The organism is Streptomyces sp. NPDC093261 (genome assembly GCF_044753645.1).
Taxonomy (GTDB): domain Bacteria; phylum Actinomycetota; class Actinomycetes; order Streptomycetales; family Streptomycetaceae; genus Streptomyces.
This window is the reverse complement of the sequence record NZ_JBIVNO010000032.1, coordinates 1-50,470: the sequence shown is the minus strand read 5'-3', so window position 1 is coordinate 50,470 and position 50,470 is coordinate 1. Positions and strand designations below refer to the sequence as shown.

Genomic DNA, 50,470 nt, shown 5'->3' with positions numbered 1-50,470 from the left:
TGGAGCTGGGGCCGGACGGGACGCTGTCGGCGATGATCCAGGAGACCGCGGCCGTCACCACGGTTCCCGCACTGCGCCGAGACCGGGACGAGGAGACGGCTGCGGTGACGGCGCTGGCGGTGCTGCACGCCCATGGTGTCAGGGTGGACTGGGAGGCGTTCTTCGCCGGCACGGGCGCCCGCCGGGTCGATCTGCCGACCTACGCCTTCCAGCACGAACGGTTCTGGCCGCAGCCGTCGGAAGCAGCGCCCTCGACGGCCGGCCACCCGCTTATCCACTCCGTTGTGCCACTGGCCGACGGTGACGGCGTGGTCCTCACCGGCCGGCTGTCGCTGCGGACACAGCCGTGGCTGGCGGATCACGTCGTACACGGCCGGGTCCTGTTCCCCGGCACCGGTTTCGTCGAGCTGGCGCTGCGCGCCGGGGACGAACTCGGCCTCCAGCAGATCGAGGAACTGACCATGGCGGCGCCGCTGGTGCTGCCGGAGAAGGGCAGCGTCGCCCTTCAGGTGTCGGTCGACGGGACCGGCCGGATCGGTGTCTTCTCCCGGCCCGACGGCACGGACGGCCCGTGGACGCAGCATGCCACCGGCACCCTGGGCCAGGCCGCCAGGCCCGCCGCCGACCTCGGCGCGTGGCCACCGGCGGGTGCGGAACCCGTGTCGCTCGACGGGTTCTACGAACGCGTGCTGGAGCTCGGTTTCGACTACGGACCGGCGTTCCAGGGTCTGCGGTCGGTCTGGCACGCCGCCGACGGCGCGTTGTTCGCCGAGGTCGAACTGCCCGAACGCATGTCGGGACAGTACGGCTTGCACCCGGCGCTGTTCGACGCCGCCCTGCACACCCTCGGCACGACCGCACACGGCGAGCCGAGCCGGGTGCCGTTCTCCTGGGAGGGCGTGTCCCTGCACGCGACCGGCGCCACAGCACTGCGGGTCCGGCTGGCCGCCGACGGCGACACCGCGTCGCTGACCGCGGTCGACCCGGCGGGCACTCTCGTGCTCTCCGCCGATGCGCTCACGCTTCGTACCGTCACGCCGGATCAGTTCGGCCAGGTCGATTCCTTGTATCGGGTGGAGTGGGTGACGTCGGTGCCGGCGGTTGAGGTGGGTGATGTGCGGTTCGTGGAGTTGGTGGGTGGCGTTGATGTGGTGGCGTCGGCGCGTGCGTTGGCGGTTCGGGCGCTGGAGCTGGTGCGGGAGCCGGATTCCCGGGTGGTGTTCGTGACCCGGGGTGTGGTCAGTGGTGCGGATCCGGCTGCTGCTGTGGTGTGGGGTCTGGTGCGTTCGGCGCAGAGGGAGTTGCCGGGTCGGTTCTGGCTGGTGGATGTGGAGGGTGGGGGTGAGCCGGTTGTCACGGATGAGCCTGAGGTGGTGGTGCGTGGGGGTGAGGCGTTCGCGGCTCGGCTGGTTCGGGCTGAGGGGGGTGAGGGTCGGTCCTGGGGCGGTGAGGGGACGGTGTTGATCACTGGTGGTACGGGTGGTCTGGGTGCGTTGGTGGCGCGGCATGTGGCTGAGCAGGGTGTGCGCAGGCTGCTTCTGCTGAGTCGGCGTGGTCCGGCTGCGGAGGGTGTGTCGGAGCTGGTGGCTGAGTTGGCGCGGCTGGGGGCGGACGCTGAGGTCGTGGCGTGTGATGTGGCGGACCGGGCGGCGTTGGCGAAGGTCCTCCGCGAGCGTGTGGTGACGGGTGTGGTGCACGCGGCTGGGGTGCTGGACGATGGTGTGCTGGAGGCGCTGACACCGCAGCGGCTGGATCGGGTGCTGGGGCCGAAGGCGGATGCGGCGTGGCATTTGCATGAACTGGTGGGGGATGTGGATCAGTTCGTGATGTTCTCGTCGGTGGCGGGTGTGTTCGGGGCTGCGGGTCAGGCGAACTATGCGGCTGCCAATGCGTTTCTGGATGCGCTGGCGGCTCATCGTCGTGCTCGCGGTTGGTCGGGTGTGTCGCTTGCGTGGGGTCCGTGGGAGCGGAGTGCGGGCATGACCAGCGAGCTGACAGGGGCGGACGTGGCGCGTATGCGGCGTTTGGGTGTGCTGCCGTTGGGTTCCACCGAGGGTCTGGCCCTGTTCGACGCCGCGACTGACCCGGCGACCGTGCCGGTGAAGCTGGACCTGGCGGGACTGCGAACCTCCGGTGAAGTACCGCCACTGCTGCGCCGCCTCGTCCGCACCCCGGCCCGCCGTACGGCGGCCACCGCGCACGCTGGCGACGGGATCGTCGCGGCACTTGGCGCGGCCGCGCCCGCCGACCGGCCGGAGCTGGTGCTCGAGCTGATCCGCAGGCACGCCGCCGCCGTCCTCGGGCACGGCGACGCGGCGGAGCTCTCACCGGACCGGCGGTTCCAGGACCTCGGGTTCGACTCGCTGATCGCTGTGGAGTTCCGCAACAGGATCGGTGCGGAGATCGAACAACGGCTGCCCGCAGCACTGCTGTTCGATTACCCGACCCCGGGTGACCTGGTCGACCACCTGCTGCCCAGGCTCGTCGCCGACGAACCCACCGGGCCGGCCGCGCTGCTGGCGGATCTGGATCGGCTGGAGCGCGCGCTGGACGAGACCACGGTGGACGACGAGCGCCTGCATCGGCAGATCGCCGGCCGGCTGGAAGTGCTCCGCAGCAGGTGGGCGGCAGATCGACAGGAAGAAGACGGCTTCGATGTCGAGTCGGCCACCGACGACGACATGTTCCGCATGCTCGATGACGAGCTGGGCCCGAACTGAGGACAAGGGAGCGCGTCGTGGCAGCGGGTGCCCGTCCGGGCATTCGTGAGCGGTGAGGGCCGGGCGTGATCGCCCGGCCCTCACCGCCGAACGCTCGGTAGCGACGGCCTCACAGCCGTACCCGGCCCCGGAACGACTACCTGATGGCGGCCCAGTCGGAGACGGCGGACAGCGCGGCCGCCAACTCGGCGTTCACCTCGGCCTGGTGCTCGGCCAGGTAGAAGTGGCCGCCGGGGAACGTGCGGAGGCGAAAGCCGGCGGTGGTGTGTTCGCGCCATTGGTCGGCCTCCGCGACGGTTGTCTTCGGGTCGTCATCCCCCACCAGTACGGTGATCGGGCAGTCGACCGTGCTGCCCGGCACGGCCTGGTAGGTCTCGATGACCCGGTAGTCGCCGCGCACCGCCGGCAAGGCCATCCTCACGATCTCCTCGTCGCCCAGTAGGTCCGCCTGGGTGCCGTTGAGCTTCCGCAACTCGTCGAGCAGGCCGTCGTCGTCCCGCAGGTGCACGCGCTCGTCGCGGTGTGTGGCCGGCGCGCGCCGACCGGATGCCACGATCGCTCGGGGCGCGGCGGGCGTGTCAGCGAGTGCGAGGGCTGTCTCGAACGCGAGCACCGCACCCATGCTGTGTCCGAAGTAGACAGTCGGCAGCGGCCTTTCCTGCTCGAGTACCGGCCCGATGCGAGCGACGTACTCCGCGACGCTGAGCACCAGTGGCTCATGTCTGCGGTCCTGGCGGCCGGGGTACTGGAGGACCACGACGTCGGCGGCGGCTGCGTGGGTCATCGCGACGGGGTGGTAGAAGCTCGCGGAGCCGCCCGCATGCGGGAAGCAGACGAGCCGTACGCGGGTACTGGCGTCGGGCCGGAAGCGGCGCAGCCAGCGCTCCGCGTCGGTGCCGGGGATGGGCATGAGGTCTCCTCGGGGCAGTCGTCACAGGCGAGTAGGTCCCATTCCCGACCGGAGAATCCCCAGTTCCGGGAAATGATCGTGCCAATTCCCAGTGATGCACTAGGGTGCCCCGACTTTCGTTGACACTGCGGACTTGCGGCTGTGAGTGTCACTACCAGGACTGCTCCCGCGAAAGCTCACAGCGCGTAGCGGTCATTTTTCCGTCGCGGCAGAAGGGAATGTCGTGTCCAAGCGTGCTCTCATCACTGGGGTCACCGGTCAGGACGGCTCGTACCTCGCAGAACACCTGCTGGCACAGGGCTACCAGGTATGGGGTCTGATACGGGGCCAGGCCAACCCGCGAAAGTCACGGGTCAGCCGCCTTGCATCCGATCTCTCCTTTGTGCACGGTGACCTCACGGACCAGGCCAGCCTGGTCTCGGCGCTGGACCACGTCCAGCCTGACGAGGTGTACAACCTCGGAGCCGTCTCGTTCGTGCCGATGTCCTGGCAACAGCCGGAACTGGTGACCGAAGTCAACGGCGCCGGTGTGCTCCGAATGCTGGAGGCCATTCGCATGGTCAGTGGGCTGAACACATCCAGATCGACCCGCTCCGGTCGGATCCGGTTCTACCAGGCGTCGTCCTCCGAGATGTTCGGGAAGGTCGCGGAGACTCCGCAGCGGGAGTCGACCCGGTTCCACCCCCGTAGCCCGTACGGGGTGGCCAAGGCCTATGGCCATTTCATCACGCGTAACTACCGTGAGTCGTTCGATATGTACGGCGTCTCCGGCATCCTGTTCAACCACGAGTCCCCGCGCCGTGGTGCCGAGTTCGTGACCAGGAAGATCTCGCTGGCCGTCGCTCGGATCAGGCTGGGACTGCAGGACAAGCTGGCGCTGGGCAACCTGGACGCGGTGCGTGACTGGGGCTTCGCCGGCGACTATGTCAAGGCGATGCACCTGATGCTCCAGCAGGAAGAGCCGGGGGACTACGTGATCGGGACCGGCGTCATGCACTCGGTCCGCGACGCGGTGCAGACCGCCTTCGGCGCCGTGGACCTCAACTGGGAGGACCACGTCGTGATCGACCCATCGCTGGTCCGCCCGGCTGAAGTGGAGACGCTGTGCGCCGACTCCAGCATGGCCCGAGCCGCGCTGGACTGGGCGCCCACGGTGAAGTTCGAGGAACTGATGCAGAAGATGGTCGAGTCGGACCTGGAGCAGGCATCGCGGACCCGCGATTATGGCGAGCTGTTGGCAGCCGCCGACAGCTGGTGACACCATGACCGACACGCCAACCGGCCCCACCCTTCCGACGACACCCCCCACGAACTCCCGGACAGCGCCGTCGACCCGCTCACCTGCCGACACCCCCGAATGGTCGACTGACTGGGAGCAATGCCAGTAGCCGTCAACTGCCCAGCCCGAGCGGCGGTTGCCCGCCCTACGGTCCCCGGATCGTCCACCCGTCTTGACCTAACTCCTGACTTGTTCAATCGACCCCAGACGCTCGGTCTGCAGCCGTAGCGTCCAGGGTGTCGGTCGGTCGGCACGGGCCCGCAGTGCTCCTCTGAGATGTGCAGGGCGGCGTGCGGCTGGCCAGGGTGATGCCGGCCTCCGCCGCGTGGGTGCCGCGCAGGGCCTTCAGCGCCGGTGGCAGGTCGCCTCGTCGGTCGTGTACTGGTCCCAGAGCCGTTGCATGCCGTCCCGGCGCAGGAAGTAGCCCTCGGTGAACTGGCGGCGGGAACCGGTGTCGAAATTCGCGTCGGTGAACGGGCAGACAGCACCTGCTGTGCCGGCGCGGGTCCGCCGCGTTCCTTGGCCATCAGGGTGAGCGCAGCGGTCATGCTGCCGCCCGGCCGAGTCCCCGGACACGGTCGGCCGGGAGCAGTCCAGACCGTGGGACGCGCCCTCGTCCACCTCCTACTGGGCGACGGCGTAGTTCTGCTCGATCAGGACCGGGTGGCGGGCCGCAAGGCCCGCAAGGACAGCAAGCCCGTCACCGTGACCGGCCTGGCCGCCGCAGCCGGCGTCTCCACCGACTTCATCTACCGGCACCCCGTACTCAGGGCTCAGGTGGAAACACTACGCCGAGCCCGCAGGGCCGCACCATCCGCACAGTCCAACGCCTCCGACATCGAGGCGGCCTCCAGCACCCTGATCCGCCGACTGAGCCCACAACTCACCGACGCCCGCCGCACACACCACCAATAGGTGGCCGAACTCCGCAAAGCACTGAGAGTCGCCCACGGCGAACTCCTCTGGCATCAACGCTCTGAAGTGGCCCCACTTTTCCGGTCCGAACTGGCCCCACCATCGGGGCGTACGGGAGCGTTCGGGGGTTGTTCCGGCTTGAGTTGGCCCGCCCGGCCGGTTCTACCGGCCGGGCACACCCCGATCCTCAGGGGCTGGTCATCGTGCGGTTGTGTTGGTGTTGGTGGCCCAGAGGGCGCCGCCCTTGCCGGGGCCTCCGGTGTTCCTGTAGACGACGAGGTTGCCGTCGTTCTGCATCATCAGGTAGGCGCCGGAGTGGTGGCTGGTGTTGGTGGCCCAGAGGGCGCCGCCCTTGCCGGGGCCTCCGGTGCTCTTGTAGACGACGAGGTTGCCGTCGTTCTGCATCAGGGCGTAGCCGCCTGGGTGGCCGGAGGTGTGGGTGGACCAGATGGCGGCGCCGTCGCGTCGGCGGTACATCACAAGGTTGCCGTCGGTCTGCATGACCAGGCGGGTGTAGGTGCCTTGGGTCCACCAGCCGGGCTGGAGGGTGGTGCCGGAATAGGCGGTCTGCGACCGGGCGTAGGTGCCGCTCGACCACAGGGGGCTGTGGCTGGCCTTCGCGTATACGACGACGTCGCCGTCGTCCTGCACGGTGGCGTACGCGCCTGGTTGTCCGTAGGTGTGGCTCGACCACAGAGCGCCGCCCCTGCCTGCACCGCCGGTGCTCGTATAGACGACCAGATTGCCGTCTGTCTGCAACACCGCGTACCCACCCGAGTTGCCGCTCGTCCCGCTCGACCAGACCACCTGACCGGCACCCTTGCCGGTGTTCAGGCGGGCGACGAGGTTGCCGTCCGTCTGCATGGTCAGGGTCATGGTGGAGCTGTTCAGGCTGTGTCCCGGGAGCAGGTGCTGGCCGGGGTAGATGAAGGCGCCTGCGGCGGGTGCGGGGGTGGAGGCGGGGATGTGTGGGTCGACGAGGTGGACGTTCTTCTCGCTGTCGAGGTAGGCGATGGTGCCCTGGTCCTTGTCGACGGCCCAGGTCACCCGGCGGTCGTCGGCGACCGGCCCGGCGGGCAGGTCGGCCAGGTCGGTGATGGTTGCGGTGTCGGTGTGCACGTCGGTGAGGGCCAGTTTGCCTGCCGTCGTGTCGTGCTCGACGATGAACCCGTCACCGAGCTGGGCGGGATGGGCGGGTACGGGTACGTCCTTGCCGGTGGCCAGGTCGTGTACCCCGGCCGGGCCCGACGGTCCGCAGGACCAGTACACCCAGTGCTGGGCGGCTGCTTGAAGCTCGCTGGGCGTGCAGGGGGCGTCGGTCGTCACGGTCTGGACGGTGCGCTGGGTGGTGAGGTCGATCTGGACCAGGGTCCCCGCGGTGGATCCGGGGACCCACACCGTGGAGCCGGACAGCGCGGCGGCGGAGGCGGGGCGGGTGAAGAGCACGTGGCTGTTGCCGCCCGCGTCGGCGTCGCCGATGTACTGCTTCTTCGTGGACCCGCCGTTGTAGACCACGTAGGGGCCCTCGGCGTCGACGAGGGTGCCGCTCGTGGCGCCGGGGGTGACGAGCACCGCGCTGTCGCCGGGACTCTGCATGGTGACGGCGTCGCCCTGGGCGGTGGCGTTCGGCCACAGCTGCGAGACGTTGCCGTCGCCGGTGGCGATGGGTGGGTTGCAGGTGGCCGTGGTATCGCAGTGGGTGGGGGCGAAGGGCCGGCCGAAGTTCTGCTCGGGGCCGTAGGAGGGTGGCGAGCCCGGCTGGACACTGCGGTCGTAGGCGAGGTCCCCACCGGCTGACGTACGCCGGACCATGAACAGCTTCCCGCCTGCGAGGGTCAGCCCGTCGATGGGGGCGGGCATGCCGGGGTCGGAGTCCACAGGGGTTCCCGTCGGGGTGCCGTCCGACCCGGCGGTGAACCGGCGGGCCGCCCAGTCGGTGACCGACGAGCCGCCCACGACGACGGCCCCGCCCGGCTCCTGCCTGAGAGAGCTGGAGATGACGTGGTCCAGAACCGGGCTCAAAGCGGTCGAGCCGGACAGCGGCAGCGCGTAGAGGGGGTAACCGATCGCGTCGTCCGGACTGGACGGGCCGGTGTGCGACGCCGAGTACGTGATCAGCAGGGAGTCGCCCGCGATGCCCACTTGGTAGAGGGTGCTGTCGTACGTGCTGCCCAGCGGTGCCGGCGGGACCTGGATGGTGTTCTCCGTTCCACCGGGGGCGGAACGGGACACGACGTGGACCTGCCCGCCTGAGGTGGTCCCGTCGGCACCGTACGACGAATACCAGGCGATGTACGCGCTGGACAGCACGACGCGGGCGCCGGAGACCGGCGGCCCCATGATAGGCGTGACGGCACCAGTCGCCAGGTCTACCAGCGCCAGTCGGTTCTCCGTGGTGCCGTTGCTGCTGTCGGTGTAGCGCAGTACCACCGAGGCGGCGTCCCCGGCCGGCACCGGGGTCTGGGGCGTGGCGCCCGCCGGCCAGCCGGTGACCGGTGTGTCGGTCTGCTGCCCGTCCGCGGTACCGAGCACGTGAAAGCCCGTCACGGTTCCGTCAGCGGCCTTGGTGACCGTCAACAGACGCGAGCCGAACGTTCCGACGTAACTCTGACCGGCGCCGGGCTTGATGGTCGTGGTGGTATCCGAGTCCATGTCGTGCAGCTGGTAGCCGTCGGCCGACGGTGTCGCCACCACGTCGGCACCCGCCCCCCAGTACCCGGGCGCCGTATTGGCCGTGACCTGCCGTACCGGGATGTCCGCTCCGCCTGCGTACTTCGTCCAGACGAAGGCGGACTGGTTATCGGACTGATGCAGGAAACCGCCCGGGCCCGCGAAGACCACTATGTCTTTGGGCGGGTTGTTCAGCAGCGCGGCCGGTATGACCGTCTCGCCGGGCGTGTCGGCCGCGGCCGTCGCCACGGTCAGGGGCAGGGCCCCCGAAGCGAGGGCGCATGCCGCGGCAACCGCGAAACATCCGCTCCCCAGGGTGTGCTGGGCCACCCATTCCTCCTTGGGACGGGGCTGCTCTGCCCGGCCGCAGCCGGGCAGAGCAGCCGTCAGGTTTCAGTTACGCGCGGTCAGCAACGTCATGGCACGTCCTTGTAGGTGCCGGTGGACCAGAGTGCGCCGCCGGTGGTCGCGCCACCGCCGCTCTTGTAGACGATGAGGTTGCCGTCGTTCTGCATGGCCGCGTAGGCGCCGGAGTGGCCCCAGGTGCCGGTGGACCATAGGGCGCCGCCACTGCTCGGACCGCCGCCGCTCTTGTAGACGACGAGGTTTCCGTCACTCTGCATGTACGCGTAGGCGCCGGTGTGGCCCGAGGTGTTGCTGGACCAGATGGCCTTGCCGTCACTGTTGCGGTACATCACCAGGTTGCCGTCGGGCTGCATGACCAGCCGGGTGTACTGGGCCTTCGTCCACCAGCCGGACCAGATCTTCTGGCCGGAGGCGATGGTCTGCCCGCGCTTGTAGGTGCCGGTGGACCACAGTGCGCTGCCGGTGCCGCTGTAGACGACGAGGTTGCCGTCGGCTTGCAGGGTGGCGTTCGCGCCGGAGTGGCCCGAGGTGTGGCTGGACCACAGGGCACCGCCGATGCCGGGTCCACCGCCGCTGTGGTAGACGACGAGGTTTCCGTCGCTCTGCATGAAGGCGTACGCGCCGGTGTGGCCACTCGTGCCGCTGGACCACACCGCCGGGCCGTTCCCGCTGCCTCCGGTCTTGAGGTAGGCGACGAGGTTGCCGTCGTTCTGCATGGTCAGCGTCATGCTGGTGGTGGACAGGCTGTGGCCGGGGGTGAGGAACTGCCCCGGCTGCATGCTGGTGCCGGTGGCCGTCGGTGCGACGGGCGTGACGGTCTTGACGTCGGCGGAGTCGACGAAGGCGAGGCGGCCGTTGTACTGGATCGGATAGTAGGTGGACGTCCCGGTGACGAGGGTGCGGTCGTCGGGGGCGCTGCCGTCGATGTTCACCGAGTTGTCGAAGTCGCCCTTCACCGCGGGCTGGGCGAGGTAGAGCTGGCCGGCCGCGATGGTGTACTTCGACAGGGGCGTGACGGGTTGTGCGGTGATGGCGGCGGGGTAGGCGCCGGCCTCGGGGTAGGCGCGGCCGTAGACGGGGATCGGGGAGGTGCTGTCCTTGGTGGTGATGAGGGTCTGGCTGCTGTCGCCGGACGGGATGGTCCACCTGCCGCCCGGGTTGTCGAACCAGGCCTTCTGCCCGCCGTACCAGATCGCCGTCCAGTCGCCCTGCTGGGCGGCGACGACGAACCGTTGCCCGGCCATGGCCTTGTCGCCCCAGTCGAATCCGGCGGTGGTGCCGGATCCGGAGGCGTGCAGGTAGGGGTCGGCGATCAGCGGGTCGCTGGTGGAGGGGCCGGTGCGCAGGTAGACGAAGTTGGCCGGCTGCGCGGAGGCGTTGTCGACCGGGGGTTCGTTGGCCGTGGTGAACGGCGGGGCGATGGTGACCAGTTCACCGGCCTGCAGCGGGTCTCCGACCTGGTTGGAGCCGATCGGTGCGCCCAGGAGTTGCAGGTAGTGGGTCCAGTCCCAGAAGGGGCCGGGATCCCAGTGCATTCCGGCGACGTAGGCGTCCAGCGGTCCGGGGACGTTGTCGTGTCCGAAGATGTGTTGGCGGTCGAGGGGGATGCCGTACTTGGTGGCCAGGTACTTCACCAGCGCCGCCGAGGACTCGTACTCCGACTCGGTGTACCAGGACGCGCCGGAGATGGCGTAGCCCTCGTGCTCGATCCCGATGGAGTGCATGTTGACGTACTTGTTGCCCGAGTGCCAGGCGATGTCCTCGTCGGGCACCATCTGGGTGACCAGCCCGTCGGAGGAGCGGATCACGTAGTGGGCGCTCGCATAGGCGGTCGGGTCCTGGAATTGGCTGACCGCCGTGGCGTAGTCCGATTCGGTGTCGTGGATGACGATATTGCGGATCGTGTCGCCGTCCGCCGGGCGGTTGGCGGTGTCGTAGTTGCCGTAGTTGCTCTTGTCGTTGGGGTCGTTCTGCGCGTATGCGGCCGCCACGAAGTTGCAGACCAGGCCGGACGGGCACTCGGGTGTCGGCGTCGTGGTTCCGTCCGCCGGTACGGCGTAGCCGGCCGCGGCATATCCGGTGTTGGTTCCGCCCTGGGTCCAGTAGTCGGCCGGCCGGTAGCCTGCACTCGTGATGCGCGGCCGCAACGTGGGCTGCGCGGATACGGTGACCTGTTGCCCGTTGGCCGTGGTGCGGCTCAGCCCGGTACGTATGTGGGCGTAGACCCGCTGTGCGAACTGCGCGGCGCCCGCGGAGTCCGGAGACTGGCTGAACCGCTCCACCGCCGGATACCACCGTGCCGGATCCACCGGAAGAGCGCCGGTGGCCTCCTTCTCATACCGTGCGAGCAACGCGGCCCCACCGCGCACGCTCTGCTCCATGTCTCCGCGCAGGGCACCGGCCGGCTTGCCGATCAGCTTCGCGGCCTGGTCGAGGGTGTGCAGCGCCGGAGCGGACGTCCGCACCGCGCCCACGTCCGCCAGAAGCCGCGCGTCCGGGTGGAACCTGCCCCGGTGGTCGTCACCGCGCATGTCGAGTTCGGCCGTCCGGTCCTTGGCCGAAGGCCGCTTCAGTGTGTCCGGGCCGACCTGGGTCAGGCCCATCACGTTGTAGTTGCCGGTGGTGCTGGGGCTGCCGTCGTGGCTGTCCCACCGGCTCTGCTGATACGCCACCGCCATCAGCACGCTCTGCGGCACGTGGAACTCCCGGGCGGCTGCGGCGAATTCGTGCTGCAACGCGTACGGCTGCGGTCCACGGGGCTGCTGCGCCTGCGCCAGTGCTGTGACGCCCGCCGCTGCGACCGCCAGCACGCCGGCGATCCCCAGTGACAACCGCACGTGCGATCTGCGGTGTCTATTCCGTCCTTGAGGCAACGTTTGCAATCCCTTTGCTTTTGTGCGCCGTAACCACCCACAGGGGAGGGGGTATTGGGGCGAGGTAGGCGTCAGTATCGAAAGAACTGGGTGAGAAGAAGGTGTGTGGCGCTTCTGCAGCCGCCGTGCCGGCGGGGGTCGCAACTCAGGCTCGGCGTGATGGCCGCGGGTTCGCGGCCTGCTGTACCGCGCTGATGACAGCCGGCCGGTCCACCGGTGAAAAATTGCGGACGTTGGGCAGCTTGACCGCTGGGCCCATGGTGATGAATCGCTGATGGGGGTTGTGCCGGGCGGCCGTGGCCACAGCATCGTGAAGTTCGGGACCCACGGAGATGATCAGTCCGCACCTGCGCTGCACAAGGCTGTTGACATAGGGCAGGGACGCTGCCGTGCTGCCTTTCGGGACCTGAATGTGCTGCGCGTTGACGGCGGCACCCGAAGCGGCCTTCTGCAGGGATGACCAGACAGGCTGGGCCATCGACGCGTCCTGCTGTCCATTGATGAGGCAGGCGCGAAAATTCCTTGAGATGTTGTTGGCTACGATCTTCGGTGTCCCGGGGCCCGTCAGCAAAGCGACGGCAAGCCATACCAGCAGACCGGCGGCCACCAGTGCGCCGACGGCAGCCATGAGCCGGGCCCTTCGAGGGCGACGCTGAAGGCTGAAGGGAAGGTTCACGTGACGTGCTCCGGAATTGGTCTCGAAGATGGCCTGCTGCCCGACCGGTGAGGGCGAGCCGAATACGTCAGGCTCGTCTTTTCTGGTTCTTCTTGCCTGAATTGGCGGCGGGACGCGAGGTGCCGCGTGACGGCGTCGGAGGCGTGTCTGCCTTCTTGGCGGAACGGCTCGTGCGGCGCCGGACGACGATCCACGACGACACGGAGATCAGTGCCACCGCCGCCCCGCCCAGTGCGATCACGGTGCCCCACCCGACACCGATGTTCGTGTGCTTGCCCAGCGGGTCGGCGGACAGAAGTGGGTTGGCGGCTGAGCCGTCGACGGCGGCGGGCGCGCGGAGGGCCGCCAGGGGGTCGATGAGACCGTAGCCGTACTGGTCGTCGTGGCCGCTGCCGCCGGGCCGTTGGGCGGTGATGATCAGACGGCGGATCGTCTGGCCCGCACTCAGGCGAGGGAAGGCGGAACGGACCAGCGCTGCCGCTGCGGAGACATAGCCGGCCGCGTAGCTCGTGCCGTCCGCCCGCACATACTGGCCGCGGTCGCCTGCGGAGTAGATGCCGGCGGCCGGCGCGGCGAGTGTCGATGTGGGGCCGGATTCGCTCACCGGCCAGAAATGACGGCTGGAGTCGGTTCCTGTGACGTCGATGACGCCGGGGAAATCAGCCGGGTACCTGGCCGGGTTGCCGTTCTCGCCGTCGTTTCCGGCGGAGGCGACGACGACTGCGTCCTTGCCGAGTGCGTAGTTGACGGCTTCGCGCAGCAGTGGGTCGGGTGTGGCCGTGCCGGAGGATACGTTGATGACCTGTGCGTGGTGATCGGCGGCGTATTTGATGCCCTGCGCGATAGCGGTGGGATCCGCAGTCACGTTGGTAGACACGCGGACGGGAAGCACTTTGGACTTCGGTGCGAGTCCGGTCATTCCGGTGCCGCCGTTCGCTTTCCCCGTGCCGGCGATGATGCCGGCGATGGCTGTTCCGTGCGAGTCGCTCGAGATATCGGTCTGACCGTTGTCCCGCGAGTCTCCGATGAATCCTGCCCCCTGGAGGACCTGGCCCTTGAGGTCCGGATGAGCGGCGTCGACTCCGCTGTCGATGACGGCGACGGTGACGCCCTGGCCCTGGGATATGCGCCAGATCCCGTCCGCTTGGAACTGCGTGAGCGGCCACTCGGACTGGCGAATGACGATCGCTTCTGCGGGAGCGTCGGCCGCGAATGCCAAGAGCCCCGCAAGTGCGGTGCCGGCAAGGAATCGGCAAAAGGTCGGCAGCGCGGCGGGCCCGCATTTCCTGCCGGACCGTCTTCGCGTGATCGGGAACAGCACGAACAGCTCCAATCTGTGTGGGGCCTCCCGTACGGCATGCACGGGGAGCGCACGGAGCCAGCCAGGTTCTACCACATTGCGTGGGGCGGTGACCGGGGGCCTGGAATGCTGGTCAAGGCCGAGCATCGACGGGCCAAGCTTTGCCCAAGATCGCAGGGGCAAATCCGGCGCAAGGGGTCCTGATCACGCCAAGTCGTGGCGGGAAAGTATCGTCGAGTTGTTGATCAACCCTCCAGGTGCCCGCTACAACTTCCGCTTGCGCCTCCATGGGTGAGGCCTTGATGTGTCCTGCCTGTGGGGGTTGTGCGATGAGTCACCGTCAGTTCCGCGTGTCGTCTGGTGCGGGCAGAAGGTTGGCGTCCGTCACCGCCCACCTGGCCGGCGGTGTGCAGCGGCGCTGGCTGCGGGGGATCGCGCTCGCGGTCAGTGGCGTACTGCTCGTGGCGCTGGGGACGCAGTCGGCCCAGGCGGTCATCGATGCGCACGCCCTGACATCGGGGTCCGCGGTGCTGCCCCATCAGCGGACGGGTTCGGCGGCCGGGCTGCCGCATCAGGTGAAGTCGGCGGCGCTACGGACGAAAGGCAGCGCCTCCAGCCCGAAGGCCAAGCCGGTGCACGGTGCGCTTCCGCCGTCCTCGACTCATGTACCGAGGGCGAAGGAGCGCGGTTCGTTCCGTCCGCAGGGGCAGCTTGCGCCGAAGCGCGTCTCGCCCCCGGCCCGGATACGGGCGGCCTTGCTGAAGGAGTCTCAGCGAAAGGCGGCCAAGGCAGCTGGTGCCGGCCCGTCGGCGCAGCAGGGCGACCCGCACATACCCGGGCCGAAGGCCGGCGGCGTGGAGGTGGTCAAGGACCGCACCGGGAACACGTCGGTGTTCCGGAACGCGGACGGCACCCTGACCGCGCGGGTCTACAGCCGCCCGGTGCACTACCGCACCGCGAAGGGCACTTGGGCCGACATCGACAGCACTCTGGTGCAGGGTTCGGACGGTCACTGGACAGAACGTGCCGACTCCGCGCCGGCCGACTTCGCTGCGAGCGGAAACGATTCGCTCCTGGTCTCATACGGGCCGTCGGCGAGTGAACAGGTCGGTTATTCACTGCAGGGCGCATCCGCGGTGACGGGGCAGGCATCGGGCAACGCGATCACCTATCCCCAGATCGCTACCTCCTCGGACCTGAAGTACTCGGTCACCTCGAGCGGGGTGAAGGAGACCCTCCTCCTGCATGACGCTTCGGCCCCGACGACCTGGGTGTTTCCCCTCCACCTGACCGGGCTGGCACCGTCCCTCACCTCGGACGGCAGCGTGGTGTTCAAGGATTCCAAGGGCGCTGTGCGGGTGACGATCCCGCACGGCTACATGGAGGACGCGAACATCGGCAAGGTGTCCGGCGAGGGCGCGACGTCCACCGGGGTGTCCTACAGCCTGACCACCGTGGACGGCGCTCCGGCGCTGCGGGTGGCGCTGGATAAGTCCTGGCTGCACGACAAGGCCCGCGTGTTCCCGGTCAAGGTCGACCCGACGAACCTGAACGCCTCCTCCAGCACCTATGTGGAGACGCCGTACGACATCAACTTCTCCACGGATTCGGTGCTGAAGGTCGGCTCGTACGACGGTGGCAGCCACAAGGCCAACAGCTATGTCCTGAACTGGTCGTTCGGTTCGACGTTCAAGAACGACTACATCGAGCAGGCGTCGCTGTACCTGGACGACGTGTGGTCCGGCGGCTGCACCGCCGAACCCGTCTACGTCCACGGCATCACCAGCTCCTGGAACGTCGGCACCATCGCCAACTATCCAGGTCTGTCGTACGGCTCGACGATCGGCTCCTCCAGCTTCGAGGCCGGGGCGAGCTGCGGCGGTTCCTCCTGGCACGGCATCGACATCGGCGACAACCCCAGCGCGGCCGGCGTGAAACTGCTGGAGGGCTGGGCCCACGGCACCGTCTACAACAACGGCCTGGCACTGACCGCGAACAACTCCGTCGTCGCGGCGTGGAAGCAGTTCGCCAGCGTCAACTCCTCCTACCCGCCCTACCTGTCGGTCACCTACAGCAGCTACGGCGCCGACTACTCGATCCCCAAGCAGACGTACACCGAGCCCACGGCGACCACCACCGGCTCGATGAAGGTGTCGCTCACCAACCGGGGCACCGCCTCCTGGTCGACGTCGAGCACTCAGCTGGCCACCGACATCTACAACACGTCGTGGACGAAGCTGAGCACCAACGCCACCAAGACGTACGTGACGAGTTCGGTGAGCCCCAACTCCTCGCTGACGATGACCGGGACGCTCCCGGCGGAGCCACCCGGCCAGTACTACGTGTGCTGGGACATGCTGACCAGCGGCACTTCGTTCTACTCCACCTACAACGTGCCGCAGACCTGCGCCGAGTTCACCTCCGCGGACACCCCGCCGCAGATCGACTCGACCTCGCCGCCCTCCAACGTCGTGGCGGGCTCCCTCACGCCGCAGCTGTTCGCGAGCGGCAGCGACCCGGACAACTACCCGGGCAGCGCCCTCACCTACGACTTCCAGGTCTACACCAACCCGACGTCCGGCAAGCCGTCCCTCGTGGCGGACTCCGGCTCGGTCAGCAAGACCCAGTGGACCGTCCCGGCCGCCAAACTGGGCTGGAACCAGTCGTACTACTGGATCGTGTCGGACAGCGACGGCGACGCCCAGAGCGCCTGGGCGGACCCCTCGTACTTCTCCACCACCGTCCCCCAGCCGCTGATCACCTCTCATCTCGGCGCGGCGGCACAGGGCCCGGCAGGCCGGACCTTCACCCCCAGGGTCGGGAACTACACCACCGCCACGACCGACGCGGACGTGTCCGTGGCGGGACCGGCGCTGTCGGTGAAGCGCTCCTACAACTCGCTCGACCCGCGCACCGGCACCACCCTGTTCGGCGCGGGCTGGTCGACGCTGTACGACATGTCGGCGCTGCCGGACGGTGACGGCTCCGGCGCGGTCGTGGTCACCATGGCCAACGGCCAGGCGGTGCGGTTCGGTCTGAACGCCGACGGAACGACGTTCACGTCGCCGCAGGGCACCTACGCCACGCTGCAGACGGTCAGTGGCGGTGGCTACACCCTCACCGACAAGTCGGGTACCGTCTACACGTTCGGTGAGCAGGTCGGCTCGGCCTGGAAGCTGCAGACCATCACGGACGCGTCCGGGCGGAGCGAGACACTCTCCTACAACGCCGACGGCACCCTGGCCACGGTCACCAACACGACCAGCAGCCGCTCGCTGCACTTCACCTTCAGCGGCGGCCATGTCACCCAGGTGGCCACCGACCCGGCCACCTCCGGCGGCGCGGCCGAGACCTGGACGTACTCCTACAGCGGCGACGATCTGACCCGGGTGTGCCCGCCCACCTCCACCACGGCGTGCACTGCCTACTCCTACACCTCGGGGTCGTCCTCCGGCTCGCACTACCGCACGGCCGTACTGGACGCCAACCCCTCCTCGTACTGGCGCCTCGCCGAGTCCTCCGGCACCTCCGCGGCCAGCGAGGTCGCGATCAACGAGGGCAATGACGACGGCACCTACACCGGCGGCGTGACCCACGGCACGGCCGGACCGCTGCCCGGCTCGCCGACCACCGCCGCCACCTTCGACGGTTCCAGCGGCTATGTCTCGCTGCCCAACAGCCTGTTGACCTCGGCGAGTTACGTCTCCGTCGGCATGTGGTTCAAGACCACGGCCTCCGGTGTGCTGTTCTCCTACCAGAAGGATGCGCTGACGGGCAGCTCCACGCCCGGCAACTACACGCCGGCGCTGTACGTCGGCACCTCCGGCAAGCTCTACGGGGAGTTCTGGGCGGGCAGCGTCTCGCCGATCTCCACCTCGTCCTCGGTCGCCGACGGCAGATGGCACTACGCCGCGCTGTCCGCCGCCGGGAACACGCAGTCGCTGTACCTGGACGGGAACCTTGTCGGCACCCTCTCCGGGCAGGTGTCGGTGACCGGCCAGCCGGTGGACGCCATCGGCACCGGATTCATCGGCGGACACTGGCCCGACGAGCCGCACTACAGCACTTCCAGCAACACCGGCTACCGCACCTTCTTCAACGGCTCGGTCGCCGAGGCCGCCTTCTACACGCACGCGCTCGGCCTCCCGGCCGTCCAGCAGGAGTACACCGCAGGCACCCACGCCGCGAGTGAGCTGACCGGCATCACCCTGCCCTCGGGCAAGACCGCGCTGGCCGCCGCCTACGACGCCTCCCGTGACCAGGCCACCCAGATCACCGACGCCGACGGCGGCACCTGGAAGCTCGGCCAGGCCACCACCACTGGCTCCGGCGCCTACTACCGCGACGCGGTCATCTCCCAGGCCGCCCCCAACTACTGGCGCCTGGAGGACACGTCCGGCAACCAGGCCGCCAACGAGGTCGCCGGAACCACCGCCTCCAACTGGTGGTCCTCGGGCCCCGCCACCTACAACAACGTCACCCTGGGCGCTCCCGGACTGTTCACCGGCAGCCCGGAGACCTCTGCGTCCTTCAACGGCACCAGCTCCTACGTGTCCCTGCCCTCCACCACGATCTACGGCGGCAAGGTCTCGGCGAACTTCTCCATCGAGCTGTGGTTCAAGACCAGCGCTTCCGGCGAAACCCTGTTCAGCTACCAGAGCGGCCCCATCGGCACCACCCTGTCGGCCAACTACACCCCCGCCCTGTACGTGGGCGCCGACGGCCACCTGTACGGACAGTGGTGGGACCACCTGCTCTCGCCCATGGAGTCCCCGGACCCCGTGAACGACGGACAGTGGCACCAGGCCGTGCTCACGGTGAACACCGACGGTGAGCAGACCCTCAACCTGGACGGCCAGCAGGCCGACACCCGCACCGGCCAGCAACTCGACTTCACCGGCGAGAATGTCGTCTCCATCGGTGCGGGCTACCTGTCCGGATCCTGGCCCTCCCTGCCCTCGAACAACCCCCAAGGCTACTTCAACGGCTCCATCGCCGAGGTCTCCACCTTCAACCAGGCGTTGAGCACCCAGACGGTGGCCGCCCAGTACGCCGCGCGTGGTACCTCCAACGGTGCCACCCCGGTCACCACAGCGACCGTGACCGACCCCACCGGCAAGACCCTCAGCTACCGCTACGACCCGGCCAACAGCTCCCGCCTGATCTCGGTCACCGACGCGCTCGGCCACACCACCTCCTACTCCTACGACTCCGGCGGCTTCCTGGCCACGGTCACCGACCCGGACGGCAACTTCACCACCACCACGTACAACACGCGTGGCGACGCACTGTCGCGCACCACCAGCGACATGCACGGCGACACCACCACGAGTTACGCCACCTACCCCGCTTCCGGCACGTACGGCGTCACCGACCCGCGCAACGACGAGCCCACCTCCTACGCCGACCCGCGCTCCGTCAGTGCCACCGACACCACCTACGCCACCGACTACGCCTACGACTCCTACGGGCACCTGCTCACCTCCACGGATCCCGACCAGCACGCCGTAACCAAGACGTACACGGCGGGCACCGAGGCCGCCATCGGCGGCGGCACCGAACCAGCCGGCCTCCTGGCGTCCAGCAAGGACCCGAAGGGCAACACCACCACCTACGCCTACGACCGTGCCGGCGACGTGGCCCAGGTGACCTCACCCTCAGGGCTGAAGACCACCTACACCTACGACAACCTCGGCCGGCGCCTCACCCGCACCGAGACCTCCGACACCTACCCGGCCGGCGTGACCACCAGCTACACCTACGACGGCCAGGACCGCGTCGTCACCGCCACCGGACCGGCCACCACGGACGCCGTCAAGGGCAGCACCCACACCCCGCAGACCACCTACACCTACGACGACGACGGCAACACCACCGCCGAAGCCGTCGCCGACACCACGGGCGGCGACACCACCCGTACCACCACCTGGTCCTACAACTCCTACGACCAGCTCGCCTCCGTAACCGACGCCGCGACTCGCAAGACCACCTACGGCTACGACGCCTACGGCAACCGCAACGCGGAGACCGACGCGGACGGCAACGCCTACGCGTACGCCTACTCACCCACCGGTGAACTGCTCAGCACCACTCTGACCAACTACACCGGAGACCCGGAGAACCCCTCCTCGCCCATCTCTCTGGTGCTGGACTCACGCGCCTACGACCCGGCCGGCTGGCTCGCGTCCGACACCGACGCGATGGGCCGGACGACCGACTACTACTACAACTGGAACCACCTGCTCATCCAGAGCTACCTGGCCAACTTCCACAACCCGGACGGCTCCACCACCACCAAGATCCTCCAGCAGGACGCCTATGACGCCGCCGGCCACCTGACCGAGCAGCAGAACACCGCAGCCCTGATCGAGACCGACTACACCGTCGACCCCGCTGGCCTGGTCACCGCATCCGTCTTCGACCCCTACGGCCAGAACAAGACCACCACGTCGGACAGCTACGACGCCGACGGCGACCTCACCTCCGAGTCCGTCACCCAGGGCGGCACCACCGAACAGACCGACTACGCCTACGACACCATCGGCGACGTCACCTCCCAGACCGTCCACGACGGCTCCACCAACCTGCTCACCACCCACACCTACGACCAGCGCGGCCTGCTCACCTCCACTACCGACCCGCGCGGCAACGTCTCCGGCGCCACCCCCGCCAACTACACCACCGCCTACACCAACGACCAGGCCGGCCAGGTCACCCAGGTCACCGCACCGACGGTGAACGCCGAAACCAACGGCGGCACGCCGCAGGCGGTCCACCCCATCACCCTGTACGGCTACGACACCTTCGGCGACCAGACTGCCGTCGACGACCCCGACGGCAACATCACCACCTACACCTACGACGCCGACGGCGAGCAGGTCGCGGTCTCCGACGCCGCCTACACCCCGCCGGGCTCCAGCACGTCCCTCACACCGACGACCACCGCCACCTACGATGCGGACGGCCACCTCACCGCTGCCACCGACGCCGACAACAACACCACCCACTACACCTACGACCAGCTCGGCGATGCGGCGCTGATCCAACAGCCGGCCGCCGGCGGCACCACGCCCACCAGCCACACCACGTACGACGCCGACAGCGAGCCGCTGTCTTCCACCGACCCCACCGGCGCGGTCGTCCAGGAGACCTACGACGACCTCGGCCGCCCGGTCACCTCCAGCGTCATCGTCCGCCAGCCGACCGTCACCACCGACACCACCAGCTTCGGCTACGACGCGGCAGGCAACCCGAACTCCGTCACCCTGCCCGGTGGCGAGCACACCACAGCCACCTACGACGACGCGGGCAACCAGCTCACCACCACGGACGCCCGCAACAACACCACCCGCTACACGTACGACCTCGACGGCCGGCTGACCAGGACCACCCTGCCTGATGGAACCGCCGCGACCCAGACCTACGACGCCGCGGGCCGCCTGACCGCGACAGCGAAACTGGACGCCTCCGGCACAACGCTGAGCGGTACGTCGTACGGCTACGACCCGGCCGGCAATCCCACCTCGGTCACCGACGCCGACAACAACACCACCACCTACACCTACGACGCCAGCGACGCACTGACCCAGCAGACCGAACCGGTCAGCTCCACCTCGACGATCACCACCAGCTTCGGCTACGACGCCGCCGGTAACCGCACCCGCTACACCAATGGCGACGACAACGCCACCATCACCACCTACAACACGCTCGGCCAACCCGAGTCAGCCATCGAACCCAGCACCAGCGCGTTCCCCGACACCGCAGACCGCACCACGACCGTCGCTTACGACGCCAACGGCAACCCGGTCACCACCACCCGCCCCGGTGGCGTCACCCTCACGAACACGTATGACGCCGACGGCCGCCTGACCGGAACCACCGGCACGGGCGCGGAAGCAGGCACCGCGGACCGCGTTTTCGGCTACGACGCCGACGGCCGCCTCACCTCCACCGGGACTCCCGGCGGTACCGACACCTACACCTACGACGACCGCGGCGCGATCCTCTCCGCCTCCGGCCCGTCCGGCAACGCCTCCTACAGCTACAACTCCGACGGCCTGCTGACCTCCCGCACCGACAAGACGGGCACGGCCACCTTCACCTACAACCCGGACGGTCAGGTCGACACGGCCACCGACCCGGCCACCGGCACGGTCCTCAGCTACACCTACAACTCCGGCGGCCAGGTCACCGGCATCGCCTACGGCGGCAGCGGCAACGCCTCCCGAAGCCTCGGCTACGACGCCCAGCACCGGCTCACCAGTGACCAGCTGACGGCCCCGGGCGGTGCGACCGAGGCATCCACCTCCTACGGCTACGACAACGCGGGACATCTCACGTCGCAGGCCACCACCGGCACCGCCGGCGCCGCCTCCAACACCTACGGCTACGACAAGGCGGGCCGCCTGACCTCGTGGAACAACGGCTCGACCAGCACGACTTACGGCTACGACGGCGCCGGCAACCGCACCAGCGTCACCAACGGATCCACCACGACGACCGCGAGCTACAACGCCCGCAACCAGCTCACTGGCACCACCGCCGGTTCGTCCTCCACGACGTACGCCTACACGGCCCGCGGCACCATGGCCTCCGTAAGCGGCGCCTCGGGCACCGAGGCCCTCACCTACGACGCCTTCGACCAGCTGACCAAGGACGGCAGCACCACCTACACCCACGACGACCTCGGCCGCCTGGCCGCCGCGGGCAGCAGCACCTTCGCCTACGACGGCACCGACGACCAGGTGGTCTCCGACGGAACCGAAACGTTCGGCCGCGGACCAGCCGGCGACCTCCTCGGCGTCAACGGCCCCGGCGGCGCGGCACTCGCCTATACCAACCAGCACGGCGACCTGACCGCCACGTTCACGGCGACCGGTACTACCCTCGCCGGCTCCACCGCCTACGACCCCTACGGCAAGACCACCGCCACCAGCGGCACCCAGCAGGACCTCGGCTACCAGGGCGGCTGGACCGATCCGGGCTCCCACCGGGTGGCCACCGCCAGCCGCTGGTACGACCCGTCGAACGGTGACTTCACCAGCCACGACGCGACCAGCCAGCCCCCGATTCCGTCCGTCAACGCCAACGCATACGCCTACGGCGACGACGACCCGCTGAGTAACGCCGACCCGTCGGGCGACAACGCCTGCAGCACGTCGGGCGGACACCCCGGCTACAGCAGCTATCACCCGACCTACTCCAGCAGCTACCACCCTGATTACTCGTACCCCCGGCCCCGCCGCAGCCCCAGCCGGGACTACAGCGACGAAATCGCCGCGGCACAGCGCGAGATAGCCGCCGAAGTGGGAAGGGAGGCGAATCTCTTCAGCTTCTCCGGTGGTGGCGGAGGCGGTGGTGGCGGTGGCCATCACGGCGGTTCGGGAAGCTTCTGGGGCTGGTTGGGCGGAGGCGCCAGCCTGTTGGGCTCCTTGGGATCGGGCTTGTCCTGGGGCGGTGCGGAGGAGGGCGCCGAACTCGGCATCTTCGTCCTCGCCGCCGGCTACAGCAACTGTGACGTCCGTGCGACGCCGCCGCCTCCGCCGCCCCCGCCGAACGCCAAGGACGGCCTGCGGGAGAGCCCGGGCAAGCGGCCGACCGGCCAGCCCAAGGGGCACGAGAGTCCGCGCCAGAACGGCACCGACGGGCCCGGCACGGGACCGTCGGACGCCAAGCCGGTCCACTCGAAGGGCGCGGCGCCCGGCAAGGTCACCGATCCGACCGCCTACCGGCCCACGGGCGACGGCAGCTCCCCGGACAACGGCAGCGCCCTGGACAACAGCAACGGCTGCACCGGAGGCCTCCTCGGCTTCCAGTGCACCGGCGGCGGCAACCTCCTCGACCCCGGCACCGGCGTCGCCTACTGCAACCCCGCCGCCGACTGGACCGCCGGCAATACCTGTATGTCGCTTCCCGCCGTGGGAGAGCCGCTTACGAGTGCCGCTGGGGACGATTCCGCCCAAGGTGCAGCCTGCGCCGACTGCGGGGCTCGTGTAGTCGACGTAGGCGGAAAGAAGATTGACAATCCAGATGTACTGGCCTCGCGTCTGCTCAAGTACACGAATCAGGCACTTTCTGAGTGGGATTCGGGAATCATTGGGTACTCCGCGAAAGATCTAGCAAGGATTGCTCGAAGGCCATCCCGGGCCAACACGATCAAGGGAAACATTCTCGATCGTCGGGTGAAGGAGTTGACTGATAATGATCCGGCGCTTGGTGAACTTTTCTCGACTCCCAGCGGCATGCCAGGGCCGGACTGGGTCAACACAGGTACAAGTGTGCCGGGCATTGGCTGGTACGATCTGACGACTGAGGTGATGTGGGGCCAGCATGTGTACGATTACAGCCCCCGGTATGGTCCGGGGGTGGGAATTCTCTGGCAGTGATGTCAGAGCTATTCGCCGATGAGTCATAATGTCGGCTTACTCGTCAACTGGGTCGCCCGCATCGAACTGTGGGCGACCCAGCAGCGTCTGGGCGTCTAGTTGCCAAGGAAATAGAAGGATAAAAGTCGTGAGTAACACGGTGAAGTTTTTCGTGGCGTCGAGAGAGGATGCGATTGGCGCACTGGAGGCAGGTCCCGGTGTGCAATTCCCTATGGCCTGGTTTGGGAATTTTGACGCCGAGGAAGCTCTTCTGGATTGGGAGGCTCGCCTTTGCGGCCGTTCCTTTGAGGAGCTTGTCGAGGATGACCTTCCCGAAGTGATCGCGGAGATCGAGGAAGGTCCTGCAATCTTCGCCGTTTCTGATGCGCTCGCAGACGCACTCGGTTCTGCCTCCAATCACCAGATCGAAGAATTGGTGCGGTGGTGGGTGGCCGAGAAAGCAAATGACGGCATGACAATCGATCAGCCTATCGCCTTCACCATTCTTCATGGGTTGGCAGAACTAATCATCCAGAAACGGGAAATTGGTGAGCAGGTACAGGTGTATTGCTGGACTGGCTAATCGCATCATTTCTCCGTGTCCTCTCCGCATCGTATGAGGCGGTCCTCAACAGCGAACGCATCGGCAGGGTCACGCCCGAAGCGGAGCGGCAGAACGAGAACTGTGTCCGAGTGAACCTCCTTCATCCTGAGTATTGGCAGGTCAAGAAGGTGTGAACGGCTGCCACGGTCCGGTCGATGCGGTTGGTCGAGCAGCATGCTTGTCGCAGCAGTCGCCAGGATTTGAGGCGAGCGAAGGCGCGTTCGCCGGGCCCGAAGACGTGCGTGATCGCGGTTGGCGCCGTGCGACGCTACCTGGTCTTCCTGCTGTGCTCGCGCCGACAACTGCCTTTCCGGATGGGGCGCTTCTTGGACTGGGCTTGCTCGGTCGGCTTCATGTGCTACTCGGGTCCCGCCTACCAATTCCGCCACGCAGAACTGCAGCACTCGCTCGCGGCCCACTCAGACCGGATTATCCGGGGCCTTTCGGGTTGCCGTTGCGGGAGGGAAAACGCCCGTACGGGCACAGCGCGTTGAAGACCGCAGCGGCCTGCCTGAAGGGCTTCTACCTAGGAACAAGCCACATCCCGCCCCACCCGTCACCCCGCCCAGCACACAGGCCCCGACCACACCCCCGGGCAGATGTACCGCTACTACCTGCGTCAGGTCGTCGTTGGCGACGGCCGGCGTCCGGCCCGCACACCACTCGCCAGGGCTCAGGAAGAGGTCGGTGTCCCGGCCGGGCGATGGATGGGACGGGGCCTTGCCGTCCTCGGCCTGGCGGCGGGCGACGTCGTCACCGAAGCGCAGCTGCGCAACCTCTTCGGCGAAGGCCGGCACCCGCACGCTGACCGGATTGAGGCCGACCAGCTCGCCGCTGGGAAGAAGCCCGCGGCCGCGCGCCGGACCGGGGCGCTCGGTCGGCGGGTGAAGGTCACTGGGTTCGATCTGGTCTTCCGACCACAGCCGACCCTCACCCTGCTGTGGGCGCTCGGGGATGAGGAGACGCGGGCTGTGAACGAGGCCGCGCACGAGTGTCCGATTGCTGCCGTGCTCGCCTGGATCGAGGACGAGGCCGCGATCCTTCGCTTCGGCGCCAAGGGGGTCTATCAGGTTCGCCCGGCGCATGGTCTGGTCGCCGCGAGGTTCCGTCACTACGAGGCGCGTTCCGGGATGCCGCTCCTGCATGACCATCTCCTTCTGTCCGTCAAAGCTCAGCGCCCGCAGAAGGACAAGAACGGGGAAGGCATCTGGGGCTCGGTGCACTCCGAGGCCCTCTACGAGCACGCGGTGGCCGCCTCGGCGCTCTACGACGAAGTCGTGATGGCTGAGGCGTGCGAGGCTCTGGGGCTGGCCTCCGAGCCGCGCACCGTCACCGCTGGCCGCCGACCGGTCATGACGTCGCTGGTGTGCCGCGGGAGCTGATCCGCTGGACGTCGAGCAGGTGCATCCTCATGCGTCTCTCGGCTCGTATCCCCAGTGTTCTCGCCGGCCTGGCAGCGGCCTGCCCCAGTCCGGCGTGCCGGGCGACGCCGCGGTGACGGTGTGCCGCCAGGCCTCCCGGTAGCCGGCGGGTTCGGACGACTGTGGCGGTTCACCGGCTCCGCTCGAAACACCGAGGCCCGGACACCGCGGCCTGGGGCACCGAGGCCCGGGACACGGAGACCCCGGACACGGAGAGCCGGGCGACGACTCGACGTGCGTGACGAAGCAACTGGCGACGAAGCGCTGTGCGACCAAGTATCTGTGCGACGAAGCGCTCGGGTGGCCGGACGCATGTCTGCCGGGCTCTGTGCGGCGGGAAGGGGCCGCACTAGAGTGCCGACGTGCACGCAGAGCTCGATCCCGCAGTCGTCGACTCCCTGTTCGCCGGGGCGGATCGGCTCACCGACACGATCGTCGACCGCATCCGGGCCGAAGTCGGCTTCTACCTGGCCGGGGGCTCGGTGTCGCGTGACGCGCTGCGGCAGTCGGTCCACGACAACGTCATGCGAGTCCTGCAGCAGTTCGCGGGCGGCGGCCTCGCCGCCGCCCTTCAGGCGCCACGGGCGACCGGCCGGGAACGGGCCCTGCAGGGCGCCCCGCTTCCCGAGGTACTCAGTGCCTACAGAATCGGCTTCGGCTGCTTCTGGGAGGAACTGGTCGCCCTCGCCCGCGCCGGCAGCCGGCTCGGCGACTCCCAACTGGTCGACCTCGCAGCCGACATTTGGCGGATGAGCGGTGAGTACGCGGACACGATGGTGAGCGGCTACCGCGAGGCCTCCGCCCAACTGATGCTGCAGCGCGAGCACGAGCGTTCCGTCCTCGTCGAGGCGCTGTTCGCCGGTTTCATCGACGGGCAACGGACCCTCTGGGAGACCGCCGAGATCCTGCGGCTGCCGCTGGAGGGCGACTTCGTCGTGGTGGCCGCGGAGACTCCCGCGATCGGGCGCCAGGCCCTTGCCGACATCGAATCGCGGCTCGAGGCGGAGGCGGTCAGGTCGGCCTGGCGGCTGCTGCCCCACGAGCAGATCGGCGTGGTGTCCTCGCGCAGTGTGCGGATGCGGGAACGGGCTCTGCAGGTACTGGGCCGACAAGCGGTCTCGCGCATCGGCGTCAGCCGGCCGTTCACCTCACTGCGGGAAACTCCGCAGGCCCTGCAGTTCGCCCGCCTCGCCCGGGGGACACTGCCCGCCGGTGAGGCCGGTCTCGCGCGGTTCGAGGACACCGCGCCGCTCGCGGTACTCGTCGCGGCGGCGCCCGCGGAAGCCGAGCGGGTCGTCTCGACGATCCTCGGCCCCCTGCGCGAACTGCCCACCGAGGACTGCTCGCTGCTCATCAGCACGCTCGACGCATGGTTCACCGCGGGGGGCTCGGTCGCGGACACCGCACAGGCCATGTACTGCCACCCCAACACCGTGCGCTACCGGCTCCGCCGACTCGAGACACTCACCGGACGCTCACTGCATAACCCCCGGGACGTCGCGGACCTGGCCACCGCGCTGCAGACCGCCCGGATCATCCCCGGCCTGCGATAGGCCCGCCCTCGGGGTGCTCGCGGGATCCCCCGGTGCTCGCGGGATCCCCGGGCGCCCGCGGTGCGTTGCGGGCGGCCCCCGCTGTCAATGCGGTGCGCCGGACCGTCGAGGCCCGCTGCCCGCGGTACCGCCGGCAGCCCCGAACCGGCTTTGTCACACGGAACAGTCATGTCGGCCCAGCGTTGTTCGCGGGTCCATGGGTGGGCCCGCGCCCGGCGGTCAGGATGTTCGCCCACGGCAACGGGTTGGCCGCGGCACACAGAAAACGGCTCCGCGCCCAACCTCGCGCAGACCCTCGCCTCGCCCCCTGATCAGCGCATCCGGAAAGGCAGCTCGTGACAGCATCGGACGATTTTCAAGAGCCCTGGATTCCGCGTAGCCACCGGGCCGGTCCCACCGTGACCGTCACGGGCGACCCCCTGGCATACGTACGGGCCGACGCGGCGGCGCTGCGCCGGGCGCACCGCTCGCTGCGGCGCAGCACCGTCGGACTCGTACTCGGCGGCCATCTGTCGTACGCGGCGCTGTCCTGCCTCGCCCCCTCCCTGATCGGAGCGCGGACAACGGGCCACTTGACCCTCGGGATGGCTCTCGGCCTCGGGGAGATGGGTCTCGTCGCCACCGTCCTCGTCCGGCACGCCCGGCATACGACAGAGCGCATCGATCCGCTCGCCGACCGGCTCCGGTCCTATCTCGCGCAACGGCGCAGCGCCGCGACGAAGGGAGCGACGGCATGAGCGGCCCGTCCTCCGCCTCGCCGGGCACCACCCTCGTGGTCTTCATGGTCTTCGTCGCTCTGTGCCTGCTGCTGTGCGTGCTGGCCGGCCCCGAGAAGGACGATCCGGCCGAGTTCTACACCGGCAACAGCGGCACCGGCGCACTGACGTCCTTTCAGAACGGGCTGGCCATTGCGGGCGACTACATTTCCGCGGCCACGGTGCTCAGCACCACCGGCGTCATCGCGCTGGCCGGCTACGACGGCATGCTGGTGGCATGCGCCACCGTGATGTCACTGCTGCTGACGGCGATCCTCCTCGCCGAACCCCTGCGCAACTCCGGTCGCTACACCATGGGCGACGCCATCGCCGGCCGGCTGACCGGCCGCAGGGTGCGGATCGCGGTCGGCGTCGTCACCCTCGCGGTCACCCTGCCCTATCTGACGGTGCAGCTCTCCGGTGCCGGCGCGATGGTGACGTTCCTGCTCGGGTTCACCGGCAACGAGGCGAAGCCCCTTTGCACCGTCATCATCGGCGTGCTCATGGTCTGCTACGCGGCGCTCGGCGGGATGAGGGGCACGGCCGCGGTGCAGATGGTGAAGACCGTGGTGCTGTTCGCCACCGTGACGGTGGTGACCTGCATCGTCCTGAACCGATTCGGGTGGAACCCCGGCAGGCTCCTCGACGCGGCGGTGGCCGGCAGCGGCAGGGGCGAGGGTTATCTCCGTCCCGGCCTCGAGTTCGGCGACTCGTCCACCGGTCGACTCGACTTCCTCGGCTTCCAGCTCACCATCGTCCTCGGCGCCGCGACCATGCCGCACGTCACCATGCGGCTGTACGGAGCCCGCAGCGCGAGGGCGGCCCGCGTGTCCATGCGCTGGGCCGTGAGCCTGACCGGCGTCTTCTGCGCAGCGGCCGTGGTGCTGGGACTCGGCGCCGCCGCCGTCGTCGGCTCGGCGACGATCGGCGCCTCGGACCTGAACGGGACGACCAGCGTGCTGCTGCTCTCCCGGGCGCTCGGCGACGGCTCGGGCGTGCTGGTCGCCGCCATGGGGTGCGCGGTCTTCGCCACCGCGCTGGCCGCCGTCACGGGTCTGCTCCTGGCCGCGGCGTCTTCGGTCGCTCACGACGTCCTCACCCAAGCGCTGCTGCGCGCACGCGTGTCACCGAAGCGCGAAGTGGTGCTCGCCCGCGGCGCGACAGCCGTGGTCGGAGCACTTGCGATCCTTCTCGCGGTGTGGTCGAGGGACTGGAACCTGTTGTCGCTCATCTACCTGGCACTGACCCTCGCGGCCTCCGTGGTGCTGCCGGTGCTCGTCCACACCCTGTTCTGGAACCGCTACACCGAGCGCGGGATGCTGTGGTGCCTGTACGGCGGTATCGCCGTCGTCACGGCCCTGACCCTGTTCTCCCCGCTGGTCTCGGGCACACCCGACTCGCTTTTCCCGCATCGGGACTTCGCCTGGTTTCCGCTGCGGATGCCCGGGCTCGTCACGATCCCCCTCGGCTTCGTGCTGGGCTGGTTCGGCAGTGTCCGGCACCGCACCGGGCCGGATGCCCGCCGCGACGAAGAGGCCGAGCTGCGCACACTGACCGGAGTGGGCGGGGAGTGAACGCCGGCCGGGTTGATCGCACCCGGTCGGCGGTGTGACCGAGAATTTCGGTTTGCGGACGAGGGGCCTTGACCCAAGGCCGGGAAGTTAGGGCCTGCAGATCAATAACACGTCGATTCCGGTTCCTCAGCTGCGGCGTGTGCTACGAGCGGCTGGCCTGCGGTGACATCTCACGAAGGGAATGTCGAGGGCGGCACTACTGGGGCGTAGACCCGCGTGCGGTTCGAGGACGCGCCCTAACTTCCCGGCGTCGGGCCTTGACCCCGGATCCTGGACACGGGTTATGCGGCTGGTGTCAGCGTAGTTGATGTTGTGCGGGACGCTGTTTCGTAGGCGATCGGGCTGCGGTGTCCGAGGGGGGAGTGACGGCGACGGGTGTTATAGCGGTGCAGCCAGCCGAACGCGTCGAGGGGGGGCGTCACGCTCGCTGGACCAGTGCTTGCGGCCCTGGAGCGTCTCGCGTTTGAACGTCGCGTTGAAGGACTCGGCGAGTGCGTTGTCCGCGCTCGAGCCGATCGCGCTCATCGACTGGCGGACGCCGGCCAGACGGCAGGCTTCGGCGAAGGCCCGGCTGGTGTACCGGGCTCCGTGGTCGGTGTGCATGACAGCTCCGGCGAGGCTGCCGTGGGTGCGTTCGGCGGCGGCCAAGGCGTCGGTGACGAGATCGGTGCGCGTGTGATCCTCGATCGCCCAGCCGGCCAGACGGCGCGAGGCGAGGTCAATGACGGTGGCCAGGCAGAGGAACTTCCCGCTCTCCAGCGGCAGGTAGGTGATGTCGCCGACGTACTTGGTGTTCGGTTCGCTGACGGTGAAGTCGCGGCCGATCACCGGGGCCTTGGCCGCGGCCGGGTCCGCTGTCGTTGTGCGGTGCCTGCGCCGCAGCCGCACTCCGGCCAGGCCGATGCTCCGCATCACCCGGGCGATCCGCTTGTGGTTGATGCGCTCGCCCGTCTCGCGGAGTTCGGCGGTGATCCTCGGGACGCCGTAGGTGCCGCCCGACTCGCGGTGCACGGCCCGTATCCGGGCGGCGAGGCAGGCATCGGCTGCCTGCTTGCCGGGCGGCCCGGTCCGCGACCGTCCGCCGCAGAGGCGCGACTGCGTGACGCCATTCAGATCTTCAACGTCATCCAGCAAGCCGAAAGCGTCACATCGCCAGAGCCTGGATGATCGGGATGAAAACTCAACTCGAAGACATGGCACCGGCCCAATGCATCGCTGACGGCCGTTCCCGCGACGTAATGGTCGCTGCGCGGCCTGCATCAACAACATGTGTTCCTGACCCGCGCATGTGAGTGAGCCACGCGACCTCTGTGCCCAAGCGGCCGACGATGGTCAAGTGCCCGGCTGATGGATTCACTGCGCACGGCGGACGGAATCGAGTTGGTCAGGGTTCTGGCCCAGCGGATCCTGCAGGACAGACCGGGCGTTTCAGGCGCCGTCAGTCTTCCGGGGGCCGTGAGCCATCCGAATTGACCTTGACCTCGGCTTTAGCCGCGAGGATTCCATAGCCGAATGCGGTGCGCATGGTGTCGCACCACTGGTCGAGATGGGGCCGGACGATCTGGGCCAATTGCTCATCAATTAACCGTAGACTCTTTATGGTTGGGCCCGGCGCAGTGCTCAGCGAGACGGCCCGCTGGAGGGTGACCTCGATGCCCGCCACCAGCGGTCCACCGCAGATCTCGTCCATGATTTCCATGTGATTGACCCGGTGACGGGGCCGGGGAATGTACTCCAGGCGGTGGAAGTGGGTCATGAAATAGCCGCGCTCCCAGGCGACCTTCAGCAGGAATGCGAGCGCCTCGCGGATGTCAAGTGGTCCGCTGGCTTCGGACAAGGGCTGAACATCCCTCAGCCCGGCGAGTTCGAGGAACTCGTCGGCCTTGTGGTAGGCGATGGTGTCGATGATCGGCCACATGCCCTGCGGGATGAGATCCAGCTGGGCCCGTATGTCTCCCACATGCTCCAGGTAGACCTCGAAGTTCGCGAGGAACACCATGATCGGCTGGTTCACACCCTCGACTAGTTCCTCAAGGGCACTGTCAGCGCCCGCGGTCTCCTGCGGGCGGGCGCGGTCGATGGCCATCAACCGCGACCAAGCGCGTGGCGCCAAGGGGAGTTCCCCGGCCCAGCCGGCCAACGTGTGCCCCACCTTGGCCAGCTGGTCCAAATCACGCGGGGCCGCTTTGCCCGTCGCCCAGCCGTTCACCGTCGTAAGTGGCACACCCGAGGCCTCGGCGAGCTCTTTCTGCGTCACCTGGCCGGGACGATGGACGGTGGCCTGATCCCATAGCCGTGCTAACTCCGCCAACACCAAGGAGGGTTCCCCCGGCGGCCTGAACGGCTGGTGCCTTCGCATGACTCGCCAACTCCCGCCGACGTGATCGCAGGCCGGATCCGGAACAGATCAGCCCCAGGCCCCTGCTGACCAGCAGCCTGGCGCCCCACGATACGGCTTGATCCGGAATGCCTGCCCCACACATCATCATTGCCGCTTGGCTAGCGGTCATGACAGGCATCAGCACCCTCAAGCCCCGCCGTCCCAAGCGGTCGCCACGAAACCACACCACCGCCAGCCGGCTCCGCCGCGCCATCGGCTTCGCCCTGGTACGCGGCGCCTCTCAAGCAACAGGCGGAGGCATCGTCAGCCTGCTGTTCTGGTGGATAGCGCACAGGTGAACCAGCAGCCACGAAGTCTTCTGCGCCCTCGTCGAATGAGTCCATGCATGGTTGGCGGCGGCACGTCGAGACCATATGGCCGGATCGATCAACCTCGGCCGCACAGACACTCAACAGGCCGACCTCGATCCAACCGGAACCCGCTCCCCGCAGCGGCCAGAACGGCAAAGTGGCAGGCGGGTTCCGGCCTCAGCACTCTGAAGAATCCGCGAACCCGCGCGCTTCGTACTGCTCCACCTTGGAACGCATGCATGGCGGACAGCTCGATGAGGAAGAACGGCGCGGCACCGCAGAGTCCGTCAATAAGATCGCCGCCCAGCTGGGACGTACCACCCTGGCGGCCGGCCAGTTGCTGTGCCGGGTCTTGCAGGAGGGCGGCGAACTCAGCATCGCCGAGGCTGCGGCGCGAGGAACCACCTCGAAGGCACAGGTCCGCGAACTCGTCCGCCAACTTGATGGGCTGTGGCTCGCCCACCTGCAGCCACTTGAGTACGACGACCCCGGGTACCGACCAGAGCGCATTGTTGTCCGGGATGCCATCCAAGACCACAACGACCTGCTCCACGGCTACGACTTCTTCGGTGCCCTGCGCCACCACATCGTCACTCGCGAAGACCCCTCCTTCCACGACGTCATCGTCGACATGGACTTCTCCCTGCTGGACTAATGATCGTGACCGCGCACCCAAACGACCATGTCCGTGAGACCTGATCCGCCATGGGCCCGATGGCTCCGTACGCGAGGAGGGGCTCTGGCTCAACTTCTGTTTGCGCCGTGAGGCGCTGTTGGTTCGAGTGGAGGTGGAAGACCTGCACCAACCCGCTGTCGCAGCAGTGGGGTTGAAGCTGAGGGCAGCCTGGTCCGGGTGATGCCGGGGAGGGCGAGAGCGGCCCTGACAAAGCCGGGACGTACCCAGAACTGCCAGATGGGGCGGGTCCGGCAAGCGTGATGGAGAGGAGTACGCGAGGAACCGGCGTTTTACGTCTCTCAAAGGGACACCGGCTCGAACCTGGCGGATCAGGGCCGGAAGCGGTGCGTATCCGAGTCATCCTTTCGGGTGATTTGGAGAACTCCGGGGTGGTCTATGGAAGCCGCCCTGGAGGCCATGAGGAAGGTCTGCGGCGTACTCGTGGCGATGCCGCAGGGACACAGTCGGGCTCCTCCTTCATCGAGCGAACCACAGTGAACACGGGAACCGTCCCGAACCTCGCCCTGCCACCTGTGTCCAGCAGGTTGCCCGGGGCTGAGCGCATCGACCGCTGATCGGTTGGGGACGGGGCGGAGCCGTCGTAGTACTCCGAGGCCGGGAGAGCCGGCCGCATGGGGAAGGGCGGCAGCGGTATCGAGAAGGGACGGATGCTGCAATGCCGGAAGATGCCCCGCCGAATGGCGGAGCTCTGGGCCCTCGGGCCCGGGTACTGGAGGTGCAGACCAAGCTTCACCGTTGGACGGTGGCCGATCCCGGCCGCCGGTTCGATGACCTGTTCAACTTCGTGCACGACCCGGCGACGCTGTTGGTGGCGTTCGACCGGGTCGCGGGCAACCGGGGAGCCCGGACTCCCGGCGTCGATGGCCTGACGGCCACGGATGTCGAGGAGTCGATCGGTGTTCCCGGGTTCCTGAACGACGTGCGAACCGCCCTCAAGGACGGCTCGTTGCGTCCTCTGCCGGTGCGGGAACGCAGTATCCCCAAGCCGGGAGGCTCGGGAAAGGTCCGTAAGCTCGGGATTCCGACGATCGCGGACAGGGTCGTTCAGGCGGCGCTGAAGCTGGTGCTGGAACCGATCTTCGAGGCTGACTTCAAGTCGGTCTCCTACGGGTTCCGGCCCCAACGGCGGGCCCAGGACGCGATCGCTGAGATCCACTACCTCGGCACCCGAGGCTACCGCTGGGTGCTGGATGCGGACATCGAAGCGTGCTTCGACTCGATCGACCACACGGCCCTCATGGACCGGGTGCGGCACCGGGTGAAGGACAAGCGCGTCCTGGTGCTGGTCAAAGCCTTCCTCAAAGCGGGGGTCCTCACGGAACTCGGTGAGAGCAAGGAGACGCTCACCGGCACCCCGCAAGGCGGCATCCTGTCCCCGCTGCTGGCGAACATCGCCCTGTCGGTGCTCGACGAGCATCTGCACGGGCCATGGGAGCCGGGCGGGACGATGTCGACCGAAGGCAAACGCGCCTACCGGCGCCGCAGAGGTCGTCCGACGTGGCGGGTCGTCCGCTACGCGGACGACTTTGTCGTCCTGGTGCACGGCGCCGAGGCCGACACCGCGGCACTGCGCGAAGAGATCGCCGACGTGCTCGAACCTCTCGGCTTGAGTCTGTCGCAGACCAAGACCCGGATCGTGCACATGAGCGACGGGTTCGACTTCCTGGGCTTCCGCATCCAGTGGAAACGCAAAGGAGGCACGAACAAGTGGCACGTCTACACCTTCATCGCCGACCGGCCCATCCGGTCGCTGAAGGCGAAGATTCGTGCCCTGACAGGCAGGACATCGCAGCAGGATCTCGCCACCGTGCTGATCAGACTCACCCAGATCATGCGCGGTTGGGCCAACTACTTCAAGCACGCAGTCGCCAAGCATGTCTTCTCCAAGCTCGACGCCTTCGTGTGGTGGCGCCTGATCCGCATGCTGCGGACACGCCACCGATGGAGCTGGGGCGACGTCCGCCGCCGGTTCACCACCCCCACCGGGCGGTGGCGACCCACCGCGGCGAACGGGATCGAACTGTTTCCCATCGCATCGGTCACAGTCAGCCGTTACCGATACCGGGCCAACACGATCCCCAACCCATGGCAGCCTGCGAACCGCGTCTGACGGCAGAAACCGCGGAGAGCCCGTTGCGTTGAGAGACGCACGGCGGGTTCGGCGAGAGGTCCGGAGAAACGGACCGGGAGCAATCCCGGCACCGCGCTCCGGACCTACTCAGCGACGCGGCCACGCTGAGTAATCGGTTGGGGGGTCACATTCCCGGCTGGTTAGGCTCCGGGCCATGAGCGGACCGGTGTTGGTGATCGAGTTGGCGGAGGCCGTCCCTCGCGTGGCGATCCAGCGGCTCCGCGAGTTCCTGCTTGGCGCCTCGGCACGGTTTGAGGAGAAGCGGGTCGGCGAGTACGACCTGAACATTCACGCGGAGAGCCTCGGGATTGCGGATGCCGGGGACGTAGACGGACGTCGGCCTGTCCTGGTCTCTCTCATGGGGTCTGGGATCGGTGACGAAGCAATCTTCGAGGCCGAGCAGGCCGACGAAGTCGATCAAAAACCCCTCATCGGCTTCACCCCCACCCACGCGGTCGACGTCATCGCGTTCTGCAACCGTCCTGTCGACCACCTCGTCACGGCCCTGCTGACCGCCGCCGTCATGGATGTGATCGGTGGTGTCGCCAACGCCGAACTGCGAGAAGATCAGGTTTCAATCGTGGCCGGCCTTCCCGGCATCATCGCAACGATGACCGATCCGTGGCCCGCCGCGTGCGGCTCGGCGGAATTCCTCCGAGCGTGGGCCCAACAGCCCGGTTTCCGGCTCCTGAAGTAGCCGGAACTCAGCCAGCTAATGCTAGGACAGACCCCGGTAGGCCGCCCCGGAAGCACTGGTGTTCCCTCGGCGCGACCAACGCCCGGGCCAACCCGGAACACCGTTTGTCCGGCCCCGCTGCCCGTCTGTATGGCTACGCCCATCGCATGCCGATGGCGGACAGCGATGCGTTCGGGCGTGAGCGTTGAGGCCCTGCTGCGCTGGTTCCCGATCCATGCCCCGAGCCGGAGGTCCCGCTCCTCCTGGTCCCCGCGGTCCGCGTCGCGGGGCTGTCACGGAGCCGGTGCGTGCCCTTGTACTGGGGGCCAGGGCCGCGACGTCCCGCTCGATGGCTCCTGCGGGCGTCGTGGACGGCTTTGCGGGCTCCGCAGGCTCCGGGGCCGGCGGCGTGAGGCCGAGTTGTTCCAGGCGTTCGCCGACGTCTGGCAGGCCCTGACGGACGGGCAGGCCGATCGGCCAGTGACTGTCCAACCCCCGCCGCCCCGCCCTCCACGTCCACCCCGAACGGAAGACCGCGCTGGAGGCCGTGGACCAGGACTGGAACCCCTCATGGCCGGCGGACTGGCAACGCCACTACGCCGCACTACGCGAACTCGTACGCGAGGAAAGCGACCCCACGATCGTCACACCCGGCATCACCGTCCACGGCATGGACATCGGAAAGTGGCTGGCCCGGCAGCGGATTTTCTTGTGGGTCAGGACCGTGGGGCGTGGTCTGCATGACGATGGATATCGAGCTGATCACTGCCGGGCAGTTGTACCGCTACTACCTGCGCCACGTCGTCCTCGGCGACGGCCGCCGCCCGGCCCGCATGCGGATCCCCGGTCAGAGACGAATGTCGCCGGACAGTCGATGTGCCATCCGTCGTCGTGATGAGCATGTGGTGGTGGGCCGTCTCCTGTTCCTTGACCGCATAAACAGTGCGGGTAGTGAGAGCACCAGGCTGCGGGCGCGTGCTGCGGTGTCGCACCACTTAGGGTCGATGGGGGATTGACGACGGCCGCTGAAGAAGGGGAGATCATGTCCGAGAACAGTGCCGACCTGACGGTCGCCGATCGCTTCCTGGCCGAGTTCCAGGCCCGGGACTGGGAGAGGCTGAGCGGCCTGCTGGCCGACGACGTCACCTGGACCATGCCGGGAACCGGCACCATCTCAGGCACTATCCGTGGCAAGGATGCGGTCGTGGGCAGAGCCCGGCACATCGCTGGGCAGGGACTGCACACCGAGTTGTTGCACGTGCTCGTCGGCGCACATGGCGCCGCCCTCTCGCTCCGCAACACGGCAACTGCCCCCGACGGACGCAGGCTCGACGAACACCTCGCGACCGTGCTGACCACCCAATGCGGCCGCATCACCGCCATCGACAGCTACCTGTCGGACGTCGAAGGCATGAGCGCCTTCTTCAGCGAGGCCTGAGCTCGTCAACGCCGTCGGCCGCAGTGTGACCGACGGCGATATTCCCCGGCACGACTCATGGATCTGGACCAGCCTCTACGGGGCGCTGGCCGTACTCGCCGGCATCGAGGCCTGCGCCTGGCATGCCTTCCGCAGCACGCTTACGGACACCAAGAGCGCAGACGCGGAGAACGGGACCGGCAACAGCGTGGGCGCCACGCCTGAATCCTGACCGGCCACCCCCTGACGGGCCGCCTCGGCCACGCGGCGGCTCCTCAGGCGCTCCGGCGCCCCGCCCTCACCGCCGTCGCTGTGACCTGGCCGCATCCACCGCGACGGGTGGTCACCGTCCTGCGGAGGCCAGGCCATGCCATGCCTGCCGTGCCGCTGCCTGAGCCGGGGGAGTGGGGGTTGTGCCGCTTCCCCCGCCGCTTACCCCGCCATCCGTGACGGTCAGGACAGCCGGGAACGCGCCCCACGACTTCCTCTCGTGTCCCGTGAGCGACCGGTCACGGCCGCACTACGCCCCGCACCGTCACCCTCGCCGCAGCGCGCGGCCCGGCCCGGCCCCAAGCCTTCCCGCCGAGCGAAGGAACCCGCTCATGCCCCCCTGATGGGCTGCGGCGGCATCGTCGACTACCTCGTCGACGCCGTGTTCAACTATCCGACGCTCGCGGAGTCGTACAAGGTCGCCGCCCTGGACGCGACGAACAAGCTGCGGCAGACCGACCGTCTGCGGGACTGACTCCTCAGCCCTGCCGGTGCCGACGCCGGGGGCGCTGGTACAGCAGGGGATCGTCCGGAGGGATGGGGTCGTCGTCGGGCAGTGAGAAGTCGTCGTCGGTGACGTGGGCCGCGGCCTCCTCGGCACTGGCCGCTCCCCCGTCGATTCCCACGTCGTAGGCGACCTCGTCCTTCTCGGTGTCGGGATGTGCGCCCTCGTCCGGGGCCACCAGGCGGCCGGCGCGCGCCTCACCCGCCTCCGGGTCGATGAGCTCGCCGTCACCGCCGGGCAGGTCGCCCACCCCGTCACCCTCCGGCTCCCGTACATCCGGCTCCTCCTGGGCCAACCGCTGGTCGAGGCTCTCGCCCGCCCGCTGCTCGGCCGCGGTCGTGCCGTACTTGGTGACGCCGAGCGGCTTCTCGGGCGGGGAGTACCCCTCGTCGAGGAGTTCGTCATAGCTCGGTTCCTCGACCGCGTCCTCCAGGTCGTCCAGCCGTGCGGCGTCCTCTTCGCGTACGTCGTTCTCGGTCGGCTGGTAGACGTCGTCGGCCATCGGATCGGTGTTCACGGGTGGCCTCCGTCCATCAGCGGCGCTCAGGAGCGTCGACATCCGCGTTTCCCGGTATGGCCGTCCCAATCATCAATCAGCGGGGCTATCGTCACACCCGCACACGCTGTGACCGCCCGTCGACGCAGCGGCTGCACGGTGCACCACCCGCGTTTTCCGGCCCGCCGCCCGAGGCCATCCCCTCTGGCGGCTCCGTGCCGGCTCGGGCTCCCAGCCGCCCTGGTCCACGCCCGCTCGCCCTGCCCGGCTCCGGGGCCGGGCTGCGGCTTCCCCGAGCGCGGACTGCATCTGTTCGGGCAGGGACTGCCCGAATCGTGCGGCCAGTCCGCCGCGGCGCAGGTATTCCTCGATCGGCTCGCCGGGGTGGTTCGCCTCCCATCGCCGGGGTGGTTCGCCTCCCAGTACCGGCGCAGGGCCAGGTCGAAGGCGGGCAGTGGGCGTCCGACGCGGTCGGCGAGGGCGAGCCGGATCGTGAGGACCAGTTGCTCGAAGTCGGTGCCGGCCGGAGCGGGCGAGGTCGATCCGGACGGGCAGGATCCGTCCGTCCGGCCAGCCGGGCTCACCCCACTGAGGCGGGCGCTGTCCGGCGTCGGCGAGTGATGCCTCGAGCTTGCGGGACAGGGGTGTTCTTGCCGATTCCGCCGACGCCGTGCAGGACGATCACGTTGTTCCGCGGCGCTTCGAGGTCTTCGAGGTCGAAACCGGGGGAGGAGATCCGCTGCAGGTGCTCAGCGAGCGCATCGGCTACCAGATTCCACTGCGCCTGCCGGTTGGCGAACGCCTCTTCAGCGCTCACCGTGCGGTCGTTCGTACTGAACAGGGCCCTCAGATCACGGCCGCCGGTCACGTCCACCCCCGATAGATGATCACTGGGAGTTCAACCTATGCCCGTCCTGGGGGATTTTGGGGAGTCGCTCCCGGGGGCGTGGCCCGGTTGGGTGGCGGTGGTTTCAGGCCTGTCCATGGCCCGGGAGGCCGGGATGGTACGGAGTCGGGGGAGTGGGCCGGGAGGACAATGGCCCCTCGTTCAAGATCAGATTTCGAAGGGGGTGCCATGGTCGGCACACCAGAGGAGCCCGACTTCTCCGGCGTGGGCGGGGGCGAGGATCAGCAGGCGGACGACATCGTGCGGGAGGTGGTGGGCTGGTACAGCGCTCAGCTCGTCGCGGAACGCCGTGCACCCGTGCCCGACGATGAACGGATCGAGGCGCTGAAGGCGGGCCGTGAGGCTGCGCTCGCTGACCAGGCGCAGCTGGCGACCGCCGATCCGGAGGAGGCGGCCCGGATCGCTGTCGTCTACGCGGCCCGGCTGAGAGAGCTCAAGGAGTCGTAGCCAGCGGTCTGCCGCCGTACGGGCAGGGCCCCCACGGACGGATGCGGCCGGTCGATGCGGGCCGGCTGCATGCGAGGCGGCATCAGAGGCCGAGCGAGCGCGGCGATGTCGTCCAGTTCGCCCCGGTGCCGGGGAAGCGCCCGGCGCAGCGCCTGGTGGAGCTGGAGGAATGCCATGGCTTCCTGCTCGGTGTACGGGCGCATCCGTTCCGCGGCCAGCGCCCACGATGCCCGGCCGGAGCCGTCGGCTTCGTGGCGCAGCAAGGCCTGCCTGTCACAGCGGATCACGGTGATGGCCGCGATCTGCGGGTGCCGCTCGGCGGCGGCGACGATATCCGTAAGCGCGTGGAAGCAGGTGTCGTGCCCGGAGCGCATGGTGAACCGGCCTGTACCCCCGATCTGCAGCGCCCGGGCGTAACGCAGGGCGGTGGCGAGACGGCTGTCGGCTGCGCGTACGGCCAGGACGACGAGCTCCACTGGATAGCCGTCGGCCGCGAAGGGCAGTGCGCTGTCGAGGAAGCCGAGGTGCGGGACTGGTTCTTACGCACGCGTGCTGGTGCCGCAGTACGAGACCTGGGTGGCGGTCACCGAGAACAGCGTGGGGGGGGAGTCATGGCGCTCAGCGCCGCGGAGCTGAAGCAGCTCTACCTTGATCCAGCGTGGCGCGGGCGAGGACTGGGCGATCGGTTCATGTATCTGGCCAAGCAGCGCCGGCCAGACGGGCCGGCGCTGTGGACGTTCCAGGTGAACAAAGCGGCGCAGCGGTTCTACGAACGGCACGGCTTCGTCGAGGTCGAGCGAACGGACGGGCGGCGCAACGATGAGCGAGAGCCGGACGTCCGCTACGTCTGGCAGCCCCGGGCCGATCTGCCAACGTCGCCCGGGCTGGAGGGGACACGCTGCCGTGAAGGCGGTCACCCGAACTCCCGGTGACCGCCTTCACGGCGAGCCATGACGCGCAATAGGAAGCGGTGCACCAACTCGGATGACGTGGTGCACCGCCGAGCACTGCCGTACCAGAAAGGGCAAGTCTCCAGGCGGGCGCCGATCGGCCCCGCGGCGTGCGTTACGGCTGGTCAGCCGGGTATGGCGTCAGCGCCGAGCCAGCCGCTCGGTTTGGTGAGCGGCAAGCGGACAGAACGGAAGGATCGCGCTGAAGCTGCTGTCCAAGATCAGTGTCGCGCGGCAGGATCGCGGCGGCCTCGCCGGACCGATTGCCGCCCCGAGATGGCGGCGACCTGGTCACAACGCGCGGTCGGCCACGTCTCCGATGGGGTCCCCGACGAGATCGACTGTTGCCCTGATGCGCTTGCCCACCGGTTCGCGGTGCACCTCAAAGCTCCGGCAGAGCGCCACGACGATCTCGAGACCGTGCTGACCCACCCGGACCGGATCGAGGCCTTGGATCATGGGTAGCCGGGGTTCGCTGTCCCACACAGTCACCCCGACGGCGCCTTCATCGGCCTCTAACGTCAGGAGATACGGCCCCGGGGCGTACTTCTGGGTGTTGGTCACAAGCTCGCTCACCACCAGCTGCACATTGCCCATCGCCCGCCCTGACACCGGGACCCCGTGCACGGCCTGAAGATCTTGCAGAAACGATCGGGCGTAAGCGCGGGCCTCAGCGATCGCCTCCGTGCCCTCGAACGCGGCAGACACCGAGATCGACTCATCAGACAGCGCCCAACCCTCGCCGTCAGCAGCCTGCTTCATAAGCCGCCTCGCCCTTGCGCTCCTACCAGTCACCGGCCCGATGACCCGAAGAATCCCGCCATAGACGCGGCCAATGGGTGATCTTGGGCGTTACCACCGTTGCGGCAGTCGCAGCCAGCGATGGATCGGCTGCTGAGCATGGTAGTGGATGGTGACAGGATCGACGCATGGGCACCGAGACGGACTGGGTGTACCGAGTGTTCGAGCCGCACGGCTCCGAGGGATGGCGCCCCTACGGCGACGCCGAGCGTTGGCATGGAGCGATCACCGCACCCGACTCGGCCGAGGGAGCCAAGCTAGCCATCGGCCGGATCGTCGGCGACCTGATGACCGAGTGGGAGAGCATCGGCCTCCGCCACGCGATGCACGTGCGGGTCTTCCTCTGGCACGACGAGGAGGACAGCACCGAGGAGCCGGACTTCATTGTGGAGGTACGGCCCCGGTCGGACTTCGACGCAGCGTGACGAATCCGAGCCGGATCCGCGTTCCGGATACAGGCCCGGGGACACCAGATAGGTGGATCATCCCCGTCGGCGCCTGCTGGCTCAACCTCCAGGAAGGCTGGTGGCGCATCTTCCGCAAGACTGCCCTCGCCGGCCAGTCCTTCGCCGGACCACCCGAGATCGACCAGGCCACCCGCATGGCAAGGCCTGAGGAGCAGCCGATACGGACCACGGCGTACTGGGGCACCGGCAACGGCGGGAAGTCTCGGATCACGCGAGCATCCTCGTCCTCCGGCCACACCGGGAAGGCGCGAGCCGGCCCTACCACCCTGCGGCGGGCCCCGACATCACTCAATCATGTTCAGTAGCGTCTCACTCGCCGTCCGTGGACCGAGACGTTTTATTGATGGGGCCTTTTCCGGCCGCAGCTCGTGAATTCAGGCCAACATTCACTGATAAGCGGAATTGCCATGTCCAATTCATCAATTGTTAATCCGCTGACCAGCCTCGCCTGGAGCGTTGATCGCCAGGAACGCATTCCGACTTCGGAAAGCAGGGGGCTTACGTGCGAAGACGTCATCACGCGTACCGGGGGAAGCCGCGGCGGCGGCCAGCGGAATACTCACACTCACCACCCTGACCGCCGCCCAGGCAGCCCCGGCACCACTCACCGATCCTGCCAAGGCGGCAGCGATCGCCGATCAGCTGGGCAATAAGCGCACAGTCGGCATCTACTACCGGAACGAACGACTTGTTGTCGCCGTCACCGATCAGGCCGCGGCAGAAACCGTGCGAAGTGCTGGGGCGGTAGCGGAGGTCGTCCCACACAGCACGGCCGAGCTCGGCTCTGCCAAGGCGCAGCTGGATCAACTGGCAGGGATACGCGACACTGCCTGGAGCACCGACCAGATCAGCAACCGGGTGAACGTACAGATCTACGACGGGGTTTCCGACGCCGACAGGTCTCGAATTGAGAAGGCGGTTTCCAGGTACGGAGACGCGGTCAAAATAACCGAACACTCTGGCAAGATCGAAATCGACCGCCTACGCTATGCGCGGCGGCCTGGGCGTAACATCGGAATATACCTCCGGTGGGACGAACTGGGTCACCACCTGCACCGCCGGGTTCAACGTGCAGAACGCCAGCGGTAAGAAGTACATGCTCACCGCCGGCCACTGCATGGGGGGCGGCGCCGTCACCTGGCATCGCAGGAGCGGGGACATTCCCCTCGGGCGAGCCATCAACTGGGTCTACGGGAACGACACGGATCAGTCCGACTACGGGGTGGTGGAGTACACCAACAGCGACGTCACACCCAATGGGACGATCCAGTACAAAGACGGCTCTGAAGGGCAGATCTCGCGTTCCGCCTCTGCGTTCGAGGGGGAGAAGGTGAAGCGCGTGGGGACCGTGAGCCAGGACCTGGTGGGCATGGTGCTGGCGACGGACGCGACGGTGACCTATACCGACGGCACCACGCTCCGCCACATGATCGAGGCGAGTAACTGCTCGGTGCATGGTGACAGCGGCGGGCCCCTCTTCAGCGATGAGACGGCTCTGGGCATCCTGTCGGGCGGCAGCTATGCCGACCAGCCCTGCGGGGATTCCGACGGCCAGACTGACCGCTCCAGCTTTTACGAGCCGGTATACAAGGTGCTCTCCTGGGAAGGCCTGAAGGTCTACTAAGAGTTGTTCCGTAACTCGACGAAGAGGCCAGCGGGTCACCGCCGCCGGACCGACTTATCCGGCCCTGGTCCGGCTCGGCAGCAAACCACCCAGTCGGTTCGAATTGGACACCGGCAAGCGTCGCCCCGAGTTGCGGGACAGCCCCTCGGCCACAGACCATCTCTCGCCGTCTGCGGCGCGAACGCGGATGCAGCAGGCGGCGAGAAGGGCTGTGAGTGAACCCGGACGCCCCCCTGCACGTCGAAGGTGTGGAGTGGGATCAGCGTCCAGCGCTGATGTATCTCCGCACCCTAGTTTTCAGTAGCCAATCCGTCGTCGACCGCCGCAGAGGACTCCATGCATACGCACGTGAAGCGCTCTTTCAGCCTGCTGCTGGTATCGCTCCTGAGCATTGGCTTCCTTGGTGGTTGCGGCAATGATCAGCGCGCCGGCGATGGTCATGCGAACGATCAGTCGCTGCGTATACAGGAGGAGCGCGCCCGTCAAGTAGCCGATTCCTGGCGGGCGTCTGCGGCCGCCACTGCTTGGATGCAGGGCTACTACCCGATGGCCGACGCGGTGCAGAAGCCGGCATCCGGCTGGCGCAGCAAGGCGGACGAGAGAGCCTACGAGACAAAGAACTTCGTCCTGAGTGGCGATCTGCCCAGCACTGCCCCCGTGCTCGGCACGGTGGACTGGGGGAACGGGAAGACTCTCACCCGCCCACTGATCGGGGCAAAGAAGGCGTACCAGTCGTTCGCCCTCAACCGCAGTGACGGACCCCGGCTGACCGTGACTGGGGCTCGGCTCGGTACAGCGACGATCGTGACGAGCCGCGGCACCGCGACCGTACCCGCATGGCTGTTCACACTGGAGAGCTACGACACCCCGCTCAAGCGGATCGCCGTCACCCCCTCAAAGCTTCCCAAGTCGCCGATCGGGCAAGCTCGGCAAGGGGCTGCCGGCGGTCTAAGGAGCGTCGCCCGGCTGGCCGGGACATCGGCAGGTGGTCGCTCCATAACGGTGAAAGCCACTCGTGGATCCTGCGACGACGGACCCGTCGTCAAAGCGCTGGAGACGAGCGAGAGCGTAGTACTGTACGCCTCCATAGCGGGGGAAAAGGACGGCCCCTGCCCCGCCAGCATGACCGAACAGAGCGTGAAGGTCGAGCTGTCGAAGCCGCTCGGTGACCGCCTCCTCCTGGATGCCTTCACCGGCCGACCAGTGCCGTACGGGGACCCTCACGGGCCGTCACCGAGCTGGACGTAAGCGCAACACGATCCAGGTGCTCCACCAGGTCTACGCCGTCCGACCGGGAGCCGGACGCCATCTAGTAGCAGTTCGACCAGATCACGGCCGAGGACTTCGCACGGATGTACTTCCGCGCCAACAACACTCGCGTGCGCGGCCTGGGCGTGGAGTTCACCGACGTGGATCAGATCGCCATCTCCCTGTAGGGGCCCGCACAGCAGTGCCCCCGTGCCCTCGGCGATTGGGCCGGGACGGGGGCGGGGGTATGGGGCGGAAGGCGTCAGGGGCGGAGAACAAAGACGCGGGCCAGGCCCCAGGCGGCGCCGGCCGCGGTGAAGAGAGCGAGCGCGGCGGGCAGGTTACCGAGGGCGAGTAGCGGGACGGCGATGCCGAAGGCGATCAGGCCGACGGTGGTGAGGCCGTAGACGGCGGCGCGCGCCGCAGTCCGGGTGAGGGCGTTGACGATCTCGCTGCGGCGCTTGTGACTCGGCGCCGGCCAAAGGAGAAGCGAGATGGGTATGTACCCCATGCAGACGGCGATCGTCTGCCCCGGCTGCGGGAGAAGCCTTGGCCAAGACCCACAGTCGGTGCGCGTCATGGCCGAGGGCTTACCAGCGGAAGTGACCTACGAGACGGATTCGCCAGGGCGCAGTGAGCGGCGGGACGGGGAGAACTGCGTGTGGTGTCAGGTGCCGAGCCAGGCGAGGGCTGCGACGGTCAGGGCGCTGACGCCGGTGTCCAGGGTGGGTTGGGTGACGGGGGCGAAGGTGGGGCTGTGGTTGACCGGGATGTCCTGGGCGATCGTGCCGTTTTCGGCGGCCTGGGCGTACTGGTCGGGGTCGGTGCCGCCGATGCCCCAGTAGGTGAACGGCGCACCGAACGCTTTGGGGATCTCGCTCATGTCCTCGCTGGCGGTCTGCAGGTCGATGGTGTGTGCGTCGTCGCCGAAGTGGGCGGCGAATGCGTTGGCGACGCGCCGGGTCGGGGCTTCGTCGTTGACCGTGGGCGGGAAGGAGGTGATCTTTTCGATCCGGGGTGCCTTGGGCGACTGGGAGGCCTGGCACTCGGCGTTGACGATCCGCTCGATGGCGTTGAGGACGTGGGTGCGCGAGGCGTCGTCGTAGGTGCGGACGTTGACCTGGATGACGGCGGTGTCGGGGATGACGTTGGGGCCGGTGCCGGCATGGATGCTGCCTACGGTGACGACGGCGGGGGTGGTGGCGGCCAGTTCCCGGGAAACGATGGTCTGCAGGCGCACGACGATCATGGCGGCCGTCACCACCGGGTCCACCGCGGCTTGGGGCATGGAGCCGTGTGCTCCCCGGCCGTGGACGGTGATGCGCAGGCTGTCCGCGGCCGACAGGAACGGTCCGCAGCGGGTGCCGACGTAACCGGCCGGATAGGGCAGGACGTGCTGGGCGAGGACCACGTCGGGTCGGGGTGTCTTGGACGTCAGACCATCGTTGATCATGGCGTGGGCGCCGTCGCCGTTCTCCTCCGAGGGCTGGAAGAGCGCCACGAAAGTGCCCCGCCAGGCGTCTTTGGCCTGAGCCATCAGCCGTGCACAGCCGATCAGGCAGGCCACATGCACATCATGTCCGCAGGCGTGCATCACGGGCTGCTCGGTGCCGTCCTCGCCGGTGACGGTGAGGGTGGAAGCGTAGGGCAGACCTGTCTGCTCACGTACCGGCAGGGCATCCATGTCGGCACGGACCATGACAACCGGCCCCTCGCCGTTGGCCAGAACCCCGATCACCCCCGTCCCGCCGATGCCGCCGGTGACCTCGTAACCGAAGCCCCGCAAGGCAGCGGACGCCTTCTTGGCCGTGCGGTGCTCGCGCAGGCCGAGTTCGGGGTGTCTGTGCAGGTCCTTGTAGAGGTCCTCCAGATCGGAGCGGATGGACTCCAGGCCGGCCAGCACCGTGCGGGCACTGTCGCTCACGGTTCCTCCTTGCGCGACGACTTGCCCCCAGGGCCGGTGGCGGGACGAGAGCGGCGCCGCATCAGCGAGGCCAGTTGGGAACGGGGCTGCCAGTCCAGGCCGCTGGGCAGGTTCCAGCCGAAGTGCACGGCAGTGAGCCGGAAGACCAAGGCCACGGCGACGCCCAGGCCGATGCCGACCCCTGGAATCCCCAGGTACGAGCAGAGCACCGTGACCGCGGCGACCACCAGGGCGACAGTGGCATACAGGCCATTGCCGCCGAACACGGCAGGCACCCGGCCGAGGATGACATCACGCAGGGCGCCACCGCCCACAGCGGTGAGGGTGCCCAGCATGACGGCCGGGAGCCAGCCCAGGCCGACCGCCAAGGTCTTGTTGGCACCCGCGACCGCCCAGAACCCGATCACCGCGGCATCGAGCACAGTGAAAAGCCGGATCCAGGACTGTTCACTGACCCGGATCACAAAAGCGACCGCGGCACCGGCGAAGGCGACCGCCAGGTAGGCGTAGTCGGTCAGCGCCACCGGTGTGCCGTGCTGTAGCAGCACATCCCTGATCACACCTCCGCCCAGGCCGGAGATGACGCCGACCACCAAGAACCCGAACAGGTCCAGGCCCGCCGTGCGAGCCACAGCACCACCCAGCAGCGCACACGAGCAGACACCGGCAAGGTCGAGATACCGCGTCACCACATCGATCCCGGCGGGAACCAAAGAAGCCGACATAACAGACACGGTGGGCACCAGGCGAGCATAGCCGACATCACGCTCTGAGCCGCAAAGGCGTACACAAACCACGACCGATGTCGACAACACGCCCCCATCGCACCGCGGCCGCGCCACGAACGATGGCAGCACCACCGGCCCCACCGCCGTCAGACCGACCACGCCCGCAGACAGCCACGCCCGGCAATCCGGCCCTACTCGGCGAACAATCCGCGACGACGCGATAGGTGCGGCCAGACCGTTTGAAACCAGCCGCTCTCATCACTGGAGTGCGATGTGCCGACTTCGTATCAGTGAGCACGCGTCAGTCACGGTTGAGCGGGAAATCCCTACCGCCGGCTCAGACGGAGCCGGGGCGCGCTGCGGGGTGGGTGCAGTTGGCTCGACTGGTGCTGTGACCGCACAGGTTCCCCGGGTTGGCGGTTGAAGCAGTTGGATGGGCGGTGACGTTCGTTTCGATCGCTGGAGGTGTGGTGGCCGCCTGCGCGGGTGCGCAGACCGACCGATCCGGAGGGGCAGAAGCTGCAGCAGATAGTGCGCCGGGGCCGTACGAGCTCGGTGCGCTATCGCCGGGCGATGATGCTGCCGACGTCCGCCGGCGGGAACCGGCTCGGCGGCATCCTCCACGGCTGTCTCCATCCCGTACCCTCTAGGACGAAGCAACCGCCTGGTCGCACCACGCCCCCCTCCAGGCCGCTTGACCTCGAATGTCATGGGGTGTCTGCTCATGCCTGACGACGAGGACTTCGTCACCCAGACGGCCATCACCCGCCCCACCAAGCTCGGCCAGCCCTTCACCCGGTGGTCGATCCGCAAACTCGCCGCCTACCTGCGCCGCGTGCACGGCCGCGTCATCCGCATCGGCCGTGAGGCTTTACGGTGCCTGCTCCTGCGCCGAGGCATCACCTTCCAGCGCACCAAGACGTGGAAGGAATCCCCCGACCCCGAGCGCGCCACCAAACTCGACCGCATCGAGCAGGTACTGGACCGCTTTCCGGACCGGGTCTTCGCCTTCGACGAGTTCGGCCCGTTGGGCATCCGGCCCACCGCAGGCTCCTGCTGGGCGAAGCAGGGCAAGCCCAACCGACTACCGGCGACCTACCGCCGCACCCACGGCGTCACCTACTTCACGGCTGCTACTCCATCGGCGACGACAGCCTGTGGGGCGTCAACCGCCGCCGCAAAAGCACCGTCAACAGCCTGGCCGCACTGAAGTCGATCCGCGCCGCCCGCCCCGACGGCGCCCCTATCCACATCATCCTGGACAACCTCTCCGCCCACACCGGCTCAGCCATCCGCCGCTGGGCGAAGAAGAACAAGGCCGAGCTGTGCTTCACCCCGACCTACGCCTCCTGGGCCAGCCCCATCGAGGCGCACTTCGGTCCGCTGCGGCAGTTCACCCTGGCCAACTCCCACCACCGCAGCCACCCCGCGCAGGCCCAGGCCCTGCACCGCTACCTGCGCCGGCGCCACGCCAACGCCCGCCACCTCGACGTCCTGGCCGCCCAACGCCGTGAACGCGCCCGCATCCGCAGTGTGAAGGGCATCCGCTGGGGCAGACGCCCCCTGGAAGCCGCAGCCTGACCAACCGTGGTCAGAAAGTTCCTCTACTGCAGCTGTAGGTTGCCGTGGACAAGGCGAAGTGCGGATGCCGGGTCCATGGCGCGTGTGACCGTCCGTCCCACGACGACATGTGAGGCGCCCGCGGCAATGGCAGCCCGTGGCGTGCCAGGACGGGCATGCTCACCGGGAGAGCCACCGGGCAGAGCAACCCCAGGCGTGACAATCAAAGCACCGCCACCCAGCAGTCCTCGCAAGGCGGAGACTTCCTGCGGCGAGGCGATCACGCCATGGCATCCAGCTTGCTGAGCCAGGCCGGCCAACCGGAGTACCTGACTCTCGGCGGAAACACCGACACCGATGTCCGCGAGGTCGGAGTCGGTCATGCTGGTGACGACGGTCAGAGCGAGGACGCGAAGCTCCGGGAAATCGCGAGCCGCATCAACAGCGGCAGCCATGATGCCCGTGCCTCCCATGCTGTGCACGGTCACCATGGAGACGCCGAGGGCTCCTGCCGCACGGACGGCACCGGCGACGGAGTTCGGGATCTCGAAGAGCTTGAGGTCCAGGAACACCTCTTTGCCCTGGGCGACGAGGTGCTTGATGAACTCAGGCCCAGCCGCTGTGAGGAGCTCCAGTCCGACCTTGTAGAAGCGGCACCCGTCGCCCAGCTGATCGACGATGTCTTGAGCGGCCGCGCGGTTGTCACAGTCCAAAGCGACGATGATCTGGCTGGTTGGCTCCATGACGTCATTCTGATCTCCACACGCGTACCGCTTATCATCGGCCCCCTCTCGCTGCTCGGCGTGCTCTCCGAGCATGCCCCCGCAACCCGGGAACCTGTGCGGTCACAGCACTAGTGATCTGGTCTTGAGTTCACGTTTCGCCACGTGAGGCGTCGTTCGTTTCAGATTGCAGTCTGGGCGGTGACAGCGGCCAGTCGGCTGCGGT

Annotated in this window: 36 protein-coding genes and 7 pseudogenes; 26 read left to right on the top strand and 17 right to left on the bottom strand. The window is 68.1% G+C overall.

Annotation, left to right across the window (positions count from 1 at the left end; translation table 11 throughout):
* Positions 1-104 precede the first annotated feature (104 nt).
* On the top strand, positions 105-2,720 hold the full coding sequence (locus ACIP94_RS36785; protein WP_402435945.1) for a type I polyketide synthase: 2,616 nt from the start codon (positions 105-107) through the stop codon (positions 2,718-2,720).
* Positions 2,721-2,856: 136 nt separating this feature from the next.
* Here ACIP94_RS36785 and ACIP94_RS36780 read toward each other — a convergent pair whose 3' ends face one another.
* Complete coding sequence (locus ACIP94_RS36780) at positions 2,857-3,630, bottom strand: thioesterase II family protein (RefSeq protein ID WP_402435942.1); 774 nt, start codon at positions 3,628-3,630, stop codon at positions 2,857-2,859.
* 223 nt (positions 3,631-3,853) lie between these two features.
* On the opposite strand from ACIP94_RS36780, the gene ACIP94_RS36775 reads away from it, so the two are divergent.
* Positions 3,854-4,888, top strand: a complete 1,035-nt coding sequence (locus ACIP94_RS36775; protein ID WP_402435940.1) for a GDP-mannose 4,6-dehydratase — start codon at positions 3,854-3,856, stop codon at positions 4,886-4,888.
* Between the two features lie 384 nt (positions 4,889-5,272).
* On the opposite strand, the pseudogene ACIP94_RS36770 reads toward ACIP94_RS36775, so the two are convergent.
* Positions 5,273-5,581: pseudogene (locus ACIP94_RS36770) on the bottom strand (alpha/beta hydrolase fold domain-containing protein); the annotation flags it as partial.
* Here ACIP94_RS36770 and ACIP94_RS36765 point away from each other — a divergent pair.
* Positions 5,510-5,824: a hypothetical protein gene (locus ACIP94_RS36765; protein ID WP_402435956.1), complete on the top strand. Its 315-nt coding sequence runs from the start codon at positions 5,510-5,512 to the stop codon at positions 5,822-5,824. The pseudogene ACIP94_RS36770 and the gene ACIP94_RS36765 overlap by 72 nt on opposite strands.
* A gap of 198 nt (positions 5,825-6,022) precedes the next feature.
* On the opposite strand, the gene ACIP94_RS36760 is transcribed toward ACIP94_RS36765, so the two are convergent.
* From ACIP94_RS36760 to ACIP94_RS36745, 4 genes are all read right to left on the bottom strand, one after another.
* On the bottom strand, positions 6,023-8,824 hold the full coding sequence (locus ACIP94_RS36760; protein WP_402435937.1) for a hypothetical protein: 2,802 nt from the start codon (positions 8,822-8,824) through the stop codon (positions 6,023-6,025).
* An 86-nt stretch (positions 8,825-8,910) separates the two neighbouring features.
* Positions 8,911-11,670 carry an N-acetylmuramoyl-L-alanine amidase gene (locus ACIP94_RS36755; RefSeq protein ID WP_402435934.1) on the bottom strand — a complete coding sequence of 920 codons (2,760 nt, stop codon included), beginning with the start codon at positions 11,668-11,670 and terminating at the stop codon, positions 8,911-8,913.
* A 208-nt stretch (positions 11,671-11,878) separates the two neighbouring features.
* Positions 11,879-12,361 carry a BMP family ABC transporter substrate-binding protein gene (locus ACIP94_RS36750; RefSeq protein ID WP_402435931.1) on the bottom strand — a complete coding sequence of 161 codons (483 nt, stop codon included), beginning with the start codon at positions 12,359-12,361 and terminating at the stop codon, positions 11,879-11,881.
* Positions 12,362-12,476: 115 nt separating this feature from the next.
* Complete coding sequence (locus tag ACIP94_RS36745) at positions 12,477-13,742, bottom strand: S8 family serine peptidase (protein WP_402435928.1); 1,266 nt, start codon at positions 13,740-13,742, stop codon at positions 12,477-12,479.
* A 341-nt stretch (positions 13,743-14,083) separates the two neighbouring features.
* Between ACIP94_RS36745 and ACIP94_RS36740 the strand changes: the two genes are divergently transcribed.
* On the top strand, positions 14,084-24,097 hold the full coding sequence (locus ACIP94_RS36740; protein ID WP_402435925.1) for a LamG-like jellyroll fold domain-containing protein: 10,014 nt from the start codon (positions 14,084-14,086) through the stop codon (positions 24,095-24,097).
* Positions 24,098-24,224: 127 nt separating this feature from the next.
* Positions 24,225-24,659: a hypothetical protein gene (locus ACIP94_RS36735; protein WP_402435922.1), complete on the top strand. Its 435-nt coding sequence runs from the start codon at positions 24,225-24,227 to the stop codon at positions 24,657-24,659.
* A gap of 121 nt (positions 24,660-24,780) precedes the next feature.
* Here ACIP94_RS36735 and ACIP94_RS36730 read toward each other — a convergent pair.
* Positions 24,781-24,934, bottom strand: a pseudogene (locus ACIP94_RS36730) (IS5/IS1182 family transposase); the annotation flags it as partial.
* Between the two features lie 345 nt (positions 24,935-25,279).
* Here ACIP94_RS36730 and mobF point away from each other — a divergent pair.
* From mobF to ACIP94_RS36710, 4 genes are all read left to right on the top strand, one after another.
* Entirely contained in the window at positions 25,280-26,062 is a 783-nt protein-coding gene (gene mobF / locus ACIP94_RS36725) for a MobF family relaxase (RefSeq protein ID WP_402435919.1), read from the top strand.
* Between the two features lie 401 nt (positions 26,063-26,463).
* Complete coding sequence (locus ACIP94_RS36720) at positions 26,464-27,654, top strand: PucR family transcriptional regulator (protein WP_402435916.1); 1,191 nt, start codon at positions 26,464-26,466, stop codon at positions 27,652-27,654.
* Between the two features lie 398 nt (positions 27,655-28,052).
* Entirely contained in the window at positions 28,053-28,391 is a 339-nt protein-coding gene (locus ACIP94_RS36715) for a DUF485 domain-containing protein (protein WP_402435914.1), read from the top strand.
* On the top strand, positions 28,388-29,983 hold the full coding sequence (locus ACIP94_RS36710; protein WP_402435911.1) for a cation acetate symporter: 1,596 nt from the start codon (positions 28,388-28,390) through the stop codon (positions 29,981-29,983). Before ACIP94_RS36715 ends, ACIP94_RS36710 begins: the two co-directional genes overlap by 4 nt.
* 453 nt (positions 29,984-30,436) lie before the next feature.
* Here the strand turns inward: ACIP94_RS36710 and ACIP94_RS36705 are convergent.
* Together ACIP94_RS36705 and ACIP94_RS36700 are read right to left on the bottom strand one after the other, a co-directional pair.
* Positions 30,437-31,060: pseudogene (locus tag ACIP94_RS36705) on the bottom strand (IS3 family transposase); the annotation flags it as partial.
* A gap of 361 nt (positions 31,061-31,421) precedes the next feature.
* On the bottom strand, positions 31,422-32,240 hold the full coding sequence (locus ACIP94_RS36700) for a helix-turn-helix domain-containing protein (protein ID WP_402435908.1): 819 nt from the start codon (positions 32,238-32,240) through the stop codon (positions 31,422-31,424).
* Between the two features lie 251 nt (positions 32,241-32,491).
* Between ACIP94_RS36700 and ACIP94_RS36695 the strand changes: the two genes are divergently transcribed.
* The 9 genes and pseudogenes from ACIP94_RS36695 to ACIP94_RS36655 all read left to right on the top strand — a co-directional run bounded on the left by ACIP94_RS36695 (position 32,492) and on the right by ACIP94_RS36655 (position 38,340).
* Positions 32,492-32,662, top strand: a complete 171-nt coding sequence (locus tag ACIP94_RS36695; RefSeq protein ID WP_402435905.1) for a hypothetical protein — start codon at positions 32,492-32,494, stop codon at positions 32,660-32,662.
* 238 nt (positions 32,663-32,900) lie between these two features.
* Positions 32,901-33,329, top strand: a complete 429-nt coding sequence (locus tag ACIP94_RS36690; protein ID WP_402435902.1) for a hypothetical protein — start codon at positions 32,901-32,903, stop codon at positions 33,327-33,329.
* Positions 33,330-34,026: 697 nt separating this feature from the next.
* Positions 34,027-35,481: a group II intron reverse transcriptase/maturase gene (gene ltrA, locus ACIP94_RS36685; RefSeq protein ID WP_402435899.1), complete on the top strand. Its 1,455-nt coding sequence runs from the start codon at positions 34,027-34,029 to the stop codon at positions 35,479-35,481.
* Positions 35,482-35,656: 175 nt separating this feature from the next.
* A complete protein-coding gene (locus ACIP94_RS36680) occupies positions 35,657-36,199 on the top strand; it encodes a DUF6368 family protein (protein WP_402435896.1) in 543 nt (180 codons plus the stop codon).
* A 526-nt stretch (positions 36,200-36,725) separates the two neighbouring features.
* Positions 36,726-36,872 (top strand): annotated as a pseudogene (locus ACIP94_RS36675) (helicase associated domain-containing protein); the annotation flags it as partial.
* Positions 36,873-36,918: 46 nt separating this feature from the next.
* Positions 36,919-37,194, top strand: a complete 276-nt coding sequence (locus ACIP94_RS36670; RefSeq protein ID WP_402435953.1) for a hypothetical protein — start codon at positions 36,919-36,921, stop codon at positions 37,192-37,194.
* A 26-nt stretch (positions 37,195-37,220) separates the two neighbouring features.
* Positions 37,221-37,616: a nuclear transport factor 2 family protein gene (locus tag ACIP94_RS36665; RefSeq protein ID WP_402435893.1), complete on the top strand. Its 396-nt coding sequence runs from the start codon at positions 37,221-37,223 to the stop codon at positions 37,614-37,616.
* Positions 37,617-37,641: 25 nt separating this feature from the next.
* Positions 37,642-37,827, top strand: a complete 186-nt coding sequence (locus tag ACIP94_RS36660) for a hypothetical protein (protein ID WP_402435890.1) — start codon at positions 37,642-37,644, stop codon at positions 37,825-37,827.
* Positions 37,828-38,208: 381 nt separating this feature from the next.
* Complete coding sequence (locus ACIP94_RS36655; RefSeq protein ID WP_402435950.1) at positions 38,209-38,340, top strand: hypothetical protein; 132 nt, start codon at positions 38,209-38,211, stop codon at positions 38,338-38,340.
* A gap of 4 nt (positions 38,341-38,344) precedes the next feature.
* On the opposite strand, the gene ACIP94_RS36650 is transcribed toward ACIP94_RS36655, so the two are convergent.
* On the bottom strand, positions 38,345-38,887 hold the full coding sequence (locus ACIP94_RS36650; protein WP_402435888.1) for a DUF5709 domain-containing protein: 543 nt from the start codon (positions 38,885-38,887) through the stop codon (positions 38,345-38,347).
* A gap of 559 nt (positions 38,888-39,446) precedes the next feature.
* A complete protein-coding gene (locus ACIP94_RS36645; RefSeq protein WP_402435885.1) occupies positions 39,447-39,740 on the bottom strand; it encodes a hypothetical protein in 294 nt (97 codons plus the stop codon).
* Between the two features lie 201 nt (positions 39,741-39,941).
* Here ACIP94_RS36645 and ACIP94_RS36640 point away from each other — a divergent pair, with 201 nt between their 5' ends.
* Positions 39,942-40,220, top strand: a complete 279-nt coding sequence (locus tag ACIP94_RS36640) for a hypothetical protein (protein WP_402435883.1) — start codon at positions 39,942-39,944, stop codon at positions 40,218-40,220.
* Here the strand turns inward: ACIP94_RS36640 and ACIP94_RS36635 are convergent.
* Positions 40,184-40,723 (bottom strand): zeta toxin family protein, encoded by a 540-nt coding sequence (locus ACIP94_RS36635; protein ID WP_402435948.1) that lies wholly within the window; start codon positions 40,721-40,723, stop codon positions 40,184-40,186. The two genes, ACIP94_RS36640 and ACIP94_RS36635, sit on opposite strands and share 37 nt — an antisense overlap.
* Before the next feature lie 37 nt (positions 40,724-40,760).
* Here ACIP94_RS36635 and ACIP94_RS36630 point away from each other — a divergent pair.
* Positions 40,761-41,152: pseudogene (locus ACIP94_RS36630) on the top strand (GNAT family N-acetyltransferase); the annotation flags it as partial.
* A gap of 309 nt (positions 41,153-41,461) precedes the next feature.
* On the opposite strand, the gene ACIP94_RS36625 reads toward ACIP94_RS36630, so the two are convergent.
* Positions 41,462-41,932, bottom strand: coding sequence for an ATP-binding protein (locus ACIP94_RS36625; protein ID WP_402435880.1), 471 nt, complete (start codon positions 41,930-41,932; stop codon positions 41,462-41,464).
* Between the two features lie 167 nt (positions 41,933-42,099).
* Between ACIP94_RS36625 and ACIP94_RS36620 the strand changes: the two genes are divergently transcribed.
* The 4 genes from ACIP94_RS36620 (at position 42,100) to ACIP94_RS36605 (ending at position 45,310) form a co-directional block, all read left to right on the top strand.
* Positions 42,100-42,396, top strand: coding sequence for a hypothetical protein (locus ACIP94_RS36620; protein WP_402435877.1), 297 nt, complete (start codon positions 42,100-42,102; stop codon positions 42,394-42,396).
* 498 nt (positions 42,397-42,894) lie between these two features.
* The gene (locus ACIP94_RS36615; protein WP_402435874.1) at positions 42,895-43,527 is read left to right on the top strand and encodes an alpha-lytic protease prodomain-containing protein; all 633 of its coding nucleotides are present in this window, start codon (positions 42,895-42,897) and stop codon (positions 43,525-43,527) included.
* Positions 43,508-44,062, top strand: coding sequence for a S1 family peptidase (locus ACIP94_RS36610; RefSeq protein ID WP_402435871.1), 555 nt, complete (start codon positions 43,508-43,510; stop codon positions 44,060-44,062). The genes ACIP94_RS36615 and ACIP94_RS36610 overlap by 20 nt, the downstream gene beginning before the upstream one ends.
* Before the next feature lie 336 nt (positions 44,063-44,398).
* A complete protein-coding gene (locus tag ACIP94_RS36605; protein WP_402435869.1) occupies positions 44,399-45,310 on the top strand; it encodes a hypothetical protein in 912 nt (303 codons plus the stop codon).
* 262 nt (positions 45,311-45,572) lie between these two features.
* Here ACIP94_RS36605 and ACIP94_RS36600 read toward each other — a convergent pair whose 3' ends face one another.
* From ACIP94_RS36600 to ACIP94_RS36590, 3 genes are all read right to left on the bottom strand, one after another.
* Positions 45,573-45,821, bottom strand: a complete 249-nt coding sequence (locus ACIP94_RS36600; protein WP_402435866.1) for a hypothetical protein — start codon at positions 45,819-45,821, stop codon at positions 45,573-45,575.
* A gap of 156 nt (positions 45,822-45,977) precedes the next feature.
* The gene (locus tag ACIP94_RS36595; protein ID WP_402435863.1) at positions 45,978-47,234 is read right to left on the bottom strand and encodes a M20 family metallopeptidase; all 1,257 of its coding nucleotides are present in this window, start codon (positions 47,232-47,234) and stop codon (positions 45,978-45,980) included.
* Entirely contained in the window at positions 47,231-48,121 is an 891-nt protein-coding gene (locus tag ACIP94_RS36590) for a trimeric intracellular cation channel family protein (protein WP_402435860.1), read from the bottom strand. The genes ACIP94_RS36595 and ACIP94_RS36590 overlap by 4 nt, the downstream gene beginning before the upstream one ends.
* Before the next feature lie 306 nt (positions 48,122-48,427).
* On the opposite strand from ACIP94_RS36590, the pseudogene ACIP94_RS36585 reads away from it, so the two are divergent.
* Both ACIP94_RS36585 and ACIP94_RS36580 read left to right on the top strand, forming a co-directional pair.
* Positions 48,428-48,571, top strand: a pseudogene (locus tag ACIP94_RS36585) (IS630 family transposase); the annotation flags it as partial.
* Between the two features lie 112 nt (positions 48,572-48,683).
* Positions 48,684-49,543: pseudogene (locus ACIP94_RS36580) on the top strand (IS630 family transposase); the annotation flags it as partial.
* Between the two features lie 23 nt (positions 49,544-49,566).
* On the opposite strand, the gene pyrF reads toward ACIP94_RS36580, so the two are convergent.
* A complete protein-coding gene (gene pyrF, locus ACIP94_RS36575; RefSeq protein ID WP_402435856.1) occupies positions 49,567-50,265 on the bottom strand; it encodes an orotidine-5'-phosphate decarboxylase in 699 nt (232 codons plus the stop codon).
* Between the last annotated feature and the right edge of the window lie 205 nt (positions 50,266-50,470).

What these genes read in the sequence shown, in the direction of transcription:
- ACIP94_RS36710 (WP_402435911.1), top strand. Translation starts at nt 28,388, where the DNA reads ATGAGCGGCCCGTCCTCCGCCTCGCCGGGCACCACCCTCGTGGTCTTC.
- ACIP94_RS36640 (WP_402435883.1), top strand. Translation starts at nt 39,942, where the DNA reads ATGGTCGGCACACCAGAGGAGCCCGACTTCTCCGGCGTGGGCGGGGGC.
- ACIP94_RS36665 (WP_402435893.1), top strand. Translation starts at nt 37,221, where the DNA reads ATGTCCGAGAACAGTGCCGACCTGACGGTCGCCGATCGCTTCCTGGCC.
- ACIP94_RS36625 (WP_402435880.1), bottom strand. Translation starts at nt 41,932, where the DNA reads ATGAAGCAGGCTGCTGACGGCGAGGGTTGGGCGCTGTCTGATGAGTCG.
- ACIP94_RS36680 (WP_402435896.1), top strand. Translation starts at nt 35,657, where the DNA reads ATGAGCGGACCGGTGTTGGTGATCGAGTTGGCGGAGGCCGTCCCTCGC.
- ACIP94_RS36600 (WP_402435866.1), bottom strand. Translation starts at nt 45,821, where the DNA reads ATGGGGTACATACCCATCTCGCTTCTCCTTTGGCCGGCGCCGAGTCAC.
- mobF (WP_402435919.1), top strand. Translation starts at nt 25,280, where the DNA reads ATGTACCGCTACTACCTGCGTCAGGTCGTCGTTGGCGACGGCCGGCGT.
- ACIP94_RS36670 (WP_402435953.1), top strand. Translation starts at nt 36,919, where the DNA reads ATGACGATGGATATCGAGCTGATCACTGCCGGGCAGTTGTACCGCTAC.
- ACIP94_RS36750 (WP_402435931.1), bottom strand. Translation starts at nt 12,361, where the DNA reads ATGGCTGCCGTCGGCGCACTGGTGGCCGCCGGTCTGCTGGTATGGCTT.
- ACIP94_RS36655 (WP_402435950.1), top strand. Translation starts at nt 38,209, where the DNA reads ATGGGCTGCGGCGGCATCGTCGACTACCTCGTCGACGCCGTGTTCAAC.
- ACIP94_RS36605 (WP_402435869.1), top strand. Translation starts at nt 44,399, where the DNA reads ATGCATACGCACGTGAAGCGCTCTTTCAGCCTGCTGCTGGTATCGCTC.
- ltrA (WP_402435899.1), top strand. Translation starts at nt 34,027, where the DNA reads ATGCCGGAAGATGCCCCGCCGAATGGCGGAGCTCTGGGCCCTCGGGCC.
- ACIP94_RS36620 (WP_402435877.1), top strand. Translation starts at nt 42,100, where the DNA reads ATGGGCACCGAGACGGACTGGGTGTACCGAGTGTTCGAGCCGCACGGC.
- ACIP94_RS36695 (WP_402435905.1), top strand. Translation starts at nt 32,492, where the DNA reads ATGACAGGCATCAGCACCCTCAAGCCCCGCCGTCCCAAGCGGTCGCCA.
- pyrF (WP_402435856.1), bottom strand. Translation starts at nt 50,265, where the DNA reads ATGGAGCCAACCAGCCAGATCATCGTCGCTTTGGACTGTGACAACCGC.
- ACIP94_RS36780 (WP_402435942.1), bottom strand. Translation starts at nt 3,630, where the DNA reads ATGCCCATCCCCGGCACCGACGCGGAGCGCTGGCTGCGCCGCTTCCGG.